The 57,671-nt window shown below is 39.6% G+C and carries 50 protein-coding genes, 1 tRNA gene, 5 rRNA genes, 1 other RNA gene and 1 other annotated feature (2 of these 58 cut by a window edge); of the genes, 10 read left to right on the top strand and 47 right to left on the bottom strand.

The features are described 5' to 3' along the window. Positions 1–49: the 3' portion of a hypothetical protein gene (locus tag MHI10_RS00335; protein ID WP_340781988.1), read on the top strand. The gene continues 269 nt to the left of window position 1, outside the view; the window shows 49 of its 318 coding nt (coding positions 270–318); its start codon lies off the left edge, out of view; the stop codon is at positions 47–49. 50 nt (positions 50–99) lie between these two features. On the opposite strand, the gene mfd is transcribed toward MHI10_RS00335, so the two are convergent. The 16 genes from mfd to metG form a co-directional block, all read right to left on the bottom strand. After that, positions 100–3,609: a transcription-repair coupling factor gene (gene mfd, locus MHI10_RS00330; protein ID WP_340781987.1), complete on the bottom strand. Its 3,510-nt coding sequence runs from the start codon at positions 3,607–3,609 to the stop codon at positions 100–102. A gap of 199 nt (positions 3,610–3,808) precedes the next feature. Continuing rightward, entirely contained in the window at positions 3,809–4,036 is a 228-nt protein-coding gene (locus tag MHI10_RS00325; protein ID WP_340781986.1) for an anti-sigma-F factor Fin family protein, read from the bottom strand. A gap of 57 nt (positions 4,037–4,093) precedes the next feature. Next, positions 4,094–4,657: an aminoacyl-tRNA hydrolase gene (gene pth, locus MHI10_RS00320; protein WP_340781985.1), complete on the bottom strand. Its 564-nt coding sequence runs from the start codon at positions 4,655–4,657 to the stop codon at positions 4,094–4,096. A 254-nt stretch (positions 4,658–4,911) separates the two neighbouring features. Beyond that, the gene (locus MHI10_RS00315; RefSeq protein ID WP_340781984.1) at positions 4,912–5,871 is read right to left on the bottom strand and encodes a ribose-phosphate diphosphokinase; all 960 of its coding nucleotides are present in this window, start codon (positions 5,869–5,871) and stop codon (positions 4,912–4,914) included. A gap of 26 nt (positions 5,872–5,897) precedes the next feature. Further along, positions 5,898–7,268 (bottom strand): bifunctional UDP-N-acetylglucosamine diphosphorylase/glucosamine-1-phosphate N-acetyltransferase GlmU, encoded by a 1,371-nt coding sequence (gene glmU / locus MHI10_RS00310; RefSeq protein ID WP_340781983.1) that lies wholly within the window; start codon positions 7,266–7,268, stop codon positions 5,898–5,900. Positions 7,269–7,587: 319 nt separating this feature from the next. Beyond that, positions 7,588–7,887: a septation regulator SpoVG gene (gene spoVG, locus MHI10_RS00305; RefSeq protein WP_340781981.1), complete on the bottom strand. Its 300-nt coding sequence runs from the start codon at positions 7,885–7,887 to the stop codon at positions 7,588–7,590. Positions 7,888–8,221: 334 nt separating this feature from the next. Continuing rightward, complete coding sequence (locus tag MHI10_RS00300) at positions 8,222–8,596, bottom strand: RidA family protein (protein ID WP_340781980.1); 375 nt, start codon at positions 8,594–8,596, stop codon at positions 8,222–8,224. 2 nt (positions 8,597–8,598) lie between these two features. Further along, complete coding sequence (gene purR / locus MHI10_RS00295; protein WP_340781979.1) at positions 8,599–9,426, bottom strand: pur operon repressor; 828 nt, start codon at positions 9,424–9,426, stop codon at positions 8,599–8,601. A gap of 183 nt (positions 9,427–9,609) precedes the next feature. Beyond that, entirely contained in the window at positions 9,610–10,476 is an 867-nt protein-coding gene (gene ispE, locus MHI10_RS00290; RefSeq protein WP_340781977.1) for a 4-(cytidine 5'-diphospho)-2-C-methyl-D-erythritol kinase, read from the bottom strand. 192 nt (positions 10,477–10,668) lie between these two features. Then, complete coding sequence (locus tag MHI10_RS00285; RefSeq protein WP_340781976.1) at positions 10,669–10,860, bottom strand: small, acid-soluble spore protein, alpha/beta type; 192 nt, start codon at positions 10,858–10,860, stop codon at positions 10,669–10,671. 249 nt (positions 10,861–11,109) lie between these two features. After that, the gene (gene veg, locus MHI10_RS00280) at positions 11,110–11,367 is read right to left on the bottom strand and encodes a biofilm formation stimulator Veg (protein ID WP_057989527.1); all 258 of its coding nucleotides are present in this window, start codon (positions 11,365–11,367) and stop codon (positions 11,110–11,112) included. A gap of 139 nt (positions 11,368–11,506) precedes the next feature. Then, positions 11,507–12,394 carry a 16S rRNA (adenine(1518)-N(6)/adenine(1519)-N(6))-dimethyltransferase RsmA gene (gene rsmA, locus MHI10_RS00275; protein ID WP_340781975.1) on the bottom strand — a complete coding sequence of 296 codons (888 nt, stop codon included), beginning with the start codon at positions 12,392–12,394 and terminating at the stop codon, positions 11,507–11,509. Further along, positions 12,387–12,950 carry a ribonuclease M5 gene (gene rnmV / locus MHI10_RS00270; protein ID WP_340781972.1) on the bottom strand — a complete coding sequence of 188 codons (564 nt, stop codon included), beginning with the start codon at positions 12,948–12,950 and terminating at the stop codon, positions 12,387–12,389. Before rnmV ends, rsmA begins: the two co-directional genes overlap by 8 nt. 201 nt (positions 12,951–13,151) lie before the next feature. Further along, entirely contained in the window at positions 13,152–14,351 is a 1,200-nt protein-coding gene (locus MHI10_RS00265; RefSeq protein ID WP_340781971.1) for a ubiquitin-like domain-containing protein, read from the bottom strand. Positions 14,352–14,622: 271 nt separating this feature from the next. Further along, on the bottom strand, positions 14,623–15,396 hold the full coding sequence (locus tag MHI10_RS00260) for a TatD family hydrolase (protein ID WP_340781970.1): 774 nt from the start codon (positions 15,394–15,396) through the stop codon (positions 14,623–14,625). A 251-nt stretch (positions 15,397–15,647) separates the two neighbouring features. Next, the gene (gene metG / locus MHI10_RS00255) at positions 15,648–17,621 is read right to left on the bottom strand and encodes a methionine--tRNA ligase (RefSeq protein ID WP_445683166.1); all 1,974 of its coding nucleotides are present in this window, start codon (positions 17,619–17,621) and stop codon (positions 15,648–15,650) included. A gap of 327 nt (positions 17,622–17,948) precedes the next feature. On the opposite strand from metG, the gene MHI10_RS00250 reads away from it, so the two are divergent. Beyond that, positions 17,949–18,224, top strand: a complete 276-nt coding sequence (locus tag MHI10_RS00250) for an AbrB/MazE/SpoVT family DNA-binding domain-containing protein (protein ID WP_340781967.1) — start codon at positions 17,949–17,951, stop codon at positions 18,222–18,224. Between the two features lie 157 nt (positions 18,225–18,381). Here MHI10_RS00250 and rsmI read toward each other — a convergent pair whose 3' ends face one another. The 19 genes from rsmI to ffs all read right to left on the bottom strand — a co-directional run bounded on the left by rsmI (position 18,382) and on the right by ffs (position 35,461). Next, positions 18,382–19,254 carry a 16S rRNA (cytidine(1402)-2'-O)-methyltransferase gene (rsmI, locus tag MHI10_RS00245; protein ID WP_340781966.1) on the bottom strand — a complete coding sequence of 291 codons (873 nt, stop codon included), beginning with the start codon at positions 19,252–19,254 and terminating at the stop codon, positions 18,382–18,384. Then, the gene (locus MHI10_RS00240; protein WP_340781965.1) at positions 19,235–19,513 is read right to left on the bottom strand and encodes a GIY-YIG nuclease family protein; all 279 of its coding nucleotides are present in this window, start codon (positions 19,511–19,513) and stop codon (positions 19,235–19,237) included. The genes rsmI and MHI10_RS00240 overlap by 20 nt, the downstream gene beginning before the upstream one ends. After that, positions 19,497–20,246 carry a tRNA1(Val) (adenine(37)-N6)-methyltransferase gene (locus MHI10_RS00235; protein WP_340781964.1) on the bottom strand — a complete coding sequence of 250 codons (750 nt, stop codon included), beginning with the start codon at positions 20,244–20,246 and terminating at the stop codon, positions 19,497–19,499. The genes MHI10_RS00240 and MHI10_RS00235 overlap by 17 nt, the downstream gene beginning before the upstream one ends. 78 nt (positions 20,247–20,324) lie before the next feature. Beyond that, entirely contained in the window at positions 20,325–20,684 is a 360-nt protein-coding gene (gene yabA, locus MHI10_RS00230; protein WP_340781963.1) for a DNA replication initiation control protein YabA, read from the bottom strand. A 24-nt stretch (positions 20,685–20,708) separates the two neighbouring features. Further along, positions 20,709–21,524 (bottom strand): PSP1 domain-containing protein, encoded by an 816-nt coding sequence (locus MHI10_RS00225; RefSeq protein WP_340781962.1) that lies wholly within the window; start codon positions 21,522–21,524, stop codon positions 20,709–20,711. Further along, complete coding sequence (gene holB / locus MHI10_RS00220) at positions 21,517–22,521, bottom strand: DNA polymerase III subunit delta' (protein ID WP_340781961.1); 1,005 nt, start codon at positions 22,519–22,521, stop codon at positions 21,517–21,519. Before holB ends, MHI10_RS00225 begins: the two co-directional genes overlap by 8 nt. A 165-nt stretch (positions 22,522–22,686) precedes the next feature. Next, a complete protein-coding gene (locus MHI10_RS00215; RefSeq protein ID WP_340781960.1) occupies positions 22,687–23,127 on the bottom strand; it encodes a YaaR family protein in 441 nt (146 codons plus the stop codon). A 206-nt stretch (positions 23,128–23,333) separates the two neighbouring features. Continuing rightward, complete coding sequence (locus tag MHI10_RS00210) at positions 23,334–23,663, bottom strand: cyclic-di-AMP receptor (RefSeq protein ID WP_099422026.1); 330 nt, start codon at positions 23,661–23,663, stop codon at positions 23,334–23,336. A 69-nt stretch (positions 23,664–23,732) separates the two neighbouring features. Beyond that, positions 23,733–24,362, bottom strand: coding sequence for a dTMP kinase (tmk, locus tag MHI10_RS00205; protein WP_340781959.1), 630 nt, complete (start codon positions 24,360–24,362; stop codon positions 23,733–23,735). A 19-nt stretch (positions 24,363–24,381) separates the two neighbouring features. Then, positions 24,382–25,803, bottom strand: a complete 1,422-nt coding sequence (locus MHI10_RS00200) for an aminotransferase class I/II-fold pyridoxal phosphate-dependent enzyme (RefSeq protein WP_340781958.1) — start codon at positions 25,801–25,803, stop codon at positions 24,382–24,384. 154 nt (positions 25,804–25,957) lie between these two features. Continuing rightward, positions 25,958–26,073: ribosomal RNA gene (rrf, locus tag MHI10_RS00195) — 5S ribosomal RNA — on the bottom strand. Positions 26,074–26,261: 188 nt separating this feature from the next. Then, positions 26,262–29,188, bottom strand: a 23S ribosomal RNA gene (locus MHI10_RS00190). A gap of 423 nt (positions 29,189–29,611) precedes the next feature. After that, positions 29,612–31,167, bottom strand: a 16S ribosomal RNA gene (locus MHI10_RS00185). The 16S, 23S and 5S rRNA genes sit together here, the layout of an rRNA operon. A 353-nt stretch (positions 31,168–31,520) precedes the next feature. Beyond that, on the bottom strand, positions 31,521–31,787 hold the full coding sequence (locus MHI10_RS00180) for a pro-sigmaK processing inhibitor BofA family protein (RefSeq protein ID WP_340781957.1): 267 nt from the start codon (positions 31,785–31,787) through the stop codon (positions 31,521–31,523). 230 nt (positions 31,788–32,017) lie between these two features. Then, entirely contained in the window at positions 32,018–32,233 is a 216-nt protein-coding gene (locus MHI10_RS00175; RefSeq protein WP_340781956.1) for a YaaL family protein, read from the bottom strand. 16 nt (positions 32,234–32,249) lie between these two features. Beyond that, positions 32,250–32,846, bottom strand: coding sequence for a recombination mediator RecR (gene recR, locus MHI10_RS00170; protein WP_340781955.1), 597 nt, complete (start codon positions 32,844–32,846; stop codon positions 32,250–32,252). A 73-nt stretch (positions 32,847–32,919) separates the two neighbouring features. After that, positions 32,920–33,234, bottom strand: coding sequence for a YbaB/EbfC family nucleoid-associated protein (locus MHI10_RS00165; protein ID WP_340781954.1), 315 nt, complete (start codon positions 33,232–33,234; stop codon positions 32,920–32,922). A 27-nt stretch (positions 33,235–33,261) separates the two neighbouring features. Continuing rightward, entirely contained in the window at positions 33,262–35,016 is a 1,755-nt protein-coding gene (gene dnaX / locus MHI10_RS00160; protein WP_340781953.1) for a DNA polymerase III subunit gamma/tau, read from the bottom strand. Between the two features lie 177 nt (positions 35,017–35,193). Continuing rightward, positions 35,194–35,461: signal recognition particle sRNA large type (gene ffs, locus MHI10_RS00155), an RNA gene on the bottom strand. Between the two features lie 131 nt (positions 35,462–35,592). Here ffs and MHI10_RS00150 point away from each other — a divergent pair. The 4 genes from MHI10_RS00150 (at position 35,593) to MHI10_RS00135 (ending at position 39,336) form a co-directional block, all read left to right on the top strand. Continuing rightward, positions 35,593–35,685: transfer RNA gene (locus MHI10_RS00150), tRNA-Ser, on the top strand. Between the two features lie 157 nt (positions 35,686–35,842). Then, complete coding sequence (locus tag MHI10_RS00145) at positions 35,843–37,105, top strand: sensor histidine kinase (protein ID WP_340781952.1); 1,263 nt, start codon at positions 35,843–35,845, stop codon at positions 37,103–37,105. A gap of 2 nt (positions 37,106–37,107) precedes the next feature. Beyond that, positions 37,108–37,986 (top strand): response regulator, encoded by an 879-nt coding sequence (locus MHI10_RS00140; protein ID WP_340781951.1) that lies wholly within the window; start codon positions 37,108–37,110, stop codon positions 37,984–37,986. Between the two features lie 84 nt (positions 37,987–38,070). After that, positions 38,071–39,336: a cation:dicarboxylate symporter family transporter gene (locus MHI10_RS00135; protein WP_340781950.1), complete on the top strand. Its 1,266-nt coding sequence runs from the start codon at positions 38,071–38,073 to the stop codon at positions 39,334–39,336. 112 nt (positions 39,337–39,448) lie between these two features. Here MHI10_RS00135 and MHI10_RS00130 read toward each other — a convergent pair whose 3' ends face one another. Continuing rightward, complete coding sequence (locus MHI10_RS00130; protein ID WP_340781949.1) at positions 39,449–40,075, bottom strand: RraA family protein; 627 nt, start codon at positions 40,073–40,075, stop codon at positions 39,449–39,451. A gap of 162 nt (positions 40,076–40,237) precedes the next feature. On the opposite strand from MHI10_RS00130, the gene MHI10_RS00125 reads away from it, so the two are divergent. Then, on the top strand, positions 40,238–40,618 hold the full coding sequence (locus MHI10_RS00125) for a sodium:proton antiporter (RefSeq protein ID WP_340781948.1): 381 nt from the start codon (positions 40,238–40,240) through the stop codon (positions 40,616–40,618). Between the two features lie 59 nt (positions 40,619–40,677). On the opposite strand, the gene MHI10_RS00120 is transcribed toward MHI10_RS00125, so the two are convergent. Together MHI10_RS00120 and MHI10_RS00115 are read right to left on the bottom strand one after the other, a co-directional pair. After that, positions 40,678–41,346, bottom strand: coding sequence for a deoxynucleoside kinase (locus MHI10_RS00120; protein WP_340781947.1), 669 nt, complete (start codon positions 41,344–41,346; stop codon positions 40,678–40,680). A 2-nt stretch (positions 41,347–41,348) separates the two neighbouring features. Beyond that, positions 41,349–41,981 carry a deoxynucleoside kinase gene (locus MHI10_RS00115; protein WP_340781946.1) on the bottom strand — a complete coding sequence of 211 codons (633 nt, stop codon included), beginning with the start codon at positions 41,979–41,981 and terminating at the stop codon, positions 41,349–41,351. 244 nt (positions 41,982–42,225) lie between these two features. On the opposite strand from MHI10_RS00115, the gene tadA reads away from it, so the two are divergent. Both tadA and MHI10_RS00105 read left to right on the top strand, forming a co-directional pair. Continuing rightward, complete coding sequence (gene tadA / locus MHI10_RS00110; protein WP_340781945.1) at positions 42,226–42,720, top strand: tRNA adenosine(34) deaminase TadA; 495 nt, start codon at positions 42,226–42,228, stop codon at positions 42,718–42,720. A 79-nt stretch (positions 42,721–42,799) separates the two neighbouring features. Further along, positions 42,800–43,486, top strand: a complete 687-nt coding sequence (locus MHI10_RS00105; RefSeq protein WP_340781944.1) for a YwaF family protein — start codon at positions 42,800–42,802, stop codon at positions 43,484–43,486. A gap of 28 nt (positions 43,487–43,514) precedes the next feature. On the opposite strand, the gene MHI10_RS00100 is transcribed toward MHI10_RS00105, so the two are convergent. The 5 genes from MHI10_RS00100 to serS all read right to left on the bottom strand — a co-directional run bounded on the left by MHI10_RS00100 (position 43,515) and on the right by serS (position 49,199). Further along, positions 43,515–44,645 (bottom strand): zinc-dependent alcohol dehydrogenase family protein, encoded by a 1,131-nt coding sequence (locus MHI10_RS00100; protein ID WP_340781943.1) that lies wholly within the window; start codon positions 44,643–44,645, stop codon positions 43,515–43,517. Positions 44,646–44,657: 12 nt separating this feature from the next. Then, positions 44,658–46,091 carry an aldehyde dehydrogenase family protein gene (locus MHI10_RS00095; RefSeq protein WP_340781942.1) on the bottom strand — a complete coding sequence of 478 codons (1,434 nt, stop codon included), beginning with the start codon at positions 46,089–46,091 and terminating at the stop codon, positions 44,658–44,660. A 93-nt stretch (positions 46,092–46,184) separates the two neighbouring features. Continuing rightward, positions 46,185–47,018 carry an AhlS family quorum-quenching N-acyl homoserine lactonase gene (gene ahlS, locus MHI10_RS00090; RefSeq protein WP_340781941.1) on the bottom strand — a complete coding sequence of 278 codons (834 nt, stop codon included), beginning with the start codon at positions 47,016–47,018 and terminating at the stop codon, positions 46,185–46,187. A gap of 392 nt (positions 47,019–47,410) precedes the next feature. Then, on the bottom strand, positions 47,411–47,845 hold the full coding sequence (locus tag MHI10_RS00085) for a GNAT family N-acetyltransferase (RefSeq protein ID WP_340781940.1): 435 nt from the start codon (positions 47,843–47,845) through the stop codon (positions 47,411–47,413). A 61-nt stretch (positions 47,846–47,906) separates the two neighbouring features. Then, positions 47,907–49,199 (bottom strand): serine--tRNA ligase, encoded by a 1,293-nt coding sequence (gene serS, locus MHI10_RS00080; RefSeq protein ID WP_340781939.1) that lies wholly within the window; start codon positions 49,197–49,199, stop codon positions 47,907–47,909. Positions 49,200–49,296: 97 nt separating this feature from the next. Further along, positions 49,297–49,508, bottom strand: a binding site (T-box leader). Positions 49,509–49,661: 153 nt separating this feature from the next. On the opposite strand from serS, the gene pdxR reads away from it, so the two are divergent. Next, the gene (gene pdxR / locus MHI10_RS00075) at positions 49,662–51,059 is read left to right on the top strand and encodes a MocR-like pyridoxine biosynthesis transcription factor PdxR (RefSeq protein ID WP_340781938.1); all 1,398 of its coding nucleotides are present in this window, start codon (positions 49,662–49,664) and stop codon (positions 51,057–51,059) included. A gap of 225 nt (positions 51,060–51,284) precedes the next feature. Here the strand turns inward: pdxR and MHI10_RS00070 are convergent, their stop codons facing one another. From MHI10_RS00070 to MHI10_RS00055, 4 genes are all read right to left on the bottom strand, one after another. Then, on the bottom strand, positions 51,285–52,595 hold the full coding sequence (locus tag MHI10_RS00070) for a serine hydrolase (protein ID WP_445683202.1): 1,311 nt from the start codon (positions 52,593–52,595) through the stop codon (positions 51,285–51,287). 162 nt (positions 52,596–52,757) lie between these two features. Beyond that, positions 52,758–54,224: an IMP dehydrogenase gene (guaB, locus tag MHI10_RS00065; RefSeq protein WP_340781936.1), complete on the bottom strand. Its 1,467-nt coding sequence runs from the start codon at positions 54,222–54,224 to the stop codon at positions 52,758–52,760. A 261-nt stretch (positions 54,225–54,485) separates the two neighbouring features. Continuing rightward, positions 54,486–54,601: ribosomal RNA gene (gene rrf, locus MHI10_RS00060) — 5S ribosomal RNA — on the bottom strand. Positions 54,602–54,788: 187 nt separating this feature from the next. Continuing rightward, positions 54,789–57,671, bottom strand: a 23S ribosomal RNA gene (locus MHI10_RS00055) (it continues 44 nt past the right edge of the window).

Below are 57,671 nucleotides of genomic sequence, written 5' to 3'. Positions count from 1 at the left end.
AAACGGTGTACATTATAGTATGTCCAATGCACTTCGCTTTTTACTTTAACATCAAAAATTAAAAGCTGATGAACATCCTTCGATGCCATCAGCTCATTTTTATGCCTTTTTTGCGTTTGCGATGATTTCCATCATCTTTTCAATTACCTCAAACGGTAAATACTTCCCACATTTTTTATAATTCACGGTTATGATCAATTGTGTGCCTTCCATTCCGAATCCGACCGCTTGACCAAATTCCATCGATTGCTCGATGATTTTCGCCCCATCAGCGAGTAGCGTCCCTTGCTCCGACAATATAATCGATGCAACTTGCTGTTTTTCCTTAATCGATAAAACATCGGCTTGCATAGCCCAAACTTTCATTCGTGCGATACGCATTAAACGCTCCGTTTCAGCTGGTATATCACCAAAACGATCTTGCATTTCATCCATAATTTCTAAATAATCTTCCACACGCTCCATCGCTTTAATTCTCTTATACATTTGAATTTTTTGATAGCCGTCCGGAATATAGGCATCTGGAATATAAGCATCTACTTGGAGAATGATTTCAATCTCCACTGTTTCTTCACGCTTCACGCCACTACGACGTTCTTCCACTGCTTCTTCAAGCATTTGTGAATATAAATCAAAGCCGACTGAATCGATAAAGCCATGCTGTTGTGCACCGAGTAAATTCCCTGCGCCGCGAATTGATAAGTCACGCATTGCAATTTTAAAGCCTGAACCAAGCTCGGTAAATTCCTTCACTGCTTGCAAACGCTGCTCTGCAACATCTGACAATACTTTTTCACGCTCATACATAAAGTAGGCATAGGCAATGCGACTGGAACGACCAACACGACCACGCAATTGATAGAGCTGTGATAATCCCATACGATCGGCATCATGTACAATTAATGTATTTACATTTGGAATATCGACACCCGTCTCGATGATCGTTGTCGTCACAAGTACATCATACTCTCCGTCAATAAAGGATAAAATAACAGCCTCTAACTGTGCCTCTGTCATGCGACCATGTGCAAATGCAACACGTGCATCCGGTACGAGCATTTGAATTTCCTCTACTCGTTTTGCCATATCTTCTACTCGATTGTATAAATAAAACGTTTGTCCACCACGCGCCATTTCACGCTCAATTGCTTCACGGACAAGGGCTCCACTATGCTCCATCACATATGTTTGTACGGGGAATCGGTTTTGTGGTGGTGTTTCAATAACTGATAAATCACGTACGCCGACCATCGACATGTGAAGCGTGCGTGGTATTGGCGTCGCTGTCAATGTCAGTACATCAATATTCGTTTTGAGTTGTTTAATCTTTTCTTTATGCGTTACACCAAAACGTTGCTCTTCATCCACTATGAGTAAACCTAAATTTTGATACACAACATCTTTAGACAAAACACGATGTGTACCAATTACAATATCAACCGTGCCTTCACGCAAACCTTTTAATGTTTCTGTTTGCTGCTTTTTCGTACGGAAGCGACTTAATAAGCCAACATTCATCGCAAATTCCTCAAAACGCTTATGAATCGTTTCGTAATGCTGTTGCGCTAAAATGGTTGTCGGTACTAAGAAAGCCACTTGCTTGCCATCAAGTATCGCTTTAAATGCTGCACGAATGGCTACTTCCGTTTTCCCATAACCAACGTCTCCACAAACAAGGCGGTCCATTGGTCGTTCCCGCTCCATGTCGTGTTTTACTTCAATAATTGTACGTAGCTGATCTTCTGTCTCCTCATACGGGAAAGCTTCCTCAAAATTACGTTGCTCATCTGTATCGGGAGAGAAAGCAAAGCCTACCTCTGCCTCACGTTGGGCATAGAGCTTAATTAAATCATCCGCAATATCTTGTACCGCTGATGAAACTTTAGCCTTTGTCTTCTTCCATTCCGGGCCACCTAGCTTATGAAGCTTCGTCTCTTTATCCTCAGCACCAACATAACGCTGAATTAAATCAATTTGGTCAACTGGCACGAATAGTTTATCATCTGCACGGTAGCGCACATGCAAATAATCTTGGTGTATGCCATCCACAACAAGTGTTTCAATCCCAATATATTTCCCGATTCCATGATGGACATGCACAACATAGTCACCTGGCTTAATTTCAGTGTAGGATTTAATACGCTCGGCATTCGTCATTTTTTGTGGACGTGCCTTTCTCTTTTGCTGTTGCTTGAATAATTCATCCTCTGTAATGACCGCAATTTTTTGTAACGGCAGCTCAAAACCAGCTACTAATGTTTCATGAATGATATAAATTCCCGGTTCATTATGGAATCCGATTGTTGTGGGTATTTGATAGTCATCCAGCATTTTCTGCATGACCTTTAGGCGTTCATCACTTGTAACCGTTATAAGAACCGTATAGCTTTCCTGCTGCCAACGCATAATTTCATTTTGTAATAACGCAATTTGACCGTGAAATTGTTGCATCGGCTTACATGAAAAATTCGTTGTCTTTTTAAATTTAATACCCGAAAAAGTACGTGTAAACAAAGCGAAATAAAGCGCCTGCTGCTCTAACATCGCCAATACTTCTTTAAATGAATAAGAAGGCTTTACCTCGTGAAGCATTTTCCCCTCTTCAATTAAGGATAAAAACCATTCATTTTCCTCTCGCTCCCATGCATCCATCACTTCTTGAATACGACCGAGTTCATCAAATAAAACAAGGCCATCTTTCGCAAAATAATCTCCTAAAAACGCAGGGCGGTCAAATAACATCGAGCCATACTTAGCAATATGATCTGGTAAATTCCCTTGGCGCAATACTTCAATATCCTGTCCGATATTTTGTAAAAGAAGTTCTTGAATTTCCTTCTTTCTTACCTTTTTCAAACTATCTGCAAGTGCTGATTCTAGACGCTCTGCAATCGTCAGTCGTTCATTTTTTGCGAGTAAAATTTCGGTTGCTGGTAAGATTTCAATATGGGTACGCTTTTCAATGGAACGCTGATCATCTGCCGAAAAGGTACGAATTGAATCAACCTCTGTATCAAATAGCTCGATGCGAATTGGCGATTCTAAATAGGGCGGATAAATGTCTAATATCCCCCCACGCATCGCAAATTCCCCAGGTGTTGTCACCATTTGACTACGTATATAGCCCATTTCAACAAGCTGATGAAGCCACTGGTCAATATCCAATTCTTCCCCAACTGCCGTTTTTAGATCATTATTAACCCAATCCATTGGCATATTTAGTAATTTACGCATCCCTGCTACTGGAATAACATAAATCCCCAGTTCAGCTTTCACTAATCGACCAATCGTCGCAATACGCTGTGCTCGTAGTTCTGGCGATGATGTCGTCATATTTGCCGCGATAAATTCCTCGGCAGGATAATAATGTACCCATTCTTCACCGATTAAAGAGCCTAGATCATCTACGAGCTTTTGTGCCTGCAATAAATTCGGTGAAATGATATAAATGGATTTCTTTGTTTCTTTAAAAATCGATTGAATAAGTGCCGGTCTTGCACTACCTGTTAATCCAGTAATTAATTGCTCATTTGCTGAACCATCTTTTATTTGCTGGAGTAAATTATGAATCTGTTTATCTTGTAAAAATAATTGATGAAAAGTATCCACACAAAATCTCCCTTCCTATCTAAGTATCAATTACACCTCGACGTAATTGATTCAGCCAGGGGTTTGAACCTCTACTGAATAGAACTACAAATTTAGCATTTATCTCCTCTTATAGAAGTAGGGATAAATGCTGAAACAAGTTAACTATATTCGAAACGGAAAAAGCCTTGGCGCAAAATATGCGACCAAAGCAACTCCTTTACTGTAACCATCTTTTTAACGCATAATAATCCGGAAATTGTCGTAAAGATTCTTCACAATGCTCACAAATGCTGTGTACAGTTGTTTCTCCACGCTCATTCTTTTCAATGTAATCATCGATTTCTCCAATTTCAAACAGATGAAGCTTACGAATTGTTTCATCTGTATCAAATGGTAGCGTGCCAATCTCCACTTCACAATGTCTGCAACGGTAACGTACAGCCATTTTAAAGCCTCCTTTAAATACGTAATCTATTTAAAGTATAGCCTTCCATTTCCTTAATTATGCACCGTTAAATTGATTCATCACTTCTAAAAATGGTTTAGTTAAGGATACTTCTACCGCATCGCAACACTTGCTAATCGCATCTTGTACAACTGGTTGATCTTCTTTAGAAAATTTTGATAGTACGTAATCTGCCACTTTCATACCTGCTGGTGGACGATCCACACCGACGCGAATTCGGTTAAATTCCTGAGTGCCTAAATGTTGAATTAATGACTTAATTCCATTATGCCCACCTGCGCTCCCTTTTCCGCGCAAACGTAATTTACCCGTTTCTAAATCTAAATCATCATAAATGACAACAATATCTTCTACGTCAATATCAAAATAGTCCATTAACGGACGAACACATTCGCCCGATAAATTCATATATGTTAGCGGCTTCAATAAAATGACTTTTCCTTCAGGACGATGCACGGTTGCATACATGCCATTAAATTTTGATTGATTTAATGGGGCATTCCATTCTTTGGCTAACGCATCTATTACGTCAAATCCGATATTATGACGCGTATTTTCATACGGTTTCCCTGGATTTCCTAAGCCAATAATTAGTTTCATTCGTAATCGCATCCTTTTTCTCTAATCGTAGCCTATTTTATCATACATTTTAACTCATGCACCGCTGATTATGTTGCCCCACTTGAATTTATTTATTTCGCTCGATGGCATATAAAAGGGAAACTTCAAATATCCTTACGTAGAAACTCGTTTGAAATAACGAGTTTCCTGCAGATTAGCAAAATCAAATCAAAATAACCAGCTTAAGGATACACGATCCCTAAGCTGGTTGTTACATGCTAAAGCACGTTCTATTAGTCAAATAATGTACTTACAGATTTGTTTTCATAAACGCGTGAAATTGCATCTGCCATTAATTTTGCTACAGAAATTTGTTTAATTTTTGGTGATAATTTATCTTCACTTAATTGAATTGTATTTGTTACGATTAATTCTTTAATAGAAGAGTTCTCGATGCGCTCAATTGCAGGACCTGAAAGTACCGGGTGTGAACAGCAAGCGTACACTTCTTTTGCACCACTTTGAATTAATGCTTCTGCACCAATTGTGATTGTACCTGCAGTATCAATAATATCATCGATTAAAATACATACTTTCCCATCTACATTACCTACGATGTTCATCACTTCAGCTACGTTTGGTTTTGGACGTCGTTTGTCGATAATTGCGATTGGCGCTTTTAAACGTTCCGCCATTTTACGAGCACGTGTTACTCCACCATGGTCAGGAGATACGATTACTAGATCCTCTGAATTGAAGCCTTTTGAGCCGAAGTAGTCTGCTAATAATGGAACTGCTACTAAATGGTCAATTAAAATATCAAAGAAACCTTGAATTTGAGGTGCGTGTAAATCTAATACGATTACACGAGTTGCACCAGCCGTTTCTAATAAGTTTGCTACTAACTTAGCAGTAATTGGTTCACGTGCTTTCGCTTTACGGTCTTGACGTGCATAGCCATAGTAAGGCATTACAACGTTCACCGTACGAGCAGATGCACGTTTAACAGCATCCACCATAATTAAAAGTTCCATTAAATGCTCATTTACAGGAGCAGAAGTAGATTGAACGATGAATACGTCACATCCACGAATACTTTCTTCAATGCTAATTTGGACTTCTCCATCACTGAAGTGTTTTACAGATGATTTTCCTAGTTCTACACCCATTTCCTCAGCAATCTCTTTAGCTAAAGGATTGTTTGAATTTAATGAGAAGATTTTTAATTTTGAGTCAGCGTATTGATACGGCATGATGGCCTCCTGTATTTTGAATAATTTTATTTTGAATTTAATTTACTAACATAGTTTAGCTTATTTTCCTGACGTGCACGCGCTACTGCTAATGCATCTTCTGGAACTTCTTTTGTAATTGTAGAACCCGCAGCTATAAACGAACCTTTTCCAAGTTTCACTGGTGCCACTAAGTTGGAATTACATCCTACAAATACATCATCTTCAATAATCGTTTTAAACTTATTCTTTCCGTCATAGTTCACAGTAATCGAACCACAACCGACATTTACATTTTTGCCAATTTCGGCATCGCCAATATAGCTTAAGTGGGATACTTTTGTGTCATCCCCTAAAGTACTTTTCTTCACTTCAACAAAGTTTCCAATTTTCACATGGTTTCCTAGCGAAGATTCTGGACGAAGATGTGCAAATGGCCCGACAGATGTTTCATCACCAACACGGCTATTGAATACAACCGAGCTATGAATCTTTGTACCATTTCCAATTGTACTTTCTGCAATATGGCTGTTCGGACCAATATGACAATCCTCACCAATCACAGTCTTTCCTTCAATGATTACACCAGGTAAGATAACAGAATCACTACCGATAATTGCATCCGCACTAATATGTGTCGTAGCAGGATTAATAATCGTTACACCATTGCGCATATGACGTTCATTAATACGTGCTCGCATAAATTCCTCTGCTTGTGACAACGCAAAACGATCATTTACCCCTAAAGTTTCATCAAAATTATCCGTCACATAAGCTGAAACAATCTCACCTTGCTTCTGTAAAATTTCAATGACATCCGGTAAATAATATTCACCTTGCGCATTGTCATTATTCACTTGCGCTAATGCAGCGAATAATGCCTGATTGTCAAAGCAATACGTACCTGTATTAATCTCTTTCACAAGTTGTTGCTCAGATGTTGCATCTTTCTGCTCAACAATTTGCGATACTTGACCTTGAGTATTACGTAAAATACGACCATATCCAGTCGGATTTTCTGCTACTGCTGTCAAAATTGTCGCTTTTGCTTGTTGCTTCTCGTGATGTGCAAATAAAGCTTGCATCGTTTCTGGTCGAATTAGTGGCGTATCTCCACAAACAACTAGAGTCGTACCTTCTAATTCACTTAAAATGGGCTTTGCTTGTAAAACTGCATGGGCCGTGCCAAGTTGCTCTGCCTGTAAAACATACTCGCTTTTTTCACCGAGTGTTTCTTTTACAAGCTCTGCACCGTGTCCGACAACCGTTACAATTTTTTGTACATCAAGCATTTCGATATGGTCAATCACATGTTCTACCATAGGCTTTCCGCATACCGGATGTAATACTTTATATAATTTGGACTTCATTCGTGTACCCTGACCAGCAGCCAAAATAACTGCGTAAACATTTGTCATTTACAAGTCCTCCAATTTAGCTCATTTTCTCTTATGACTATATAGTAAATTCACTTCATTTTCAAGGTTTTCAGACTTGACAAAGCTTTGAATTTAAAATAATTTTTCTTTGTTTCGCCTTATTTATTTCCCTTTTGAGCTAAGGATTATAGGACATGCAAACGACGATTGTTCGTCTACTCTATCCTTTCACTGATTTTCACTATTTTAAACTAAATTTATCTTCATTCAGTAAAAAAACGCCCTGTCTATATGTAGTAAAATTAACCCAATAAAAAAAGACCTACCCAAAATTGATTGGATGGTCCTTGTTGTTTACTTAAATCGTTACTTCTTCCAATTCTAATACGGCTTCTGTTTCTTCATCAGAAGTTGCATGATATGCATCAAGAACGACCTCTTGAATTTTATTGCGTGTATTGGAGTTAATTGGATGTGCAATGTCACGGAATTCCCCATCAGGTGTTCTCTTACTTGGCATCGCCACAAATAAACCTGTATTTCCATCAATTACACGAATATCATGAACGACAAACTCCTCATCTAGTGTAATTGAAGCGATTGCTCGCATGCGCCCCTCTGTTTGAACACGGCGTAATCTTACATCAGTTACTTCCATTTTCTAATTCCTCCCCTTCTTGGATGCTCTTTTTCGATAAATAGTAGTATTCTATAAAAATAAAGAAACACCTTCTAATTTTGAGAAATTTCCAAAAAATTAGAATCGTTCATCAATAGGATACCGTAATTTGTAATTTTTTTCTATTACTAATTTCAAAAAGTTTATACGTTTATTGTAATCTTCTATTCTCCGCCACCTTTATACTCTATTTCCGCTACTATCCTATTGCCTAAAAAATATAACTACACCTTTTGATAAGGTGGTCCTAATTCCCCATAAAAAAAAGCTACACCACTTTTAAAAGGGCATAGCTTCGATAGGCTGTCTTTGATTATTTGACTAACGCAATGACTTCGATTTCTACTTTAACGTCTTTTGGTAAACGTGCCACTTCTACTGCCGAGCGTGCTGGCTTATGTGCTCCAAAATGTGACGCATACACTTCATTCATTACCGCAAAGTCATTCATATCTTTCATAAAGACTGTCGTTTTCACAACTTGGTCTAATGATGAACCTGCTGCTGCAAGTACCGCCTTCAAGTTTTCAAATACTTGATTTGTTTGAACTTCGATGTCCCCTTCTACTAATTCACCAGATGCCGTTAATGGAATTTGTCCTGATGAATAAAATAAGTTATTGACGATCATCCCTTGTGCATATGGTCCAATAGCTGCTGGTGCGTTTGTTGTTGAAACTGCTTTCATATTTACTTTCTCCCCTTTGAAAAATAGTTTCCTTCACTTAATTCAATCGTTCGGTCTTTCTCGTTTACTTCATGTAGTTTTACTAATGAATAATAATCGTCCACTAACGTTTCATCCGCATGCTCTGCCTCTACTAAAACAGCAATGCCTGCTAGCTCACAATCAAATTCTTCTAGTAAATTTTTCATCCCGTTCATCGTACCGCCCACTTTCATAAAGTCATCGGTAATCAGAACACGTTGTCCACTCTTCATGCTGCGTTTAGATAAAACCATCGTTTGAATACGACGGGAAGACCCTGATACATAATTAATGCTGACCGTTGAACCTTCCGTTACTTTACTATCACGACGTACAACGACTACTGGAACATTTAAATGTTTCGCGATAGCATGTGCAATCGAAATTCCCTTTGTTGCTACCGTCATAATAACATCGATTTTTTGCTCAGCAAATACGCTTGCAAAAACTTTACCAATCCGATTCATTAAACTTGGATTTCCTAATAAATCTGTCATAAACAAATAGCCACCCGGAAGTAGGCGATCTGATTGACCTAATTCAATAATTAATTCACCGGCGATTTCATGAACTTCTTGTTCCGCCATTTTTGGTATATATTTTACGCCACCCGCTGCTCCCGGTACGGTGATTAGCAGCCCGATTCCTTTTTCTTCAAATGTTTCTTTTACAATTGTTAAATCTTCACTTATGGAAGATTTAGCAGAATTGTAGAGATCCGAAAAATAAGTTAGCGGGATCAACTGATGTGGATGCTCAAGCAAATAATATGTCATATCTACAAGGCGTTCACTACGCTTCCATTTCATGCGACCCTCTCCTAAACATTAACTTTTTTAACTTATTTTAGCAAAAATCCCTTACCTTTATAAGTGGAGAATGATTGCCAAATATGCATTTCTATTAATTTGTGTTCAAATCTTGAAACAATTACGCTGAGGCGTAATTGTTAATGCGAACATTACTAGTCAAATTAACATAATTATACGCGTTTAAGCAAGTGGATTTCGATCCCCTAACATTCTTACTACGTATACTTCCTCGCAAAAACCGCGCAATCCATTATATATTCGGCTAACACGTGCTTCATGATCGACAAGTCCAAATACTGTCGGACCGCTCCCACTCATAAGTACTGCATCTGCACCAAATCGTTGCATTTGCTCTTTTATTGTCACTACTTCTGGATATAATTCAAATGTTACAGATTCTAAAACGTTCCCTAATGATTCACAAAGCAATGGGTAATCATTATTTTCGATTGCCTCTATCATTTGTGCAGTATTAGGATGTTCTATCTGATCTACTTTCAATCCACCGTAAATTTCTGCTGTTGAAACACCAATCTTTGGTTTCGCTAAAATAACCCAGCAAGTTGGCGGAACCGATAATTCTTTAATTTTCTCACCACGCCCTGTAGCTAAAGCCGTACCTCCGTATACACAAAACGATACATCTGAACCTATTTTAGCGCCGTGTTCTGCAAGCTCATCTAATGATAAATTTAAATTCCAAAGCTCATTTAATCCACGCAATGTAGCTGCAGCATCACTACTTCCACCAGCTAACCCAGCTGCAATTGGAATTTGCTTTTCAATCGTAATTGTTACCCCTTCACGCAGACCGTATGTATTTTTCAACAATTCGGCTGCTTGATAGGCAAAGTTGCGATTATCATCTGGAACAAAACGATCAGCTGATACAATTTTAATTTTCCCATCCTTACGTGTTTCTAATCCAATACGATCGGCTAAATCCACTGTTGTCATAATCATCTCTACTTCATGATAATTATCCGGGCGTTTATATAATACATCTAAAGTTAAATTTATTTTTGCGGGTGCTTTTACATAAAGCATCGAATATTCCTCCTCGTGTAAGGCACGCATGTTATTTATACGTTATCAATTTATTATTGTACCTATTTTACCACAGGAAAGAGGGGAATATTGAACTTTAAACATTAACAATTTTAACGACTTTAAATTTACCTTTAAAGGAAAAAGAGCGGTAAAATCCTTCTAAAGGATTTTACCGCCCAATGTGTCAACTTACTTTTGTGTTTTTTGCATCGATTGACCGGCCAATTGTTTTTGAGCCATTTCAACCGCGTACTTCACCATGTTACCTGCATCACGGGAACGAATACCGCCCCAACCTTCACGTTCGACCACATCATAAAATCCGAGTTCCTTGGCGATCTCTTCTTTAAGACGATCCGACATGATTCTTTGTCTTGCCATGCAGAAAACCTCCCTTGTTGAAAGTACCGTTGCTTCTAGGAAACATCGGCTTTCTTGATCAAAAGTTTCGTTGACCATGTTAGTATGTACAGCAAGTAAAAATCCATACGTCACGCCAAACGATGTTAATCACTAAGACTAAAACATGTCTTCTGAAAGGTTTTCTTTAACTATCATCTTTTTTTCCCACTAAAAAGACACTCATAAATGAGTGTCTTTTTAAAATATTAAAAATAAGTACTAGAAAAACTATTTGACGGCTGCAACTGCATCATCTAAAAAAGTAATCTCTACTGCTTCTGTAAGTATATCTGTGTAACTGTAAGATACGCGCTTAAACGCACTGTTTTCTTGATTAAGTTCAACGACGAATATTGCGTGATAAGTTTCGCTTAAAACTCCTTCGCATTCAATCGTTTTCTTGCGACCACCATTTGCTCGTAATTGCAAACGTTTACCCAAATTACCATCTAACAACTTTTTAATGTCTGCTAAAGTTTTTGGCATTTTCGCATACACCTCACTAATTAATACAATAACATGAAGTGAAATATTTGTCAATAAAATATAATATTTTATCACCAAGAAACCCAAATCGTCAACTCTTTTATTTGCGATTTTTAAACTTTTTTAAATAAAATTCATTTTATTGTCTTATACAAAAGGTTGGATGTAAGAAATCCGCCAATTGACCGAACTCTTGAATTGTTAATGTTTCCCCACGTCGGGATGGGTCAATACCAGCTTGCTCTAATGCTTCTATAATTTTTTGCTTATTTTGCTTACCGTTCGTTAAACCATTTTGTAAATTGTTTAAAATTGTTTTACGTCGCTGTGCAAATGAGGCACGTGATACTTCAAATAAGAAGTCCTCATCAATTACTTGAACTGGCGGTGTATCATGCTTAATTAGTCGAATTACAGCTGAATCCACATTCGGTTGTGGCATAAATACCGTTTTTGGTACAATCATAGCCACTTCTGCGGTCATATAATATTGGATGGCAATCGATAATGAGCCGTATGCTTTTGTACCAGGTTTTGCAGAAATTCGGTCCGCTACTTCCTTTTGCATCATGACTACGAAGCCGCGAATCGGTAAACGGTCGTTCAATAACTTCATTAAAATTGGCGTCGTTACATAATAAGGTAAGTTGGCAACAACCATAATGTCTTCAATTCCTGGAAATTCTTGTTCGATTACATTCACTACATCCGCTTTTAAAATATCTGAATGCACAATTTTTACATTATCATATGGACTTAATGTATCTTCTAATACCGGTAATAAGCGCTGATCAATTTCAAACGATACTACCTTTTTTGCTTCACGTGCTAAATGTTCTGTTAAGGCACCAATACCTGGTCCTACTTCGATTGCACCACTGTTTTCTGTTAAGTTTGCATGACTCACGATATTACGTAAAATATTAGGGTCAATTAAGAAGTTTTGCCCTAAACTTTTTTTAAATGAAAATCCGTACTTTTCTAAAATCTCTTTTGTTCGAATCGGCGTTGCAATGTCTTTATACATGCTGTTCCTCCTGGTCTAATTGTTGAATAGCTTGTGCAAATTGTTCCGGTGTAATTTGGAACATCATTAATCGTTTATGAAGCTGCTTGCCATTGGTCATGCCTATATTTAAAATCTCACCTAATTGATCACGTCTTGCTTTTGATTGTGGATGACCAATTAACCTAGCCATCATTAAATCTTCTAATGTAATTTGTTCTATTATTTGCGAATCCGCTAATGTATACACATTCGCAAGTGCTTCACGAATATCTACGTCGCTCGCATGTTCAATGCCTAAACCTTTGCCGTTTTTTGCAATTGTTTTTTCCTTTGCTAAAAATGCATGCTTTACACCTGGGACACGCTCTTCAATAATGGCACGAATTCTGCGGCCTGGGTAATCAGGATCTGTAAAGACAATGACCCCTCTCTTTTTTTGGGCATGGGCAATTCGGCGAAGCGCCTCTTCAGAAATTGCTGATCCATTTGTTTCAATTGTATCGGCACCCGTCGCTCGTTTAATGGCTGTTGTGTCGTCTTTTCCCTCTACAACGATAATCTCTTGTATATCCAAGAAACGTTCCTCATTTCTAACTTAGTCTTTCGCTATTTTACCATAATTAGCGGCTGCTTACTTCGCTTATGATTCCTCTCGTGAATCACCGGGAACACTTGGTAAATTAAAAAAAGCTTTCTCGCCATCAGTCAATGAGCGAGAAAGCAATCATACATTTTGGAATAACCCCTTCTTCGCGAAACAACACACGAAAATGGATTAGTTTAATACTTTCATACGAACTTTTTTTCGTCCCCAGCTATTTGCTTGAGACTTGGATTGTACTAAAATATCGATTTTATTTCCTTTAATTGCACCACCAGTATCTCCAGCTACAGCATAACCATAACCTTCAACCCAAACTTTTGAACCTAATGGCACAATACGTGGATCAACCGCAACAATTTTTAAATTCGGATTTTCGCGCAAGTTAATACCTGCCGCTGAAACCCCTGAACATCCTGCACAATAAGGTGTATAAGCAGTAGCCTCTACATAAAATTCTTTACCATCTATTGGCTCACCCGAACGAGACACACTCGCTGTGACCACTTTTGTGCCTACTGCGACTACTTTTGTCTTCGCTGCGTCTATAACCTTTTCAGATGCTACTTGTTTTGATATGGTTTTCCCGTTTTCTTTGACGATATTATACGTACGTTCAACCTTACCATTTTTACCTTCTGTTACTACTTTCTCTTTACCCTTCAACAATGAAGAATCATTTTTCTTTTCAACTGCGAAATCTATTGATTCCTCCACTACATCGGTAACCTTTTCTACGCGAACAACTGCGATTTTTTCATTTGGAGTGATAACATTCTCCAAACCTTTATCTACACGATCGAATTCATTTAACTGGATTCCTTGTTGTTTTAAAAAGTTAGCGACCGTAGTCGAAGTGGACCATACTTGTCTCTTTTCTAACCCATCGACAAGCGTTAACTGAAACGCCTTTTGAATATCGATTTTGTTATCTGCTCCTACTTCTGTATCTAAGCTTTGCGATATGAAATCTTGCTCTTTTACTTCGATATTTGCTTCTTCCAAAATGTTCTTCACTACTTTTTCAGTTGTCCAAACGATTGACTGATTTCCGTCAACTGAAATGACTAATTCTTTTGCCTGTTCCCATTCTATTGACATTCCACTGTCAATTTTGGTACTCAGTGAGGGTATTACTTTATCGTGCTCTAATATATCTATATTTTCTGCTTCTAAAAGCTCGGCAACTGTAACTGCATGTGTGTAGATTTCGGTGGTTTCACCATCTACAGTTAATGCAACTGGGGTTTTCGTTCCTTGATACAGAACGAATGCTATTACGAATACAAACAGGGCAATTGAAAGAATCCTTACTCCTGTTTGCTTACTCCTCAATGATCCTAAGAACTGGCTTTTCATGGAATGATTTGACATGAAAATAACGCCTCCTTAATACAAAGTTGGATTATACGGGCTAGTTTTCATGCTGTCAATAGATACGATTTTCTAATGAAATCGTTCACTTTACTGAAACTAGTGCTACAACTAGTATTGGAGGCAATTTTTAATACTAAACATTTATTTTTAAATTGAGATATAATTTTTGTCGAAATGACTCATTTCAACACGAAACCTTAGTTCAATCGATAGATTTCTGATGTTGAAATACGTACTTTTTTGTCCTTCAACAATTCACTTAAGTATATTAGTCAATTTTAAAAAAGCGTTTTGCATTTTCCGTCGTTTTTTTAGCGACTTCCTCTACTGATAACTCTTTTAATCGGGCGATTTCCTCAGCCACCAATGGAACATATGAAGGTTCATTGCGTTTTCCACGGTATGGATGCGGTGTTAAATACGGTGCATCTGTTTCGATTAATAAGTACTGTAATGGAATTTCAGTTGCTACTTCTTTTGGTTGACGGGCATTTTTAAATGTTACTGGGCCTCCAAGACCGATCATAAAGTTCATTTTGATACATTCATTTGCTGTTTCTACACTTCCACTGAAGCTATGCATAATTCCACCAACGGATGCTGCATTTTCTTCTTGTAAAATGCGCACCACATCTGCTGTTGCTTCTCGATTATGAATGATAATGGGTAACTCTAATTTTTGCGCTAAGTGAATCTGTTTTCGGAACCAATATTCTTGAATTTCTTTTGGTGATTTGTCCCAATAATAATCCAGTCCTGTCTCGCCAATACCTACGACTTTCGGATGCTTTGCGAGCGCTTCAATCCAGTGCAATTCCTCCTCTGTACAGTCGATTGCATCTACTGGGTGCCACCCAATAACTGCGTATAAAAAATCGTAGTCTTCAATTAACTTCATCGCACGTTCGATTGTCTTACGATCAAAACCGATGACAACCATTTTTTCTACATTTGCTGCTAGTGCACGATCAATCACCTCTTGTAAATCTTCATCGTATTGATCTGCATTTAGGTGGACATGTGTGTCAATATATGTGCTCATTGCCAATTCTCCCATCATGTATTGTATGTGTACAAATAAGTTTAAATTTACCTTAATTATTAAATTCCTATTACAATAATTATTCATTTTGTCATTATATTTATATAACATTCGAAATAAGGGCATAAAAACCTATATATCAACCTTTTTATAACAATTTAATGTTATATTAATATATCTTAATTCAGCCAATTCCTTACTAAATAGTGAAAAGTCTGCCGAACAGCTTTCGTTCAACAGACTTCTTTCATTTATTTTACTTGTGCACCATTTGTAAGTTTTGGATCTACTGTAGCGAGTGTTAGTACCCCATCGTGAGAGCCAGCTAAAATCATCCCTTGAGATAATTCACCGCGCAGCGTCACCGGTTTTAAATTAGCCACTACAATTACCTTTTTACCGATCAATTCCTCAGGTTTATAATGCTCAGCAATGCCTGATACGACTTGACGTTGCTCATATCCTAAGTCAACTTGGAGCTTCAATAATTTCTTCGCTTTTGCTACCGGTTCACATGCTGTTACTGTTGCAACACGTAAATCAACTTTCATGAAATCATCGATTGTAATTTCCTCCGTTTGTGGTGCTTCTACTGCCGCCACTTCTTCTTGAGATGTTTTTACAGATGCTTTCATTTGTTCGCGAATATAAGATACTTCCACATCCACTTCTAAACGTGGGAAAATAGGAGTTCCTTTTTCTACCACTTTAATGTTTTGCGGAATAGTATTGCCAAATGTTACAATTGTGTCCCATTCTAACAGTTTTTCGTCAAATCCTAATTGCTCCATAATTTGCTTTGGCGCAGTTGTCATAAATGGTTGTAATAATACCGCAATATGACGTAGGCTTTCTGCTAAGTTGTACATTACTGCAGCTAATTTTGGCTTGTCTGCTTCATCCTTCGCTAACACCCATGGAGACGTTTCATCGATGTATTTATTCGTACGTGAAATAAGCGACCAAAGCTCACTTAATACAATGCTAAATTGCATCTTTTCCATACTTTCTTCATATTTAATACGAACATTTTCTGCATGTGCTTTTAATGTCGCATCAAATTCCGTTGCTTGTAAGTTTTCTGTTGGGATTACACCATCAAAATACTTATTCATCATTGAGACAGTACGGTTTAAAAGATTCCCTAAATCATTCGCTAAATCGAAATTTGTACGCTCCACAAATGATTCTGGTGCAAATACGCCATCTTGTCCAAAAGGTAGCTCGCGTAATAAGAAATAGCGTGTTGCATCTAAGCCATAACGTTCAATTAACATTTCTGGATACACAACATTCCCTTTAGATTTTGACATTTTACCGTCTTTCATCATAATAAATCCATGTGCAAAGACCTTTTTCGGTAATGGTAAATCTAATGCCATTAAGAAAATCGGCCAATAAATCGTGTGGAAGCGCACAATATCTTTCCCCACTACATGTACGTCTGCCGGCCAATACTTATTAAAGAGCTCTTCATTGTCAGAGCCGTAACCAAGTGACGTAATATAGTTTGTTAATGCATCTACCCATACATAAATAACGTGCTTTGGATCTCCAGGTACTTTAATTCCCCAATCAAATGATGTACGAGAAACCGACAAATCTTCGAGACCTGGTTTAATGAAGTTATTAATCATCTCATTTTTGCGAGATTCCGGTTCAATAAATTCTACATTGTTCTCGTAATATTCTAGTAATCGATCTGCATATTTCTTCATATTAAAGAAGTAAGACTCTTCTTTAACCTTTTGAACACCGCGATTACAGTCTGGACATTTCCCGTCTACTAATTGGGATTCAGTATAATAAGATTCACATGGTACACAATATAAACCTTCATATTCACCTTTATAAATATCACCATTGTCTAGGAATTTCTTGAAAATCTTTTCCACCGAATTTTTATGGCGCTCTTGTGTCGTTTGAAGAAAGTCATCATACGTAATATCCATCGTAGACCAAAGTTTTTTAGCTACATCTGCAATTTCATTAACATAATCTTGTGGATGCATATTTGCTTCTTGTGCTTTTTCTTGGATTTTTTGACCATGTTCATCCATGCCTGTTAAAAATCGTACATCAAATCCTTTTAATCGCTTGTAGCGTGCAATCGCATCAGACGCAACCGTTGTATACGCTGTACCGATATGGAATTTCCCACTCGGATAATAAATCGGGGTTGTTATATAAAATGTTTGTTTTTCACTCACGGCAATTGCCTCCATTTGCTTTACTGTATCCTCTTTATTCTAACGAAGTACGAAATTTGTTTCAATCAAAGTTTATTACAATTCATTATTACCGAGAAATAATAACAATAATCTGGTAAATTGTTAGAACCTTTCAACTATTTTAAATTGTTTTTATTAATAATCCTTAATAAAATTAATTAAAAACAAAAATATAACAGAAATTTTTCTATAAATTTTAATTCGGGAATGCTAATTTATTGACGGTTATGGTATTAATTGTTATGATTTTAACTAGACAAGGAATCAATGTCGAATTTTGACGAAAAATAATAACTATTATTAATAGGAGGAAATATTGATATGAAATCAACAGGTATCGTTCGTAAAGTCGATGAATTAGGACGTGTAGTAATTCCAATCGAATTACGTCGCACATTAGGCATTGCAGAAAAAGATGCATTAGAAATTTACGTTGATGACGATAAAATTATTCTAAAAAAATATATGCCTAACATGACTTGTGCTGTAACGGGTGAAGTTTCAGACGACAATATGCGCTTAGTTGGCGGCAAGCTTATTTTAAGTGCTGAAGGCGCAGAAATGTTAGTAAAAGAGATCCAATCAAATATTAAATAATAAGCGTCACTTAACGAAAGGGATATCTCAACTATTGGGATATTCCCTTTTTGCCTTTATTATGGACAATGAAACTGCTTCTTATTAGTATACGCTTTGCTCTACTATCTTTTACATAAAAAAACTGTGAAGAGCAATTTCCTCTTCACAGTTTTTATTATTGATGATATGCCTGATACACTTCTCGCTTCGGTAAATTACGTAATTTCGCAACTTCCTTAATCGCTTCTTTAGAAGATATTTGACTTTCCTCTATTAAATACTCCACATGCTGTTCCAGAGTGAAGTCTGTCCAATATACGTCTTCTTCTTCAATCATTTCATTTGATGGATTTCCCTCTAATACAATACAAAACTCCCCTCGAATTTCATTTTGTTGCGACCAATCAATCGCTTCTGTTACTGTCCCGCGTAAAAATTCCTCAAACTTCTTCGTTAATTCACGGGCTAATGTAATTTTTCGGTCCCCTAGTACAAGCTCCAAATCCTTCAACGTCTCTTTCAATCGATGCGGTGCTTCATAAAATACTAATGTTTCTTGGCGTTTCGCTAAAATTTCCAATTGTGCACGACGATCCTTTTTATTCCGTTTTAAAAATCCAAAGAAATAAAATGGTTGTGGTGTTAGTCCAGATGCGATTAAGGCCGTTAATGCCGCATTAGCACCTGGAATTGGCACGACCGCAAAGTCTTCCTCAATCGCTTTTACGACAATATCTGCCCCCGGATCCGAAATACATGGTAAACCCGCATCACTTACGAGCGCGATTGATTTCCCTTCTCGTAAATACGCTAGTAATTTCTCACCGCCTACTTCTATATTATGTTCGTGATAACTAATTAATGGTGTTTGAATATCGAAGTAATTGCAAAGTTTCTTCGTATTACGCGTATCCTCTGCCGCAATGACATCTACTTCTTTTAAAATACGCAGCGCACGTACTGTCATATCCTCTAAGTTGCCAATCGGTGTTGCGACTAAATATAAGCAACTACCTTGCTCGTGCTGACTACTCTTCTGTGATTTCATCTGTAGATCTCCTCATATACTCTATTTTTTTTAAGCGTGGCAATTGCTTAAATGCATATTCTGCACGCATTGCTTCTTGTTTTGTCTCAAATAGCTCATAATAAATGCACTTTACAGGACCGCGAGCCCTTGTATATTTTGCCCCTTTTCCTGTATTATGCACAGTAATGCGTTTTTCCAAATTATTCGTATAACCTGCATAATAGCTTGTATCTCGACATTCTAAAACATAAAAGTAATGCTTATTTTCCTTCTCCATAAAGCAGTGCCCTCACTTCTGCTGTGTATTTATTATTATCCTCATACACATAAAGTGGCGGTAAAACTTTCAAATCTGGCTTGCCGTCTTTAATCGCTTCAATTAATAATGTGTTGGCCTCTTTTCCCCGCTTTGGATAAACAAATTGAATACGCTTTGGCTCTAGGCGATTTGCGCGCATTGCCTCTACAATATCAAGTAATCGACCTGGCCGATGAACGAATGCCGCTTTTCCACCTTGTTTTAGTAAACGACTTGCTGATTCAACAGCTTCATCCAACGTTAAATAAAGTTCATGTCGTGCAATTGCATAATGTTCACTGACATTTTTTTCACTGAGCTCATGTGCTAAAAAATACGGTGGGTTGCATGTGACCACATCATATTGTTCAACACCTAACGTCGCTGGTGCTTCTTTCACATCACCTAATTGCATGTTAATTTGATGCTGTAATTCATTATATTGAATGCTGCGCATCGCCATATCATACAGTCTCGGCTGTAATTCAACGCCTGTTATTTCAGCCTTTGTTCGAGCACTTAAAAATAATGGAATAACACCATTTCCCGAACATAAATCAACAATTTTCCCTTTACTTTTTGGGACTTGGACAAAACGTGATAATAATACGGCATCTAATGAAAATGAAAAGACGGATGGACTTTGAATAATCCGTAATTCCTCAGCTAATAAATAATCTAATCGTTCGTCATCCTTTAACCATTGTTCCACAACTATTCCTCCGTTTAATTCCTATATGAAGGATAAACAAAAGACTGATATCTACAATTGCAGATTCAGCCTTTACGTTTAACCATTTTGTTTATTTAAAAATGATAGACAGAACAAACAATCTTCACCTTTACGCGAGCTACCGAAATGCACATGACATACATGGAAACCTTCATGATAAAGACGTGCTAAATTATCATAACCTTCCCCAATATCAATTGCTTCTTTTTTGAGCTCTTCTGTTTTTTGAACGGTACCAGCTTCATTTGCCAACAGTTCCTCTAAACGTGTTCGAAGGTGAAGGTTTTCTGTTTGAAGCGTCTGATGCTCCTCCATCATATGGGCAACAAATTGCTTAAGCGCATTAAATTGTTGCTGCATTGATTCAAGCTGTTGTTCGAACTCCATAACAGTATCTAAAAAATTACGGTCCTTCACTCAAACCACCCCATTAATCTCTATCTATATAAGATTCTTTTCACATTGTAACAATTCATCCAATGTATACTCAACCATACGCTCTTGCTTCGCTAAATATACTTGAACTAAACGCTCTAAAATATTTATTCCAATTACTTTTCCTTCGCCATCAGGTGTCATTGTTTTTTCTCCGATGTCTGGCATGCCTTCTTTTGCCATCTCATAATCCTCATTTTCATATTTCAAGCAGCACATTAAACGGCCACATAAACCTGAAATTTTTGTTGGATTTAGCGATAAATTTTGATCCTTCGCCATTTTAATCGACACAGGGTCAAAATCCCCCAAAAATGTCGAACAGCAAAGCATTCTTCCACATGGACCAATACCACCAAGTAACTTCGCTTCATCACGTACACCAATTTGACGAAGCTCGATGCGCGTACGGAAAATCGATGCCAAGTCTTTAACAAGCTCTCGGAAATCAACACGTCCTTCTGCTGTGAAATAAAAAATAATTTTATTGCGATCAAATGTATATTCTACATCGACAAGCTTCATTTCTAGCTCGTGTTCTGTAATTTTTATATTGGCTAATTCAAAAGCTCTTTTCGATTCGATTGAATTTTCCTCAACTTGTATACGATCACGATCGTCTGCTGGGCGTACAACTTGTTTTAATGGTAAAACAACGTCATTTTCGCCTACTTGACGCATCGGTACAACTACCTTACCATACTCAATACCGCGAGCAGTTTCTACTATGACATATTCTCCAACTTCTAGAATATATGCTGCTGGATCAAAATAATATATTTTACCCGCCTTTTTAAAGCGAACTCCGACTACATTATACAAATGTATACCCCTCCTGAAGATTCAGCATTAGCTGCTCCATCAATAGCGTGCGATTCATATTGCGATTTAACGCTGCACGCGCATGTAACACAGATTGCATTTGAAGCGATAATCGTTCATATGTCATATGCAATGCCATGTCATTGAAACGTTGATACATATCAGGATATGTACAAGTTGCCTGTTGATTTGCTTTAATCGCTACCATATCACGATACGCAAATAATAACAAATCGAGTGCCTGCTCCATCTCTTCTTTTTCTTTAAATAATGGTAGCCACTCGTCATGAACTAATAATAACGCTTCATGAACATTTTGATGAACCGTTTCTATTGATTTTAACACTGTTTTTCGCGCAAGTACAAATTGCTCGTCATTTGCTAACGCATAAGCTGTATCGAACTCATTCGTTAACATACTAACAGTTGCTGCCATTGAATTGGTTATTCCTTGTTCTATTAAAGCTTGGACAAGCGTTGGCCTAGGTGCCTTTGCAAATTTAACGTGCTGACAACGTGAACGAATTGTTGGCAATATCCCTTGAATTTGCTCCGTTAATAATAATGCAACAACATGTCCCTCTGGCTCTTCTAAAAACTTTAACAACATATTGGCCGATGACACATTTAATCGATCAGCGTGATGAATGACATAAATCTTTTTGCCTTCCTCTACACCTGTCATTTTCATTTCGGCAATTAAATCCCGCACTTGGTCAATTTTAATAAATTGTCCTTCTGGCTCTATTTGTTGAATATTCGGATGATTCCCCGAATCTACGCGTCTGCAATTTCGACATGTTTCACATGGAACATTTTTTGTCATATTTTCGCATAGGAGAAGTTTTATAAAAAACGACACGATATCACGTTTACCTGTTCCTTTTTCACCATCAAAAATATAGGCATGTGCCAAACGATCCTTTTCTACAATCGCTTGAAGCTGCTTCATTACTACGGGCTGTAATGTTGTTAGCTCTTCTATTGTTCGTTTCATTGTCTTCACCTTTTCATTCATTGCCTATTTATTATTAACAATAAAGATGCTCGCTTCATTGATGTTGATAAGGATGGTATCAACTTCAATAGCATTGTGTAATCTCTTTAAAGTTATACTAGAAAAAATCCCGTGTCTAGTGCGCGACAAAGACACGGGGATACTTTACATATAAAGATTAATTAAGAGACCTTTGATTTCGCCAATTTTCGCTAATAACTCAATAGACTCTTTTTCTTCATTTAATATATCTTCAGCTAACTCAACAAGTCGTTCATCGACTGTTTCAACAATCTTTAAACGTCTCCCCTCACCAAAACGATTCCATGTATGAGATTGTTTCATCTCTAAACCATAATCAACCGCTTCTTGTAAAAAGCGCTTCACTAGCATTTTAAAACGTGCGAGTTCTCTTAAATTACGTGAACGTGCGACACGGTTACCTGCTGCTGAAATATCACCTAGAAGTCTTGTTAGTTGTTCTGATTGCATTTTAGATCCTTGTTTCAAAACCATATCACCAAAACGATTATTGCCTTGGTTTGTTGGACGTAAATCATTGCGATTTGTATTCATACCAAGCCGCATATCTTGATTTATTTTCATTTATTTGCCGCCTCCACTAGAATCAATTACGCCTCGGTGTAATTGTGTCCAGATTTTTTTTGAGCTTGGGGCCACAGGACGTGGGTCAGTCAGCCATTGTCACACGATGTGACGCCCTTAGGCTGACTTCCTTCTCTTTAAAAAATCTGTGACATCCGCCGGGGCTTAACTTGATTCAGTGGGGGTTGAACCCCTACTGAATCAAGTTAAAAATGGTGGAATTGATCAATTGGTAAGACAAAGACAATTGCTCCGCCAACTTCAACTTCCACAGGGTACGGAATATAGGAGTCTGCGTTTCCACCCATTGGAGAAACTGGCGCTACCATTTGTTCGCGTGATCTACAGTTTTCACGAATAATATCCAATAACTTTGGAATTAACGAATCATCTGTACCAATTAAAAATGTTGTATTACCCGAACGTAAAAACCCACCTGTACTTGCTAATTTCGTCGCACGAAAGTTATTCTTCGTCAAAGCATTTGATAATCGGTTACTATCTTGATCTTGCACAACTGCCACTACTAACTTCATCCGTACTCACCCCTTCATTGAATTGGTGCTTCTATTATATCATAAATAGAAGGTCCACTTCATTTACTTTTACCCTAATATTGGATTTAAAATCCCCCATACCTCTTCAATAACATCCTCCAGCGGCTGATCTGCATTAATGATACGGAACCTTTTTGGGTAGCGTTTCATTGCTTCTTGATAGCCTTCATATACCTTTTGATGGAACGCTAACCCCTCAACATCTAAGCGATTAATTTCATCCGTACGATTGGCATGAATGCGTGCTAACCCCTTTTCAGGCGCGATATCAAAATAAATTGTGATGTCTGGGAGCCTTTGACCAATTGCAAATTGATTAATTGATAATACTTCATCTACACCAATTCCTCTTGCGTGACCTTGGTAAGCAAGTGAAGAATCAATAAATCGATCACATAATACATGCTGTCCTTGCTCGAGTGCTGGTACAATCTTTTCATAAAAATGCTGCGCTCTTGCCGCTGCATAAAGTAATGCCTCTGTACGCTCATTCATCATTGTATGTTCAGGATTTAAAATGATGGAGCGGATTTTCTCTGCAATTTCAATACCACCCGGTTCACGTGTTAGCAGGATGTTCATTCGGTTTTTCTGTAAACGTTCTCCAATTGATTTCAATACCGATGTTTTCCCTGCACCATCTGGACCTTCAAATGTTATAAATAAGTTCCCTTGCATGTTTATATTCTCCCTTTTCTCATTTTATGACATAAATCATTTTTTCATGTAAACGATGCTCTCCTTGAAAGGCAGCACCCACTGCTAATAATTCCTCTAATTGATTCAACTTCGCAGCAGTAATTTTCTCACCTGGAATAAATAATGGAATGCCTGGTGGATATGGAATTAACGTTGCCGCAGCAATACGCCCCATCGCTTTCACATAAGGTACCCATTCTTTTTCAGCATGTTCAATTTGGACAAAACTTAATTCAGGTTTTGTCACCGCAGACATTTCAAATTTTGATTGATTTAATTGTATTGCATGGCCTTGTGACTTTTTCAAATGAATTAATGCTTCTTTCATTTGAATTCTCAAATCAGCCAGTAGATATGCGTCTCCATGTTTTAATAAAGGTAAAATTAAAAGAATTTGATTAGCATCTGCTAATTCGACAAATATTTTCCTTTTCTCCAATGCCACTTTCAATTCAAAACCTGTATATCCTGGTGCTCGTACAATTAGTTTTAACAAATCATCTACTTCAACAACTTCAAGCCCCGTTAAAGTTCGTAACGATTCAATTAATTGATTGCGTTTCTCCATTAAGTAAACAAAGTCTTTTTCTGAATAACTCATCACATACTGTCTCGCATCATCTAATGACGCCAATAATAAATAAGAGGGACTACTTGATTGAAGCATTCTTAAATAATGATTTATTTTTTGTACGTCCACCCTTGTCGACTTAATATGTAAAAAAGAAGCCATCGTCATAGCTGGCAATGTTTTATGTGCAGATTGTACAACTACATCGGCCCCTAAATCTAATGCTGAAGCAGGTAATTGATTACTGACAGTCAGATGGGCACCATGCGCCTCATCTACAAGTACAGGGATTCCCTTTTCGTGGCAATATGAAATTTGTTTTTCTATATCTTTTGCTGTAATACCATAATAAGTAGGATAAGTTAAAACTACTGCTTTTGCTTCTGGATATGAATTAATTGCTTGTTCTAATTGTTCTAGTTGAACACTGCCCGCAGTTTGACTTTGTTCGTGCCATCTCGGGGCAATATAGACAGGATCGACTCCTACTAACTCTAATGCGTGGAAAACCGATTTATGCGCATTTCTTTGAACGATTATCGTATCTCCTTGCTGACAGGTCGCATAAATCATCGCTAAATTGCCGACTGTTGAACCATTTACTAAAAAGAAACTTTTATTTGCTCCATAAGTTTGAGCTAATAATTGCTCTGCTTCTAGTATAGCTTCTTCCGGGTTATGAAAATCATCTAAACCTGTTAATTCTGTGACATCATATATTAGTGCGTTTTTTATTTCGAGCGGTAAATTTGAGTGGCTTCCATTCTTGTGTCCTGGTACATGTAGTGATAGTGGTTTTTCTTTTATAAATTTTTGTAAAGCCTCCACAATCGGCCTTTCTCTTTTCATCATTTCACCCCATTAAAGTTTATCTTTCTTCCTATTATAATGTCGTCTGTAAAATCCGACAAACCTTGTACATCGTTTAACTAATTGGATTTATTTCACTTTTAATTTTCCTTAACAACAAAAAACCCACTGATTTCTCAGTGGGTTTTAATTTGCGAAGCGATGTCCTACTCTCACAGGGGGAAGCCCCCAACTACCATCGGCGCTAAAGAGCTTAACTTCCGTGTTCGGTATGGGAACGGGTGTGACCTCTTTGCCATCATCACTTCACTATTACGACCTTCAATACACATCGCATTACTGCGTCAGCTGCATTCACTCAGTCAGTCACGTACTTGAGTACGCTCCTTCGTTCGTTCAATTGCTTCCTTGTACTACTTGTGTCTTGAAGCTCTCATGTTAGAAAGATTATTCTTTCAAAACTGGATAAACGTTTCATTGAAATTGTGCAATAAATTGTGGTTAAGTCCTCGACCGATTAGTATTCGTCAGCTCCATATGTCGCCACACTTCCACCTCGAACCTATCTACCTGATCGTCTTTCAGGGGTCTTACTTACTTGCGTAATGGGAAATCTCATCTTGAGGGGGGCTTCATGCTTAGATGCTTTCAGCACTTATCCCGTCCACACATAGCTACCCAGCGATGCTCTTGGCAGAACAACTGGTACACCAGCGGTGTGTCCATCCCGGTCCTCTCGTACTAAGGACAGCTCCTCTCAAATTTCCTACGCCCACGACGGATAGGGACCGAACTGTCTCACGACGTTCTGAACCCAGCTCGCGTACCGCTTTAATGGGCGAACAGCCCAACCCTTGGGACCGACTACAGCCCCAGGATGCGATGAGCCGACATCGAGGTGCCAAACCTCCCCGTCGATGTGGACTCTTGGGGGAGATAAGCCTGTTATCCCCGGGGTAGCTTTTATCCGTTGAGCGATGGCCCTTCCATGCGGAACCACCGGATCACTAAGCCCGTCTTTCGACCCTGCTCGACTTGTAGGTCTCGCAGTCAAGCTCCCTTATGCCTTTACACTCTACGAATGATTTCCAACCATTCTGAGGGAACCTTTGGGCGCCTCCGTTACTCTTTAGGAGGCGACCGCCCCAGTCAAACTGTCCGCCTGACACTGTCTCCTACCCCGCTAAGGGGCATGGGTTAGAAGTTCAATACAACCAGGGTAGTATCCCACTGACGCCTCCTTCGAAGCTGGCGCTCCGAGATCTCTGGCTCCTACCTATCCTGTACAAGTTGTACCAAAATTCAATATCAGGCTACAGTAAAGCTCCACGGGGTCTTTCCGTCCTGTCGCGGGTAACCTGCATCTTCACAGGTACTATAATTTCACCGAGTCTCTCGTTGAGACAGTGCCCAGATCGTTACGCCTTTCGTGCGGGTCGGAACTTACCCGACAAGGAATTTCGCTACCTTAGGACCGTTATAGTTACGGCCGCCGTTTACTGGGGCTTCAATTCGTAGCTTCGCTTGCGCTAACCACTCCTCTTAACCTTCCAGCACCGGGCAGGCGTCAGCCCCTATACTTCACCTTACGGTTTTGCAGAGACCTGTGTTTTTGCTAAACAGTCGCCTGGGCCTATTCACTGCGGCTCTCATGCGCTTGCACGCTCAAGAGCACCCCTTCTCCCGAAGTTACGGGGTCATTTTGCCGAGTTCCTTAACGAGAGTTCTCTCGCACACCTTAGGATTCTCTCCTCGACTACCTGTGTCGGTTTGCGGTACGGGCACCTCTCACCTCGATAGAGGCTTTTCTTGGCAGTGTGAAATCAGGAACTTCGTCCATACGGACTCGTCATCACAGCTCAACGTATTAGTGTGCGGATTTGCCTACACACACGCCTTACTGCTTGAACAGAGACAACCAACGCTCTGCTTACCCTATCCTACTGCGTCCCCCCATTTCTCAAACGGTGAGGAGGTGGTACAGGAATATCAACCTGTTGTCCATCGCCTACGCCTATCGGCCTCGGCTTAGGTCCCGACTAACCCTGAGCGGACGAGCCTTCCTCAGGAAACCTTAGTCATACGGTGGACGGGATTCTCACCCGTCTTTCGCTACTCATACCGGCATTCTCACTTCTAAGCGCTCCACCAGTCCTTCCGGTCTGACTTCAACGCCCTTAGAACGCTCTCCTACCACGCATCCATACGGATGCATCCACAGCTTCGGTGAATCGTTTAGCCCCGATAAATTTTCGGCGCAGCGTCACTCGACCAGTGAGCTATTACGCACTCTTTAAATGATGGCTGCTTCTGAGCCAACATCCTGGTTGTCTAAGCAACGCCACATCCTTTTCCACTTAACGATTACTTTGGGACCTTAGCTGGTGGTCTGGGCTGTTTCCCTCTTGACTACGGATCTTATCACTCGCAGTCTGACTCCCGTGTATAAATATCTGGCATTCGGAGTTTGTCTGAATTCGGTAAAGCGAGATGCCCCCCTAGTCCAAACAGTGCTCTACCTCCAGTATTCTCAATCACGAGGCTAGCCCTAAAGCTATTTCGGAGAGAACCAGCTATCTCCAGGTTCGATTGGAATTTCTCCGCTACCCACACCTCATCCCCGCACTTTTCAACGTACGTGGGTTCGGGCCTCCAGTAAGTGTTACCTCACCTTCACCCTGGACATGGGTAGATCACCTGGTTTCGGGTCTACGACCACGTACTAATTCGCCCTATTCAGACTCGCTTTCGCTGCGGCTCCGTCTCATCAACTTAACCTCGCACGTAATCGTAACTCGCCGGTTCATTCTACAAAAGGCACGCTATCACCCATTAACGGGCTCTAACTACTTGTAGGCACACGGTTTCAGGATCTATTTCACTCCCCTTCCGGGGTGCTTTTCACCTTTCCCTCACGGTACTGGTTCACTATCGGTCACTAGGTAGTATTTAGCCTTGGGAGATGGTCCTCCCAGATTCCGACGGAATTTCACGTGTTCCGCCGTACTCAGGATACATTCAAGAGGGAATGAGGTTTCACTTACAGGGCTTTTACCTTCTATGGCGGGCCTTTCCAAGCCGCTTCAACTATCTCATTCTTTTGTAACTCCGTATAGAATGTCCTACAACCCCAAAGAGCAAGCTCTTTGGTTTGGGCTCTTCCCGTTTCGCTCGCCGCTACTCAGGGAATCGAATTTTCTTTCTGTTCCTGCAGGTACTTAGATGTTTCAGTTCTCTGCGTCTGTCCTCAACACGCTATGTATTCACGTGAAGATACTATGCGATTAAACATAGTGGGTTCCCCCATTCGGAAATCTCTGGATCAAAGCTTACTTACAGCTCCCCAAAGCATATCGGTGTTAGTGCCGTCCTTCATCGACTCCTAGTGCCAAGGCATCCACCGTGCGCCCTTATTAACTTAACCTACAGCTTCCAATACACGGCGTATTTCGTCGTCAGCTACTTTCGTTCTGTCAGTCACGTACATAGGTACGCTCCTTCCTTCACTCCATTGCTTCCTAGAACTACTTGTGTCTTGAAACCTTTAATTAGTTACTACTTATCCTATAAAAGATAAGATTTAAGAACTTGCACGATCAATTTCTTGATCATTTGTTTGTTTATTGCTTTCAATGTCGTTTTATCCAGTTTTCAAAGAACAAAGCAGCTGACTTCAATCACATCGTGAATGACTTCGCTGTTTTTGCTACATGAAGCTTTGCGACGTAAGCGCTAGCGTCAGGAGCAAGTATATATGAAGTGTTTCATCAAAAAGATGAACCTTCAAAACTGAACAGCAAACGTTAATGTTTCATTCCCGAAGGAATGATTCCGAAAATATCCTTAGAAAGGAGGTGATCCAGCCGCACCTTCCGATACGGCTACCTTGTTACGACTTCACCCCAATCATCTATCCCACCTTCGGCGGCTGGCTCCATAAAGGTTACCCCACCGACTTCGGGTGTTACAAACTCTCGTGGTGTGACGGGCGGTGTGTACAAGGCCCGGGAACGTATTCACCGCGGCATGCTGATCCGCGATTACTAGCGATTCCGGCTTCATGTAGGCGAGTTGCAGCCTACAATCCGAACTGAGAACGGTTTTATCGGATTAGCTCCCCCTCGCGGGTTGGCAACCGTTTGTACCGTCCATTGTAGCACGTGTGTAGCCCAGGTCATAAGGGGCATGATGATTTGACGTCATCCCCACCTTCCTCCGGTTTGTCACCGGCAGTCTCCTTAGAGTGCCCAACTAAATGATGGCAACTAAGAATAAGGGTTGCGCTCGTTGCGGGACTTAACCCAACATCTCACGACACGAGCTGACGACAACCATGCACCACCTGTCACCGTTGTCCCCGAAGGGAAAACTGTATCTCTACAGTGGTCAATGGGATGTCAAGACCTGGTAAGGTTCTTCGCGTTGCTTCGAATTAAACCACATGCTCCACCGCTTGTGCGGGCCCCCGTCAATTCCTTTGAGTTTCAGTCTTGCGACCGTACTCCCCAGGCGGAGTGCTTAATGCGTTAGCTGCAGCACTGAGGGGCGGAAACCCCCCAACACTTAGCACTCATCGTTTACGGCGTGGACTACCAGGGTATCTAATCCTGTTTGCTCCCCACGCTTTCGCGCCTCAGTGTCAGTTACAGACCAGATAGTCGCCTTCGCCACTGGTGTTCCTCCAAATCTCTACGCATTTCACCGCTACACTTGGAATTCCACTATCCTCTTCTGCACTCAAGTTTCCCAGTTTCCAATGACCCTCCACGGTTGAGCCGTGGGCTTTCACATCAGACTTAAGAAACCACCTGCGCGCGCTTTACGCCCAATAATTCCGGACAACGCTTGCCACCTACGTATTACCGCGGCTGCTGGCACGTAGTTAGCCGTGGCTTTCTAACAAGGTACCGTCAAGGTAGCGCCAGTTACTACGCTACTTGTTCTTCCCTTGCAACAGAGTTTTACGAACCGAAATCCTTCTTCACTCACGCGGCGTTGCTCCATCAGACTTTCGTCCATTGTGGAAGATTCCCTACTGCTGCCTCCCGTAGGAGTCTGGGCCGTGTCTCAGTCCCAGTGTGGCCGATCACCCTCTCAGGTCGGCTACGCATCGTTGCCTTGGTGAGCCGTTACCTCACCAACTAGCTAATGCGCCGCGGGCCCATCCTGTAGTGACAGCGAGATGCCGTCTTTTAACATTCGAACATGAGTTCAAATGTGTTATTCGGTATTAGCCCCGGTTTCCCGGAGTTATCCCAATCTACAGGGTAGGTTACCCACGTGTTACTCACCCGTCCGCCGCTAACTTTCAAAGGTGCAAGCACCAATGAAAGTCCGCTCGACTTGCATGTATTAGGCACGCCGCCAGCGTTCGTCCTGAGCCAGGATCAAACTCTCCATAAAAGTTAGTTTGAAAGCTCATTTGCTTTGCTAGCGTATCAACATAAAGTTGATATCTATAATTTGTTTAAGTTCATCACTTAAACGTTTAAATCATTAACGTTTGCTTGTTCAGTTTTCAAGGTTCATGTCATTATCACTTTCAAAGTGACAACTTAAATTATCTTAACATAACATTCTATGTTGTGTCAACAACTTTTTTCAAAGTTTTTTTCACTGTCTTTCGAACAGCAACTTTTATATCTTACCATCTTGTTGATTTGTTGTCAACAATTCTTTTCGATATTCGTTGTTGTCCTTGCGACTTAAAATAATATACCACGATAATTTTAATTACGCAACCCTTTTATTTAAATTTATATGATTAATATTAATAACCCCATACAAAGTAACCCTGGGATGCCCAAAAGTGTAATCGTGACAACTGAGAAGGTATTGATTGGTAGGTGAAAGCCATATCGACTTAATACTATGTTCCCTACAAATAAAAGAACAATTACTACCGCTAGCTTAAACCAAAACATTGCAAAGTATTCAAATAGCGCACCAAATCGTTTGTTCTTCCTCACTAAAAATAAAAATAAGAGCAACAAACAGCCTAAAGCTATAATAATGTAACGCATCGCACCATCCTTTAAAGAACTTTAATGGTAACATATGCAGCTGTTGTCCCTCTTATTTCTACACTGGAGATATTCTCAATGATACACATTGTTTAATTTAATCCAACCGAGGTCCAAACCCCGGTTGAATTAAGTTAAAGTCCTCGGCGGATGTCATTGTTTTTTTAGAGGACCTTTTCGAGCAAGCTCATAAAAAAATACGGACGCAATTCCGCCGGGGCATAATTGACTCATTTAATTAAAACGCGTCGAATACGTGCTTCTTTATATAAATAATAATGAATGCTTTCTGCTCTTTTGCGCTCAGCAATAATATCTAGATTATAATCATCCATTAATTCTTCAAACACCTTCGCATTATGCAAATCATCTTTTGTCAATTTAATAGAAGAAACTAGTTTTTCATCAAACTCTTTCTTTAATTTTCCTTTGCGGGAAAATAGCATGACTAACCCCTCACTTTTATAGTTCGCGACGCCCTTCTAACGCCTTTGATAAAGTTACTTCATCTGCATATTCTAAATCGCCGCCTACCGGTAAACCATGTGCAATACGTGTTGTACGAATGCCTGATGGTTTAACGAGACGAGAAATATACATTGCCGTCGCTTCCCCTTCTATTGTAGGGTTCGTTGCTAATATTAGTTCTTGCACCCTTTCATCATGTAAGCGCGTTAGTAACGAGGCAACATTAATATCCTCTGGCCCTACACCGTCCATTGGGGAAATTGCTCCGTGTAAAACATGATACAACCCCTGGTAATCACGCATCTTTTCCATGGCAATGACATCTTTTGGATCTTGAACAACACAAATCATCGATACATCTCGTTGTTTATCCGAACAAATATGACACGGGTCAATATCCGTTATATGCCCACACTTCGAACAATACATTAAGTTTCGTTTTGCATCCACTAATGCCTTAGCAAAAGATAGAACGGTATCCTCCTTCATTGTTAAGACATGAAAAGCTAGACGTGCGGCTGTTTTCGGCCCAATTCCAGGTAATTTCATAAAACTATCAATTAACTTTGATATTGGTTCTGGATAATGCATTCATTCTTCCCCCTTTAAAAAGGCACACCTCGAATTAACTCGAGATGTGCTTCTACAAAAACGAACGATTCAATTAGAAAGGAAGGTTCATTCCTTGAGTGAATTTGCCCATTGTTGATGATGTTGTGTCTTCCACTTTTTTAAGTGCTTCATTTGTTGCCACAACGATTAAGTCTTGTAACATTTCGATATCTTCTGGATCTACTACTGATTCATCTAGAGCAACGTCTAATAATTGACGCTGACCGTTCATAACAACCTTTACCATACCGCCACCAGCAGTACCTTCGAATTGTTGTTCATTTAGAGCATCTTGTGCTTCCATCATTTCTTTTTGCATCTTTTGCATTTTCTTCATCATACCTTGCATATTACCCATACCACGCATAACTAAATTCCTCCTTATATTTCATTATCATTCTTCGACAACATCAACAAAATCTTTTCCAAATCGCTGTTCTGCTTCGACTATTATTGGATCTTGTGCTTCCACTAGTAGCGCTTCTTCTATAAAAGGTTGTTCTTCAAGTAAATGTGGTTGTTCAGATCCCTCATTTAAATTGGTTTCTTGTTTCTTTTGGTCTAAGCCATTTTCTTTTATAAAACTTTCTCGCAATTTGAGCCATGCTTGCTCTGGAATACATAGCACTTCATATTGAACGCCCGTCTCCATAGCAATTCCTTGTGTAAACAACGAAACAAGTGCTTTGTTGTCTGCTACCATTTGACAATGAATATCATACTTGAATTTTAACACAAAAGCATCCGAATTTGCCGCAACTGGCTCTGCATCAGCCAAAAGTGCTGCTTGGGATTTTTGCATTTGCGATAACGACATCGCCCAGGCAGCTTTAATCTTTTGAATGTCTGTCTTACTCGCCGTTTTCAAGACTTCCTTAATACGCCCGTTCGGAGGATTATATTGATTACCCACTGGTCGAACACGCTGTGGAGATGGGCCTTTTGCTTGTTGCGCTGGTGCCCCACCACTTTGCAATTGTTGTGATAATTGGCCAACGAGGTTTTCTAATGAACTTAATTTCCCCGCCAAAGCTGGATCTACTCCTGTTGTTACAGGCGCATTCCCTTTAAGTTGGGCCATTTTTAAAAGAGCTGTTTCTAAATAAATTTTCGTGTGATGTGAAAAACGCATTTCCTGTTGTGTTTTTGCTAAAATGTCAATAAACCCATACAGCGTGTCTGCCTCAAAATTTTGGGCTAATTCTACAAACTTTGGTTCACTTGAAATAAACTCCAACAACTCTTCTAACGTTCCATCCATTTGTAATAACAATAGATCACGGAAAAAAGTAATAAAGTCTTCCGCTAAACGTAGTGGCTCTTTCCCATCTGCGATTAAATTTTCAACAATACTCAACACGCGCGCGACATCTTTTTCTTTTAATAAACAAGCAATATCATAAAATGCATCTTGGCTAACCGACCCTGTCACAAGTAACACGTCTTCCAATTGAATGGATTCATTACTAAATGAAACAACTTGATCTAATAAGCTAAGTGCATCACGCATACCACCAGCTGCCGCTTGAGCGATTACTCTAAGCGCTTGCTCATCATAGTCCATTTGGATATCTTCAAGGACGATTTTCATTCGCTCGACAATATCTATAGAAGATAACCGTTTAAAATCAAATCGCTGACAACGCGAGATGATTGTTGCAGGAAGTTTATGTGGTTCTGTCGTCGCTAAAATAAATACCGCATGCTCAGGTGGTTCTTCCAATGTTTTTAATAAGGCATTAAACGCACTCGTAGAAAGCATATGCACTTCGTCAATAATATACACCTTAAAGCGTGCGTCCGCTGGTGCAAAACGAACCTTTTCGATAATATCTCGCATTTCCTCCACTCTTGAATTTGAAGCTGCATCAAACTCAATAACATCGGTATGCGATCCCTCTGTAATGCTTTTACATGTGGCACATTCATTACATGGCTCACTAGCAGGTGCGTTTTCACAATTTAACGCTTTTGCGAAAATTTTAGCTGTACTCGTCTTCCCGGTACCTCGAGGTCCTGAAAATAAATAAGCATGTGTTGTTTTATTCCCGAGGAGAGCATTTTGAAGGGTCCTTTTCACATGTGTTTGACCAGACATTTCACGGAATGATTGTGGTCGATAAACACGATAAAACGCTTGATATGTCAACCTTTCCCTCTCCTTTACCATTAAGATTTTATACTTTTTATTATAGCATATCCTTAACTGAAATATATTTCAAAATACGTCTAATTTATTTGATATAATAGTTACGATTTAATTATTTTCTACTAAAAAAACGCATTCATCTTTAATGATGAATGCGTTTGAATTGGCAATTTAATGCCGTGCACCTTTCTTCGACTGCCGCACATAAGCGTTACTTCTGTCGCTAGCTCAAGTTAGGCGACCCCGCGGCACATAAGTGATACCACTTAATGCTGCTTCCTTCCGGACCTGACATGGTTCATGGGTACTTATTGCGCAGGACCCAACCGTCAACACTGCGTGCAAAAGGCAGACCAAACAATACGGACAGCCTCAGAAAAGGAATTCAATCTTGCTAGAGCGGATTGCAAGTTACAGGGCACCGCTACCTCCCCATCTAGCACGGCACTACCTAGTATACTAAGCGCTTACTAAAAATGCAATAAGTTGCCTCTACAAATTTATAAAAATTATTATTGACTTAATTCTTTTTACATGATAAATTTATAAATGTCGAAAAAATGACATTACCAATTTGGAGGTATACCCAAGTTCGGCTGAAGGGATCGGTCTTGAAAACCGACAGGCGGGTAACACCGCGCGGGGGTTCGAATCCCTCTACCTCCTCCATTTTTAAATTCTACCGTTACTAGCTGTAACGGTTTTTTTATCTTATAGCACACAAAAACGCACTATATCTAAAAGATATAGTGCGTTTTTGTGTTTATATATGTTCTTTTCTTGTAAAATGAAATACTTAATATGTTTCAACAAAGGCGGTCTTTTCTTGGAAACAATACAGCCTCTTACAAAGATAATAAAGATTATTTTAATTATGGTCATTATTGCACTGCTAACTGCAATTGGTAGCGAAGTAAAAATTATGCCTTTTGACAATGCCCCCTTTCGATTTGGACTTGGCAGTATTATTTTCTTTTTTGCTCTGTTAATACGCCCTGTACCAATGCTAACAACAGGAATTATTACAGCAATTACCGTTATTACTTGGCGTACTGCATTTAATATGCTACAAAACGGGCAAGCTACCTTTCTTTCATTCATTGAATATATACCTGCAGGACTCTTTTATATTGTATTTGCTATATGTTTACGGTTTATCCCGTTTGAAAAGGTTAAAAAACATCCGTTCCTTTTAGGTTTATGCGGTATGTCCTTTGAAATCATCGCTAATACATCCGAGCATATTGCACAAGCTATCCTATATGCACCGCAGTTAAATACATCAAATTCCCTTTTACTATTTGGATTAGTTGGGTTATTACGAAGCTTTTTTGTTGTAGGTTTGTATAGTGCTATCACACTTTCCGAGCAAAAAAAGCAACTGCAACAATTAATGACCATCCAATCCGAATTGTTCGTGGAAGCGCTTTATATTAAAAAGTCGATGGATCAAGTCGAACAGTTAACTGCAAACAGCTATCAACTTTATAAAAAACTAAAAAAAATTGATTTGGATTTAGGGAAGGAAGCTTTATTAATCTCTCAGGAAATACATGAAGTAAAAAAAGATCATGAACGAATCTATGCTGGCTTAGCAAAAATTACGAATACAAAATTTAACGATACTTTCTTATTAACCGATTTACTCACTTTTATTGTAGAAGCAAATGAAAATTATGCGCAACTCCTACAAAAAGAAATTCACTTTAAAACCATTTGCCCTAACGATTTTAAAACGAAGCAGCATATTGCCTTATTAGCCATTCTAAATAATTTAATGGCTAATGCTATTGAAGCAATTGATCTAAAAGGTGTCATTACATTAGAGGTAAATGTTCATTCTGACATTACAGAGTTTATCGTAGAAGATTCAGGAATGGGCATAGATAAACATCTATTACCGGTTATTTTTGATGTTGGTTACACGTCAAAATTTAATTCATCCGGCAAGGCATCAACAGGTATTGGGCTTTCGCATACGAAAACGATTATTGAAAATTTACATGGTTCCATAACGGTAACAAGCGGACAGTTGACACGCTTTACTGTTTGGATTCCAACAAAACTTTTACGTGAGGAGGAAAACTAACAATGCGATATTTTATTGTTGATGATGATCGCGCTAGTCGCGTAATGCTATCCACCATCATTGATGAATTCGAATTAGGGACTGTTATTGGGGAGGCCAAAAACGGGGTAGATGCTATCCCGCAAATCCTCATGATGCAGCCAGAATTTGTTTTGATTGACTTATTAATGCCCCATCTTGATGGGATTGAAACAATTGAACATCTTCATCAAAATGGATTTGAAGGCAGTTTTATAATGATTTCTCAAGTCGTCAATAAAGAAATGGTAGCTGAAGGTTATGAAAAGGGTATTGAGTTTTTCATTCATAAACCAATCAATAAAGTTGAGGTACAAATGGTGCTTAAACGGACAGAAGAAAAGCATCGTTTAAAAAACTCCATTATGGCAATTCGTCAATCTCTTACGAATTTTGAAGTGCCCGATGTTAAAAATATGAAAAAGACGACACGAGATCATATTCAATCTATTTTAAACGATATGGGCATTGTCGGCGAAGTCGGGAGTGAGGACATCATTCAAATTATCGAACAATTGCTCATCGAAAAGCATAAAATTGCACCACTTCCGCCACTGAAGGAAATTTATGAAAAAGTGGCTATGCTGACAAAAAATACACCTGATGATGTTTTAAAAGAAAGTAAAGCAATTGAACAACGTGTGCGCCGTACTATTTTGGCAAGTATGATTAATTTGGCAAATCTTGGCATTGTTGACTATACAAATTCGGAATTTGAATATTATACACCGCGCTACTTTGACCTGACGGATATTCGCTACTTAATGCAACAAATAGAAAATAATGACCAACGAAAAGCAAAGGTAAACATAAAAAAGTTCATCCAAGTTTTATATTCAGAAATAATTAGTAAAGCAGATTAGTCGGATTTTGTCGGATTCTGTATTTATCTTTTAGAATTGGTTTAGGCTAGTCCTAAATCTAATTTTATTAGGAGGAACTATAATTTGAAAAAGTTTAAAATTAGTTTAGCCGCACAAATTTTAATCGGTTTGATTTTAGGGGTAATTGTAGGCGCTGTCTTTTATGGCAATGCCAACGTGCAAACTTATTTACAACCTGTAGGTGACATTTTCTTAAATTTAATTAAGATGATTGTTGTCCCGATTATTATTTCGACTTTAATTGTTGGTGTGGCTGGTACTGGTGACATGAAGCAATTAGGTCGTCTTGGCGGAAAAACGCTTATTTATTTTGAGGTTATTACAACAATTGCGATTATTGTTGGTTTATTGTCCGTGAACATTTTCCAACCGGGTGTTGGCATTGATATGAGCTCTTTAGAAAAGTCTGATATTTCTGCGTATGAAGAAACAACAGCTCAGCAAGAAGAGGCCGGTCCACTGCAAATTTTAGTTGATATTGTACCTAGTAACATTGTCTCATCAATGGCTGCAGGTGATATGCTTGCAATTATCTTCTTCTCGGTTATCTTTGGTCTTGGTGTTGCCGCGATTGGAGAACGAGGGAAGCCTGTTCTTGCATTCTTCCAAGGGACCGCTGATGCGATGTTCTGGGTGACGAACCTAGTTATGAAATTCGCTCCATTTGGTGTATTTGCATTAATTGGGATTACTGTTTCTAAATTTGGATTATCTTCACTCGTTCCACTTGGGAAATTAGCGCTCTTAGTTTATGGGACGATGATCTTCTTTGTAATCTTTGTTTTAGGGATAACAGCGAAGATCTGCGGCATTAATATCTTTAAATTAATTCGTCTAATTAAAGACGAGCTATTATTAGCATTTACGACATCATCATCTGAAACTGTATTACCACGTATTATGGAAAAAACAGAAAAGATGGGTGCACCAAAAGATATCGTTTCATTTGTTATTCCAACAGGTTACTCATTCAACTTGGATGGTTCAACACTTTACCAAGCAATTGCTGCACTCTTCATTGCACAAATGTACGGTATTCATTTATCAATTATCGAACAAATTACATTAATGCTTGTATTAATGGTTACATCAAAAGGAATTGCAGGAGTACCTGGCGTTTCATTCGTTGTACTATTAGCTACATTAGGTACTGTCGGTATCCCAATTGAAGGTTTAGCATTTATTGCAGGTATTGACCGTATTTTAGATATGGGACGTACTGTTGTAAACGTTATTGGGAATACTTTAGCTACTCTTGTTATTGCGAAATGGGAAAAACGCTTTGATGTAAAGCAATTTGCTGAATATCAAGCAACTAACTTAAAATAAATAACTAATAGGACATCTCTCAGTAAAAGTAGATGTCTAAAATGAAAAACGCATCATTCCAATTTTTACGTTGGAATGGTGCGTTTTTCATGGAAATACAAAATTAATTTATCTATTTTAATACCTTAGCCAAGTATGCTCGAATCGATTGCTCGCCGTTATGTAGTGCTTGTTGTTCACGCATCTCATCTTTTGCAACCTTATCTTCTGCTGCTTGGATTACCCGTTCAACATCTGCTTGTGGAACAATGATAACTCCGTCAATATCCCCAATAATATAGTCGCCTGATTGAACAGCAACGCCCCCCAACGATATAGCTCCCCCTACCACACCGCCACCATGTTTATTACCAGCTGCAACTGTCGTTCCCAATGAAAACACAGGGAAATTAATCTCCCTTGCTGCTGCTAAATCACGAATAACACCATCCACAACAAAGCCTTGTACGCCTACACCTTGTGCAAGCTGCATAACAAAATCCCCAGCAACTGCACGATTCGTATTGCCTTTTGCATCAATGACTAAAATATCCCCTTTTTCCGCTTTACTAATCGCTTCTAACACTGCCCCATTTTCCCCATCTGGTAAGCGCACTGTTAATACTCGCCCCGCTATTTTAAAGTGGTCCGCTAATGGCTTAATTGATGCATCAACATTTGTATGTCCCCCTGTTGCATCAGAAATAGCCGTCGTTGGTAGTGCGAGCAAGCGTTGTTCGAACGTTGTTATTGCTGTCATATTCCCATCCCCTTTTCATATGCTTTTACAAACACCTAAAATTTGTAATTACTACTTAGCATAATAGATAACTCTTTCCCATTGCAATGTTTTTTCTGAAGATTCCGTTACATTCTTCTCCATTTGGGGAATACTATTTACACTTGAAAAGGGGGCTTATATATGAACAATCCACTAATTCAACAATCCATTAATGACACTGGAGAGCCTATTTATAAAATGACAACCTTCGATATTGATGTCGTTGCTCGATTAACAGGGGGAATTGCGCCCACTATTGCTTATTTCCATAAAGACAAGGAAGTAACAGATGATATACGCGCCATTCGCTTTCATTTTGATAACCCTGCCTCTTATATTGAAGATTACAACACGTTCCAATCGATGCTGTTCGAAAAGGAGCAGAGGGCAATTAATGAACTATATGAATCCATTAGCATCAAACCAAAAAACATGTCTAGTGGTATGCAGCTTGTATGGAGCTTTTTCGTCTTTCTGCTCGTGACAGTTCCACTTTTAATAGCGGTCTTTATCTTAAAATAATTTCAAATCAAAAAGAGGTATTTTGATATAAAATCAAGACACCTCTTCTTCAAGCTTTCTTATTTTCGCAAATGGCTCGTTTGTTCCAACATATGACCAATACGTGCCACAACACGCTCTACTTGTTCTGGATTTTCCATTAAATCATAATCATTAATATTAATACGTAGCACTGGACAAGCGTTAAAGTCATTAATCCAATTTTCATAGCGGCTATGCATTTCTTCCCAATAGGCATGTGGTGTTTGCTGTTCCATCTCACGCCCGCGCTCTTGAATCCGCCCGATGACATCTTCAATCGGTCCCTCTAAATAAATAAGTAAATCTGGATGTGGGAAATATGGAGTCATCACCATTGCGCCAAATAAATTCGTATACGTTTCGTAATCTGTTGGCGTCATCGTCCCTTTATCATAATGCATTTTTGCAAAAATCCCCGTATCCTCATAAATCGAACGATCCTGAATAAAGCCTCCACCATATTCAAAAATACGCTTTTGCTCTTTAAAACGCTCTGCTAAAAAGTAAATTTGTAAATGAAAGCTCCATTTCTCAAAATCATCATAAAACTTATCTAAATAAGGGTTTGTATCAACCTTTTCAAAAGATGTTCGGAAATTTAATGCGTTTGCTAATGCATTCGTCATCGTGGACTTCCCGACACCGACCGTTCCTGCAATCGTAATAACTGCATTTGCTGGGATGTTGTATTTATCTCGTAAATTCATAATTACCGCAAACTCCTTTGTTGCAACTTTTCTGTAATAATTTTTAAAATGTTTTGCATATCTTCTTCATTTTTTACGAAATCAAGCGCGTCTCCATCAAGATGAATGACCGGTATTTCGGGATACATTTTCTCAAAACGACCAATAAATTCATGATAATCCGCCGAGAGCTGCTTCATATAATCGCGTGTAATATTCTTTTCAAACTCCCGACCACGCATCGCAATTCGTTCCATCAACGTATCCAGGCTTGCATGCAAATAAATGACCATATTGGGCTTTGGCATATCCTTGGTCAATATTGTATAAATGGCTTCGTACTTCTCATACTCCGACACCTTTAATGTCCGCTTTGCGAAAATCAAATTTTTAAAAATATGATAATCAGCTACGACCGAACATTTTTTTTCTAAAATATGATTAATATCCGAAAGTTGCTTGTAACGATTGCATAGGAAAAACATCTCTGTTTGAAAGCTCCACTCATCTATATCCTCATAAAACTTCCCTAAAAACGGATTTTCATCCACAATCTCTTTTAACAAATGGTAGTCAAACGCCTCAGAAATTGCTTTTGATAACGACGTTTTCCCCACACCGATCGGACCTTCTACTGTGATAAACGGCTCGGACACTAGAAGTCCCCCTTCTCTATATAGTCAGTGCTTTTCATTTTATCACAGTGATTAGGTGACAACAAAAAAATTAATTTTGTATGGAGCGAAGGGATTAGTATTGAGGAAAATTAAGATGAATCTTTTAAATATGGAAAAATTAATACAATGCTAATAGGAAATCCGGTGTATTATTAGTTCCCTACTTTTTGAAATCGCCTGTATTTCGAAGCCATGCTACAATGAACGGAAGGAGCGATTGAATATGACAACAACTAATAAAGATCGATACTATATGGAAATCGCGCTAGAAGAAGCGCAAAAAGCTGCTGCGTTAGGCGAGGTGCCGATTGGTGCAGTTATTGTCTACCAAGATGAGATTATTGCACGCGCACATAATTTACGAGAAACGACGCAAAATGCATTAACACACGCGGAAAGCATGGCCATTCAAGAAGCCTGTAAGAAGATTGGGAGTTGGCGCTTAGAGGAAACGACCCTTTACGTCACACTGGAGCCTTGCCCAATGTGTGCAGGTGCTATATTACAATCGCGGATTCCACGCGTTGTGTACGGTGCGCGTGACTTAAAAGCGGGCTGTGTTGATTCCTTATACCGCCTTTTAAACGATGCGCGATTTAATCATGAATGCGAAGTGACAGAAGGCATTTTAGCGGAGGCATGTGGGCAAGTTTTAACCGACTTTTTCCGCGCATTGCGTGAACGAAAAAAGGCTGAAAAACGATTAAGAATAGAATAGAATAGCTAACAATGGCATACTTAGTATCTTAACAGCATGAAATGACAGCTCTTCTTACCCCATAAGTAGGAGGCTTACTATGATTGGATTTACTTTATTCGACTCCACCCATATCATCTGGCTTGTTAGCATTAGTAGTGCATTAATTTTTTCGATATACTTTTATAAGTTTTCTAATATAGTAAATCAACGGATTTATTTGAAATGCATTTTTTGGTTATTACTTGTTTTAGAATGTGCAAAACAGCTCTTTTTACTTGTTCAGGGACAGTATTCCTACTGGAGTCCACCACTGCATTTATGTGGGCTTGGCATTTTTATTACAGGTTGGCATGCTTATTTTGGGAGCCGTACAACCGCAACGATACTATATGCCTTAACATTACCTGGTGCTGCCATTGCACTCATTTTTCCAGGATGGACAGCTGATCCAGTAGGTAGCTTTCTCCATGTGCATAGTTTTTTATTTCACGCATTATTGCTCGCTTTTATTATCCCTTTGCTCGTAACGAAACAACTTGATTTACGATGGCAAGATTTATGGCGAGCAGTCGTATTTTTGGCACTCACTGTACCATCAATTTACTTATATAATAGCCATTTTCAGACGAATTTTATGTTTTTAAACCGACCTGTTTCAGGAACACCACTGCAATGGTTGTTTGATGGATTCGGTGCATCGGGTTATTTAATGAGCCTTGCACTCGTTTTATTACTATTATGGATTTTAATGTACTTACCCTTTTCAAAAAGCAATAAGGGCTAAAACCATCTTCACTTTAGCCCACTCTTTGTTATTCACCCATTTTAATAATAATACGCGAATTATCTCCTGTTGCTAATAAATCAAAGCCTTCATTAATTTCATCAAGCGTAATAATATTCGAGAGTAATTGATCCACCGGTAATTTCCCAGTTTTCATCATAAGAAGATAGTTTGGGATGTCTCGCTTCGGTACACAGCTTCCTAAATAAGAACCTTTTAATGTTTTTTCCTCTGCTGTTAATGTAACGTATGGGAAAGAAAATTTATGCTTTGGATGTGGGAGCCCCGTTGTCGTAGTTGTCCCACCGCGCTTCGTAATCGCATAGGCAACTTCCATCGCCTGAACAACACCCGCTGTTTCAAAAGCAAAATCAACGCCTCCATTTGTATAAGCTTTTACTCGCTCTACAACATCCGTATCTTTTGAATTGAAAACAGCTGTCGCGCCTAATTCTTTCGCCTGCTCAAGCTTATGACTATTAATATCAATGGCAATAACCTCACGCGCACCAGCTGAAATTGCACCAAGCAGGGCACTTAAGCCAATCCCCCCCAATCCAACAATAGCTACCGAGCTACCAAGTTGCACTTTGGCTGTATTAACGACGGCACCCACACCTGTAATTACCGCACATCCAAATAAGGCAAGCTTTTCAAAAGGTAAATCTTCTTCTACTTTAACAAGGGAACTTTGCGATACAACTGCATACTCAGAAAATGCCGAAACACCGACGTGATGGCCAATCTTTCCATCCTCTGCATGCAGGCGTTGACCACCACCAAGTAATGTCCCGTCACCATTCGACTTTGCACCTGGTTCGCAAAGTGCTGGACGTCCTTCCGCACACGGAATACATTGCCCACAACTTGGAACAAATACGCAAATGACCTTATCACCAGGCTCGAACCCTTCTACACCTGCCCCTACCTCTTTTACAACACCGGCAGCTTCATGTCCAAGCGCCATTGGTAAAGGACGTGGACGACTTCCGTTAATTACGGATAAATCCGAGTGACATAAACTCGCTGCCATAATTTGAATTAATACTTCTCCCTCTTGTGGTCCATCCAATTCTATTTCTTCAATATGAATCGGCCTACTTTGTGCATACGGTTGTGTGGCGCCCGAGGTTCTTAAAATTGCTGAACGAATTTTCATACAATCCCTACCTTAGATTAGTTTAATTCCAATAAATTTAATATCCGACATGCCTTCAATCGCATAACGGATACCCTCTTTCCCTGTTCCACTTTCTTTCACACCACCATATGGCATATGATCGTAGCGACGCACGGATGCCTCATTAATCCACACACCGCCCACCTCTAAACGATCAGCGAATTTAAATGCACGGTTAATATCCGATGTAAAAACGCCTGCTTGTAAGCCATATACGGTATCATTTGCTGCTTGTAGCACTTCTTCTTCATTGGTAAAAGGGAGTATTGCAACAATTGGAGCAAACACTTCCATACAAACAACTTGCATAGTGGGGTTAACGTTTTCGATAATCGTAGGTGTAATAATTGTTTTGTTACGTGTGCCACCCGTACGAATCTTTGCACCTTGCAACACTGCCTCTTGGATCCACTCTTCTGCGCGTATAGCTGCCTCTTCAGTAATCATCGGACCAAGCTGCGTAGTTTCCTCGGCAGGATCTCCCACTACTAAACTTTCAACTTTCTGATGTAACAAACTTATGAATTCGTCATAAATAGCTGCTTCCACATAAATTCGCTGTGCGGATACACAAGCTTGACCTGCAAACGTATAGCCTGCCATCACAATTGTTGTAGCTGCATGTTCAAGATTCGCATCGGCAAAAATAATATTAGGAGCATTCGATCCTAATTCTAATGTGACAGGCTTTCTTCCTGCTAACTCTTTAATACTCCAGCCTACTTTGCCACTTCCTGTGAACGTCACCTTTTTTACGGCAGTATGCGTAACGAGTGGTTCCACTAATTCCGTTCCAGGTCCTTGAATAATATTTAAAGCCCCCGATGGTAACCCTGCATCGGCAAATAAGTCATATAGTAAGACCGAAGAAAGCGGTGTTTTTTCAGCTGGTTTTAAGACAATGGTATTCCCTACCGCAATCGCTGGAGCAATTTTATGTAGGGCTAAATTTAATGGGAAATTAAATGGTGTAATCGCTGCAATCACACCTAGTGGTACACGCTTCGTAATACCAATTTGTCGCTCGCCACCAATTGCACTATCCATTGGGATTTGTTCACCGTGCAAACGCTTTGCTTCTTCACTTGCAAATTGTAATACTTGCACCGCACGCAGTACCTCACCCCTTGCTTCATTAATTGGCTTGCCCGCTTCTTGGCTAATAGTTTTGGCAAATTGTTCACCACGTTCTTCTAATAATTTCGAAGCATTTGCTAAAATCTTGCCCCGCTCATGGGCTGGCATTTCTCGCATCGCTGTTGTAAAAGTTATTTGTGCCGTATTTACCGCTTCAATTACTTCTTCTTTAGTTGCACAATAAATTGTTGCGAGCTGTTCGCCACTATATGGGTTACGTACTGCTAATGTTTGCGCCTTTTCATTAACAAGATGCTCACCATTAATAATGGAGCCAATTTTTTGCATAATTGATCCCCCCTTAGCCTGTTTATATTACCTTGTCCCTCAGCATGATAGTGACAAAGCCATCCAAAGAATATACTTAGGGTGTGCTATCTATTATTCGTAATAGCCATCTGTTGATTTAACAAAGGATTTAAATTGTTTCGCGTCATGACCAAACCAAATTTCTGAGTCATTGTGCGTTGCAAAATCACGAATACGCTCAACTGTGGAATTATAGCCGACTGAATCATATAAAATGCCCGGTGGCTTTACCGGTGGACCATAGCTTTCTTCTGTATAAAGTGCATCAGAAGCAAGTAAGACATTTCCATGCCCTGGAAGCTCAACATGCAAACCTAGCATGCCATACGCATGACCTGGTCCAAAGTTAATAATTTTAATTCCGTCTACTAAAGGCACTTCTTTTTCATGTGGCTTAATCGTACGCCATCTTAACTCTTTTTGAATCCATGCCATAACATCGCCCCAAATATATGCCCCCATATCTTTAGTCAGTGCAAAAGCCTTCATTACATTAGACAACTCTGAATCGTGCACAATAATTTCTGCATTCGTAAATAACTCTAAGCAGCCTGCGTGATCTAAATGTAAATGTGAGGCAACTACATATTTAATATCCTCAGGGCGTACTTTTAATTGCTCTAAACGGTTAATTAAATAGCACTCCTCACTTTGGAATGCTGGGAATAATTGCTGTACTCCCTCTGGCCAACGCCCATCTTCCCCCATACCATCTGGATTACATCCTGTATCAAATAAAATCTTACCTTCTGGGTGGTCAATCAATACTGCATAAACTGGAAATTCAACAAATTCCGCTGGCGTATTTGGATTCGTGATACTTGCTGGATTGTGCATCGCAATCATATAATTTTTATCCATCTTCATCGTCCCCGTATCAAGCACATACACCTTTTTATTACACATATTTATTCCTCCCGTTTATGTTTTATTTTTAATTTCCTGATGATTATTTTGGGTCAAGTAACGGCAACCCCACCACCTCTTAATGAATTGTTATAAAAGAAGCATGTTCAAATTTTAAAGACAATTAAAGAAGGTAATTTCGTGCTTGGATGCCAGCTATTAGAGCCACATATTACACATGCTAGTCTAGATGTACTTCTAAATGGAAAACTAAAATACCAGAGATTCTCGGTTTGTATTCGACATTCCACTTTTTACAATATATTTAACCTACCTCGAAATATACCAAGCAATTAAATATTCGTAGGATTCAATTAATGAAAAAGAACAAGGCTACTCATTACGAATAGCCTCGTTCTTTTTTTGCCTTATAAATGAATCAACTATGTCCTTTATAACATCTTCTCAAATACAATTTTATGACGACCCTTTGCATCGGTAAATGTCGAGGTAATTTCGAAGCCTGCTTTTAAATTTACAATTAGCATCGCTTTCCTTTCATTACGACCATATGTGCGAACGCGGGTATAACCATGCTGCTTGCACCACTCATGCTGTGCCGTCATACATTTCGTCGCAACACCACGCTGTTGAAACTCCGGATGAACCCCACCAAGCCAGCTATAAAACACACCATCTGGCTGCTCATATCCAAGCTTAAATCCTGCAACAACACCCTCTTCTACAGCGACGACAGCTAGTAAATTTACCTTTTGCTGAAGCTTGTCCTCTTTCAAAATTGCCCCATCAAAAACCGCGCTATGTACTTGTTGAATGCCATCTAAAATAGCTCTTGGTATTTCTTGCTGAAATAATTGAATTTCCATTTTACTTATCTCCCCTACAGTTCAAAAAAGGGGCAACTCCATAAAAGAGTCCCCCTTCTCATTATTTTGCTGTAATAACTTCTACGCCACCCATGTATGGACGTAATACTTCTGGAATAACAACAGAACCATCTGCTTGTTGATAGTTTTCTAAAAGCGCTGCTACTGTACGACCAATTGCTAAACCTGAACCGTTTAATGTGTGTACATATTCAGGTTTTGCATTTGCTTCACGACGGAAACGGATATTGGCACGACGCGCTTGGAAATCTTCAAAGTTTGAACAAGAAGAAATTTCGCGGTACATATCTTGTGCTGGAATCCATACTTCTAAATCGTATTTCTTAGCTGCTGTAAAGCCTAAATCTGCTGTACACATTTTTAATTTGCGGTATGGTAAGCCTAATAATTGCAATACTTTTTCAGCATGACCTGTTAATAATTCTAATTGCTCATAAGATTCTTCTGGTTTCACAAAACGCACTAATTCGACTTTATTAAATTGGTGCTGACGAATTAATCCGCGTGTATCACGACCAGCTGAACCAGCCTCTGAACGGAAGTTTGCACTGTAAGCTGTAAATGCTTGTGGCAACATTTCTGCTGTTAAAATTTCATCGCGGTAATAGTTTGTTACGGGCACTTCAGCTGTTGGGATTAAGTAAAAGTCTACTTCATCTTCCTCACGCACTAATTTGAATACATCCTCTTCAAATTTCGGTAATTGACCTGTACCTGTTAAGCTATCGCGGTTGACGATTTGTGGTGGCAACATTTCTGTATAGCCATGGTGATCCGCATGTAAATCCATCATAAAGCTAATTAACGCACGCTCTAAACGCGCACCTAATCCTTTATAGAATAGGAAACGACTTCCCGCCACTTTTGCACCACGTTCAAAATCCACGATATCTAAATCTTTTGCGATATCCCAGTGTGCTTTTGTTTCGAAATCAAATGTAGGAACATTCCCCCATTTATAATCTTCTACGTTATCTTCCTCTTCCGTTCCAACTGGTACAGACTCATGTGGGATATTTGGTAAACGCATCATCATATCTTTGAATTCTTCTTCAATTGCATTTAATTCCGTATCAAGTGCTTTAATTTCATCGCCTACTTGACGCATGCGTGCAATAACTTCTGTTGCATCTTCTTTATTACGTTTCATGACAGAAATTTGCTCTGATACTTTATTACGCTCAGCCTTTAATTCTTCTGTTTTCGCAATTAATTCACGGCGTTTTTTGTCTAGTGGCTCAAAGTTATCTAAGTTACCTAAATCTTCATTACGAGTTAGAAGCATTTTTTTCACTTCTTCAAAATTCTCACGAACACGTTTAATATCTAACATATTTTCTTCCTCCTAAGTCAATTGAATTGATGATATTGCGCACTTTAATGCGTTAGTGTATTAGTAAAGAGAACACAAAAAAGCCCTCCATCCCTATGAAAGGGACGAGAGCTACCCGCGTTGCCACCCTAATTGAATAGAACAAGTCTATTCCACTTACTTCATAACGACTTTGGTAAGCCGGCCAAGTTAAAAAAATTCAACTCAGCATCTCCAGGACGGATTCACAAGTGCCTTTATCAGCTTCCACCAACCGCTGACTCTCTTTGAAAAAACAGACTTGCTACTACTTCCTATCATCGAATTCAACTATAAATTTAACCATACTGTACTATATACAACTCATTTTTGCAAGTTTCCGCTAAAACATTCCTAACGAAAGTGGATTATGCTATACTTTTTTGACATTGTTCATTTATTAAAAAGTCTATAATTTAACATAGTCAATAAGGAGGCGATTTTATGCTTTTTTTTCAATTGCAAAAGGATAACACTATTCCCCTATACGAACAGCTTTATATTGGTATAAAAAATGCCATCTCAAAGCAGCAATTAGCTGTCGGTGCCCGATTGCCATCCAAACGCGAGCTCGCTGACTTTTTTAGTATTAGTCAAACGACCGTTGAACTCGCTTATGCCCAGCTACTTGCAGAAGGCTATATTATGTCTAAACCGCGTGTAGGATACTTTGTAGAGGATATTGACGAGCTTCCCTTTGTCATTCCAGTAAACTCTGAAATACATAGTATTCCAAAGGAAAAAACTACATATGCCATTGATTTTTCTACGGCTCAAATTGATGAAAATTCCTTCCCTTTTACAATTTGGCGTAAATATGCAAAGGATGTACTCGATACACCTTTCAAGCACTTATTACAAACTGGTGAGCGACAAGGTGAGTTAGCACTACGGATTGAAATCGCCAACTACTTGCATCAATCACGCGGTATTAAATGTACCCCTGAGCAAATTGTTATTGGTTCGGGAACAGAGCAACTCCTGCCGATGATTTTAAAGTTATTTGATGACAATACTCGTTTAGCACTTGAAAATCCAGGCTACTCGCCGATTCACCCAGATCAGTTAAAACAGCGGGCCATCCCGGTACCCATAGATACTGATGGACTCATCATTGAAGAATTACAAAAAACCTCTGCAAATTTAGTTTATGTGACCCCTTCACATCAATTCCCAACAGGGGCCGTTCTATCAGCCAATCGGCGCACACAACTTTTGAAGTGGGCAGCACAGGCATCAAACCGCTATATTATTGAAGATGATTATGATAGCGAGTTTCGCTATATCGGAAAGCCAATCCCAGCATTGCAAGGTCTGGATCAAAATGAGCGGGTGATTTATTTAAGCACATTTACCAAATCATTAATGCCATCATTACGCGTGGCCTTTTTCGTTTTACCACCTGCTCTGTTAAAACGTTATCAAACTGATTTTATTTATTATTCAGCAACCGTTCCTCGATTTGAGCAACATATTTTAGCGAGCTTTATGAAAGATGGACATTTTTCAAAACATTTAAATCGAATGCGTAAAATTTATCGGAAAAAGCATGATAAGATAATCGAAATTTTTTCTAACCAATTTCCTGAAGTTCATGTTTCAGGTGATGCAGCAGGGACACATTTGCTCATTTCCGTACCTCATCATCAAAATGAACAACAGCTCCATGTTATTGCATTAGAAGAGGGCATTCACATAGCCCCACTATCAAACTATACATTAACCGAAAATCAATCTCGTGAACGTGTTTTTTTATTAGGCTTTGGAAATATTCCTCTGACATTATTAGAAAGCTACATTCAACAATTAATGGCCTGTTGGGGTATTCAAAAAAGGGACTGATCCTTTAAGAAGGGACCATTTTCATTGGATGATGGTCCAACCAATATATCTAGTCCACTATGTGTCCATATAGCCATCATTTTTTATGTCCACAGTATGAACACTCAAACCCCGTTTAAAATTAACCTATCTAATTCTTTATGAAATAAATATTTACTGTGTAATTTATTCAAAAAAACACATAATTCTCAAATTGAGAATTATGTGTTCATCATTTAAAATTAATTAAACTGTTCCACCGATAAATCCAAATATACCACTCCATAAATTACCGAAGAAGCTCCCGATTCCTTGGAAGAATAGTGATACCTTCCCTGCACGTTCTACACTTTCTGTTGTCACGACATCTGCAGTAATACTTGAACCATCAATATAGCCATAATCTGTGCCTTCTGTACGTTCTACTACAACTTTCCCGACAACTTTACCAGCTTTGACATCAGCTTCTAATTCATCTGTATCTAAAGCTAATTTAGGCACATATAAATCTTTTTCATTCGTATTAACCATTACCGAAATAGGTTCTTTTACAGCAATATTTACTGTATCTTCTTTACCTTTTATAACAGGTATTGTTTTTTGTTTTTCGAAAACGTAATTGGCTGGAATAATTTCATGTTTCGTAAATTGCCCAAAGCCATAATCGAATAATTTCGCTGTTGCATCAAAACGTGCCTTATAAGAGCCTACTCCTTTTGAATCTACTGCCTTCATTACAACAGCGATTAAACGCGTATCTCCACGTTTCGCTGTTCCTGTAAAGCTATGTCCTGCAAAATCCGTTGTACCTGTTTTTAGTCCATCTACACCTTCATATTTATAAACAAGACCTGGTAGCATGAAATTCCAATTTGACATTAAAATTGCGTCTGAAGTACCTTCACGGAATACCTTCTTCTCAATTTTTGCTGTTTCTAACATTTCCGGGTGATCTTTTAATAAATGATACGCAAGCTTTGCCACCGAGCGAGCAGGCATAACGTTCTCATCATTGGCGCCCGTTCCTTCAGGGTGCTCCCCTAGTAAATCTGAGTTATTTAAACCTGAAGAGTTAACGAATTTATAATTTTCTAAGCCTAACTCTTCTGCCTTTTTATTCATTAACTTTAAAAATTCCTTCTCTGTGCCAGCAATTGTTTCAGCAATCGCAATCGTTGCTGCATTGGCAGAGTAAATTGCCATAGCTTCATACAATTCCTTAATTGAATACGTACCATCTTCTCGTAAAGGTACATTACTTAATAAACGATTTTGGGAAACTTTATATGTATACGGTGTTACGTTATATTGTTGCTCCCATGTTACTGTACCTGCTTTAATTGCATCAAGTAATAAATACTCCGTCATCATCTTCGTCATACTTGCAATTCCAAGTGATGTTCCTGCATTTTGTTCATATAAAATCTTTCCTGAATCTGCGTCAATTAAAATTGCTGCATCTACTGTTAATCCTAAATCTGTTGCCGCATTTGTTGTAGCGGGTGCTATTCCTAACATGCTCAGTAACATTATCGGAATCAATAAAAAACTAAGCATTGATTTTGTGTTTACTTTCTTCACAAGGCTACCTCCAAATAATTTTTATTTTTCTTGTCTCCGTCATTTTATCATACAGCCCACTCAATTGGGGCTCCCTTTTCATAAAAAAACGCTACTATCGTTGTTTTGACGACAGTAGCATCTAAAAGTTGCATGTAATTATTGGATAGAGTAGTTTGGTGCTTCTTTTGTAATTTGTACATCATGTGGATGAGACTCACGTAAGCCTGCACCCGTCATTTTAATAAATTGAGATTTCTCACGTAAATACTCAAGGTCTGGTGCACCACAGTAGCCCATACCTGCACGAATACCACCAAGTAATTGATGAATCGTATCTGCTAAAGGCCCTTTATAAGGAAGACGACCTTCAATGCCTTCTGGAACTAGTTTTTTCGCATCTTCTTGGAAGTAACGATCCTTAGAACCTTTTTCCATTGCGCCAAGTGAACCCATACCACGGTATACTTTGAAACGACGACCTTGGAAAATTTCTGTTTCACCAGGAGATTCTGAAGTACCTGCAAGTAATGAACCAAGCATTACGACATGTCCACCTGCTGCAAGAGCTTTTACAATATCACCTGAATATTTAATACCGCCGTCAGCGATGATTGTTTTACCATATTCACGAGCAATTGAAGCTGCATCATAAACTGCTGTAATTTGAGGTACACCTACACCTGCAACTACGCGAGTCGTACAAATTGAACCTGGACCGATACCTACTTTAACAACATCAGCACCTGCTTCAAATAAAGCACGAGTACCTTCTGCTGTCGCTACGTTTCCAGCAACAATATCTAATTCTGGATAAGCTGCACGGATATCTGAAATTGTATTTAAAACGCCTTGTGAGTGACCGTGCGCTGTATCGATTACGATAATGTCTACTTGTGCTTCTACAAGCTTTGCAATACGCAACATTGTGTCTTTAGAAACGCCCACCGCTGCTCCTACAACTAGACGACCATGTGGATCTTTAGCAGCATTCGGGAATTCGATTACTTTTTCAATATCTTTAATCGTAATTAAACCTTTTAACTTACCGTCTTCATCAACGATAGGCAATTTCTCGATTTTATATTGTTGGAGGATTTTCTCTGCATCTTCTAATGTTGCACCGACAGCCGCCGTAATTAGATCTTCTTTCGTCATTACATCATCAATTTTTAAAGAGTAATCTGAAATAAAACGTAAATCACGATTTGTAATAATACCTACTAACTTTTGGTCTTCCATATTATTTACAATAGGAACACCTGAAATGCGGTATTTGCCCATTAAGTGCTCTGCATCAAATACTTGATGTTCTGGCGTTAGGAAGAATGGATTTGTAATAACGCCGTTTTCTGAACGTTTTACTTTTTCGACTTCTTCTGCTTGCTCATCAATGCTCATATTTTTATGAACAATTCCGATACCACCTTGACGTGCCATAGCGATTGCCATTTTTGCTTCTGTTACAGTATCCATCCCTGCAGAAATCATTGGAATGTTTAACTTAATTTTCTTTGTTAATTGTACAGATAAGTTTACATCTTTCGGTAAGACTTCAGAGTGTGCTGGTACTAATAATACATCATCAAATGTTAAGCCTTCTTTAGCAAATTTTGTTTCCCACATTTTTGAGAATTCCCCCTATATAAAAGAATATTATTGTAAGATTATCAACGTGAACCTCCGCTGTCAAGAATCTTCAAGAAGTAAAATAATTCGGAATATTAAAGTTTCTATAAAATGATATTTATTTATCATACTACATCTTTCAATAATAAGAAAAAAATCTATATTAAATGTTACTTTTATAAAGTGGTTATTTTTCAAAAGTTCATTCTTATTTTTATTTACTAAAAAACCCACTGATTTCTCAGTGGGCCTTAATGTGCGAAGCGATGTCCTACTCTCACAGGGGGAAGCCCCCAACTACCATCGGCGCTAAAGAGCTTAACTTCCGTGTTCGGTATGGGAACGGGTGTGACCTCTTTGCCATCATCACTTCACTTATTCGGCTTCCAATACACGGCGCTATCCTGCGTCAACCGTCTTCGCTCAATCAGTCACGTACTTAAGTACGCTCCTTCATTCGCTCAGTTGTTTCCTTGACTAGCTTGTGTCTTGAAACCCTAAGGTTAGAAAGATTATTCTTTCAAAACTGGATAAACGTTTCATTGAATTGTGCAATAAATTGTGGTTAAGTCCTCGACCGATTAGTATTCGTCAGCTCCATATGTCGCCACACTTCCACCTCGAACCTATCTACCTGATCGTCTTTCAGGGGTCTTACTTACTTGCGTAATGGGAAATCTCATCTTGAGGGGGGCTTCATGCTTAGATGCTTTCAGCACTTATCCCGTCCACACATAGCTACCCAGCGATGCTCTTGGCAGAACAACTGGTACACCAGCGGTGTGTCCATCCCGGTCCTCTCGTACTAAGGACAGCTCCTCTCAAATTTCCTACGCCCACGACGGATAGGGACCGAACTGTCTCACGACGTTCTGAACCCAGCTCGCGTACCGCTTTAATGGGCGAACAGCCCAACCCTTGGGACCGACTACAGCCCCAGGATGCGATGAGCCGACATCGAGGTGCCAAACCTCCCCGTCGATGTGGACTCTTGGGGGAGATAAGCCTGTTATCCCCGGGGTAGCTTTTATCCGTTGAGCGATGGCCCTTCCATGCGGAACCACCGGATCACTAAGCCCGTCTTTCGACCCTGCTCGACTTGTAGGTCTCGCAGTCAAGCTCCCTTATGCCTTTACACTCTACGAATGATTTCCAACCATTCTGAGGGAACCTTTGGGCGCCTCCGTTACTCTTTAGGAGGCGACCGCCCCAGTCAAACTGTCCGCCTGACACTGTCTCCTACCCCGTTAAGGGGCATGGGTTAGAAGTTCAATACAACCAGGGTAGTATCCCACTGACGCCTCCTTCGAAGCTGGCGCTCCGAGATCTCTGGCTCCTACCTATCCTGTACAAGTTGTACCAAAATTCAATATCAGGCTACAGTAAAGCTCCACGGGGTCTTTCCGTCCTGTCGCGGGTAACCTGCATCTTCACAGGTACTATAATTTCACCGAGTCTCTCGTTGAGACAGTGCCCAGATCGTTACGCCTTTCGTGCGGGTCGGAACTTACCCGACAAGGAATTTCGCTACCTTAGGACCGTTATAGTTACGGCCGCCGTTTACTGGGGCTTCAATTCGTAGCTTCGCTTGCGCTAACCACTCCTCTTAACCTTCCAGCACCGGGCAGGCGTCAGCCCCTATACTTCACCTTACGGTTTTGCAGAGACCTGTGTTTTTGCTAAACAGTCGCCTGGGCCTATTCACTGCGGCTCTCATGCGCTTGCACGCTCAAGAGCACCCCTTCTCCCGAAGTTACGGGGTCATTTTGCCGAGTTCCTTAACGAGAGTTCTCTCGCACACCTTAGGATTCTCTCCTCGACTACCTGTGTCGGTTTGCGGTACGGGCACCTCTCACCTCGATAGAGGCTTTTCTTGGCAGTGTGAAATCAGGAACTTCGTCCATACGGACTCGTCATCACAGCTCAACGTATTAGTGTGCGGATTTGCCTACACACACGCCTTACTGCTTGAACAGAGACAACCAACGCTCTGCTTACCCTATCCTACTGCGTCCCCCCATTTCTCAAACGGTGAGGAGGTGGTACAGGAATATCAACCTGTTGTCCATCGCCTACGCCTATCGGCCTCGGCTTAGGTCCCGACTAACCCTGAGCGGACGAGCCTTCCTCAGGAAACCTTAGTCATACGGTGGACGGGATTCTCACCCGTCTTTCGCTACTCATACCGGCATTCTCACTTCTAAGCGCTCCACCAGTCCTTCCGGTCTGACTTCAACGCCCTTAGAACGCTCTCCTACCACGCATCCATACGGATGCATCCACAGCTTCGGTGAATCGTTTAGCCCCGATAAATTTTCGGCGCAGCGTCACTCGACCAGTGAGCTATTACGCACTCTTTAAATGATGGCTGCTTCTGAGCCAACATCCTGGTTGTCTAAGCAACGCCACATCCTTTTCCACTTAACGATTACTTTGGGACCTTAGCTGGTGGTCTGGGCTGTTTCCCTCTTGACTACGGATCTTATCACTCGCAGTCTGACTCCCGTGTATAAATATCTGGCATTCGGAGTTTGTCTGAATTCGGTAAAGCGAGATGCCCCCCTAGTCCAAACAGTGCTCTACCTCCAGTATTCTCAATCACGAGGCTAGCCCTAAAGCTATTTCGGAGAGAACCAGCTATCTCCAGGTTCGATTGGAATTTCTCCGCTACCCACACCTCATCCCCGCACTTTTCAACGTACGTGGGTTCGGGCCTCCAGTAAGTGTTACCTCACCTTCACCCTGGACATGGGTAGATCACCTGGTTTCGGGTCTACGACCACGTACTAATTCGCCCTATTCAGACTCGCTTTCGCTGCGGCTCCGTCTTATCAACTTAACCTCGCACGTAATCGTAACTCGCCGGTTCATTCTACAAAAGGCACGCTATCACCCATTAACGGGCTCTAACTACTTGTAGGCACACGGTTTCAGGATCTATTTCACTCCCCTTCCGGGGTGCTTTTCACCTTTCCCTCACGGTACTGGTTCACTATCGGTCACTAGGTAGTATTTAGCCTTGGGAGATGGTCCTCCCAGATTCCGACGGAATTTCACGTGTTCCGCCGTACTCAGGATACATTCAAGAGGGAATGAGGTTTCACTTACAGGGCTTTTACCTTCTATGGCGGGCCTTTCCAAGCCGCTTCAACTATCTCATTCTTTTGTAACTCCGTATAGAATGTCCTACAACCCCAAAGAGCAAGCTCTTTGGTTTGGGCTCTTCCCGTTTCGCTCGCCGCTACTCAGGGAATCGAATTTTCTTTCTGTTCCTGCAGGTACTTAGATGTTTCAGTTCTCTGCGTCTGTCCTCAACACGCTATGTATTCACGTGAAGATACTATGCGATTAAACATAGTGGGTTCCCCCATTCGGAAATCTCTGGATCAAAGCTTACTTACAGCTCCCCAAAGCATATCGGTGTTAGTGCCGTCCTTCATCGAC

Origin of the sequence: Solibacillus sp. FSL K6-1523, assembly GCF_038005225.1 — a bacterium.
In the GTDB taxonomy this organism is placed as follows: domain Bacteria; phylum Bacillota; class Bacilli; order Bacillales_A; family Planococcaceae; genus Solibacillus.
This window is presented reverse-complemented; position numbering and strand designations above follow the sequence as displayed.

Coding starts and splice junctions, on each gene's coding strand:
- ispE (WP_340781977.1), bottom strand. CDS start 10,476: ATGCTTTATGTAAAAGCACCCGCAAAAATAAATTTAACTTTAGATGTA.
- MHI10_RS00300 (WP_340781980.1), bottom strand. CDS start 8,596: ATGAAAGCAGTTTCAACAACAAACGCACCAGCAGCTATTGGACCATAT.
- MHI10_RS00085 (WP_340781940.1), bottom strand. CDS start 47,845: ATGGAAATTCAATTATTTCAGCAAGAAATACCAAGAGCTATTTTAGAT.
- MHI10_RS00240 (WP_340781965.1), bottom strand. CDS start 19,513: ATGGAGAAGGAAAATAAGCATTACTTTTATGTTTTAGAATGTCGAGAT.
- guaB (WP_340781936.1), bottom strand. CDS start 54,224: ATGTGGGAAACAAAATTTGCTAAAGAAGGCTTAACATTTGATGATGTA.
- tmk (WP_340781959.1), bottom strand. CDS start 24,362: ATGCAAGGGAACTTATTTATAACATTTGAAGGTCCAGATGGTGCAGGG.
- MHI10_RS00250 (WP_340781967.1), top strand. CDS start 17,949: ATGAAATCAACAGGTATCGTTCGTAAAGTCGATGAATTAGGACGTGTA.
- MHI10_RS00105 (WP_340781944.1), top strand. CDS start 42,800: ATGATTGGATTTACTTTATTCGACTCCACCCATATCATCTGGCTTGTT.
- MHI10_RS00165 (WP_340781954.1), bottom strand. CDS start 33,234: ATGCGTGGTATGGGTAATATGCAAGGTATGATGAAGAAAATGCAAAAG.
- spoVG (WP_340781981.1), bottom strand. CDS start 7,887: ATGGAAGTAACTGATGTAAGATTACGCCGTGTTCAAACAGAGGGGCGC.
- MHI10_RS00175 (WP_340781956.1), bottom strand. CDS start 32,233: ATGCTATTTTCCCGCAAAGGAAAATTAAAGAAAGAGTTTGATGAAAAA.
- MHI10_RS00070 (WP_445683202.1), bottom strand. CDS start 52,595: ATGCTTAGTTTTTTATTGATTCCGATAATGTTACTGAGCATGTTAGGA.
- MHI10_RS00095 (WP_340781942.1), bottom strand. CDS start 46,091: ATGCAAAAAATTGGCTCCATTATTAATGGTGAGCATCTTGTTAATGAA.
- veg (WP_057989527.1), bottom strand. CDS start 11,367: ATGCCAAAAACTTTAGCAGACATTAAAAAGTTGTTAGATGGTAATTTG.
- rsmI (WP_340781966.1), bottom strand. CDS start 19,254: ATGAAATCACAGAAGAGTAGTCAGCACGAGCAAGGTAGTTGCTTATAT.
- MHI10_RS00215 (WP_340781960.1), bottom strand. CDS start 23,127: ATGAAAATAAATCAAGATATGCGGCTTGGTATGAATACAAATCGCAAT.
- MHI10_RS00325 (WP_340781986.1), bottom strand. CDS start 4,036: ATGGCTGTACGTTACCGTTGCAGACATTGTGAAGTGGAGATTGGCACG.
- MHI10_RS00100 (WP_340781943.1), bottom strand. CDS start 44,645: ATGAAAATTCGTTCAGCAATTTTAAGAACCTCGGGCGCCACACAACCG.
- tadA (WP_340781945.1), top strand. CDS start 42,226: ATGACAACAACTAATAAAGATCGATACTATATGGAAATCGCGCTAGAA.
- MHI10_RS00265 (WP_340781971.1), bottom strand. CDS start 14,351: ATGTCAAATCATTCCATGAAAAGCCAGTTCTTAGGATCATTGAGGAGT.
- glmU (WP_340781983.1), bottom strand. CDS start 7,268: ATGACAAATGTTTACGCAGTTATTTTGGCTGCTGGTCAGGGTACACGA.
- MHI10_RS00125 (WP_340781948.1), top strand. CDS start 40,238: ATGAACAATCCACTAATTCAACAATCCATTAATGACACTGGAGAGCCT.
- MHI10_RS00200 (WP_340781958.1), bottom strand. CDS start 25,803: ATGAAAAGAGAAAGGCCGATTGTGGAGGCTTTACAAAAATTTATAAAA.
- pth (WP_340781985.1), bottom strand. CDS start 4,657: ATGAAACTAATTATTGGCTTAGGAAATCCAGGGAAACCGTATGAAAAT.
- MHI10_RS00140 (WP_340781951.1), top strand. CDS start 37,108: ATGCGATATTTTATTGTTGATGATGATCGCGCTAGTCGCGTAATGCTA.
- MHI10_RS00180 (WP_340781957.1), bottom strand. CDS start 31,787: ATGCGTTACATTATTATAGCTTTAGGCTGTTTGTTGCTCTTATTTTTA.
- MHI10_RS00210 (WP_099422026.1), bottom strand. CDS start 23,663: ATGAAGTTAGTAGTGGCAGTTGTGCAAGATCAAGATAGTAACCGATTA.
- MHI10_RS00315 (WP_340781984.1), bottom strand. CDS start 5,871: ATGCCGTATCAATACGCTGACTCAAAATTAAAAATCTTCTCATTAAAT.
- ahlS (WP_340781941.1), bottom strand. CDS start 47,018: ATGTGTAATAAAAAGGTGTATGTGCTTGATACGGGGACGATGAAGATG.
- serS (WP_340781939.1), bottom strand. CDS start 49,199: ATGTTAGATATTAAACGTGTTCGTGAGAATTTTGAAGAAGTGAAAAAA.
- MHI10_RS00285 (WP_340781976.1), bottom strand. CDS start 10,860: ATGGCAAGACAAAGAATCATGTCGGATCGTCTTAAAGAAGAGATCGCC.
- metG (WP_445683166.1), bottom strand. CDS start 17,621: ATGGAGGCAATTGCCGTGAGTGAAAAACAAACATTTTATATAACAACC.
- holB (WP_340781961.1), bottom strand. CDS start 22,521: ATGAAACGAACAATAGAAGAGCTAACAACATTACAGCCCGTAGTAATG.
- MHI10_RS00130 (WP_340781949.1), bottom strand. CDS start 40,075: ATGACAGCAATAACAACGTTCGAACAACGCTTGCTCGCACTACCAACG.
- purR (WP_340781979.1), bottom strand. CDS start 9,426: ATGAAATGGAAGCGTAGTGAACGCCTTGTAGATATGACATATTATTTG.
- recR (WP_340781955.1), bottom strand. CDS start 32,846: ATGCATTATCCAGAACCAATATCAAAGTTAATTGATAGTTTTATGAAA.
- rsmA (WP_340781975.1), bottom strand. CDS start 12,394: ATGTATAAAGACATTGCAACGCCGATTCGAACAAAAGAGATTTTAGAA.
- MHI10_RS00120 (WP_340781947.1), bottom strand. CDS start 41,346: ATGAATTTACGAGATAAATACAACATCCCAGCAAATGCAGTTATTACG.
- pdxR (WP_340781938.1), top strand. CDS start 49,662: ATGCTTTTTTTTCAATTGCAAAAGGATAACACTATTCCCCTATACGAA.
- MHI10_RS00260 (WP_340781970.1), bottom strand. CDS start 15,396: ATGAGCACATATATTGACACACATGTCCACCTAAATGCAGATCAATAC.